The organism is Streptomyces sp. NPDC001108 (assembly GCF_053598535.1).
This window is the reverse complement of sequence record NZ_JBSFKL010000025.1, coordinates 1-57,671: the sequence shown is the minus strand read 5'-3', so window position 1 is coordinate 57,671 and position 57,671 is coordinate 1. Positions and strand designations below refer to the sequence as shown.

Below are 57,671 nucleotides of genomic sequence, written 5' to 3'. Positions count from 1 at the left end.
GTCCACAGCGACGCCGCCGGCCAGTGCCGTGTCGCACTCGCCGAGCAGCAGCGACTGCACCGCGAGGTGAACCGCCGTCAGCGAGGTGGAGCAGGCCGTCTGCACGGACATGCTCGGCCCTTCGAGCCCCAGCCGGTAGGAGAGCCACGGGCCGAGGAACTCCCGGTCGGTGAGGATACGGACCTGGAGCGCGCCGATCGACGCGGCGAGGCGCGGATCGGTCTGCGCGGCCAGCATGTGCTCGGTCGGGCCGCCGCCGACGTACACCCCGGTACGGCCGCCGCCGAGCGGGTCGCGGCCGGCATCCTCCAGCGCGGCCCAGGCCGTTTCCAGCAGGAGCCGGTGCTGCGGGTCGAGGGCCGCCGCCTCGGTGCGGTTGAAGCCGAACAGCTCCGCGTCGAAACGGTCCGCGTCCGCCAGGTGCCCCTTGGCGGGTACGTAGTCGCGGCCGCGGACCTCCTGCGGGTCGGCGCCGTCGGCGAGCAGCTCCTCCTCGGTGAAATCGGTCACCGAGCAGTGCGCGTCGAGCAGGTTGGCCCAGTAGGCGTCCAGGTCGGGGGCGCCGGGGAACCGGCCGCTCATCCCGACGACCGCGATCGCGGAGTCGGCGGCGAGGGGCTCGTTGGCGCTGATGTTCTCGGTCATCGGGTGGAACCTTTCCGGGAGGTGAGACGGCGGGCCGCGGCGGTGCGTCGTGCGTGCCGGTCACCGCCGCGCGCGGCGGCCGTGTCGGCGGTGGGCGTGGGGTCTGGCGCCCCGGAGCCGGGCTCGGCGGCCGCGGCGGCCGAGTGGTCCAGGAACGCCGCGAGGGCGCTGACGGTGGGGTGGCGGAACAGGTCGACCAGGCTCAGCTCGCCGTAGGTACCCCGCTGGCGCAGGGCGGACAGGACGTTCAGCAGGCGGATCGAGTTGCCGCCCAGGTCGAAGAAGTGGTCGGTGACGGCGACGAGTTCGACGTTCAGCACGCGGGCCCACAGACCGGCCACCAGCTGCTCGGTCGGGGTGCCCGCGACGCTGGTCGAGCCGTCCGGGAGGCACCGCACGGTGGCGGGCTCCGGGAGCCGGGCCCGGTCGATCTTGCCGTTGCTGCTGAGCGGCATCTCGTCCAGGCGCACGAACACCTCGGGCACCATCGAGCCGGGCAGCCGCCGGGCGAGATGGGCGCGCAGCTCCGCGTCCGGCGGGGCCTGGCCGTCCCGGCCCACGACGTACGCCACCAGCCGCTGGGCGGTGCCCGTGCCGCGTACGGTGGCGGCCGCCAGGGCGACGCCGGGGGCGCCCGCCAGCAGGGTCTCGATCTCGCCGAGCTCCACGCGTACGCCGCGCAGCTTGACCTGGAGGTCGGAGCGCCCGAGGTAGTGGATGAGGCCGTGCGCGTCGATCCGGCCCAGGTCCCCGGTGCGGTACATCCGGCTGCCCGGGGCGCCGTGCGGGTCGGCGACGAAGCGTTCGGCGGTCAGCGCCGGCCGGCCGATGTACCCCCGCCCGAGCGAGGCGCCGCCGACGTAGATCTCCCCGGCGACCCCGGCGGGGACCGGCCGCAGCAACTCGTCGAGCACGGCGATCCGGGAGCCGGGCACCGCGCGGCCGAGCACCACGGGCTCGCCGGGGGAGAGGTCGCCGGTGGTCGCGTAGACGGTCGTCTCGCTGGGCCCGTACGCGTTCACGATGCGGCGGCCGGGCGCGGCGAGCCGCTCCACCAGCTCGGCCGGGCACGCCTCGCCGCCGACCGCGACGGTCCGCAGCTCGGGCAGCTGGCCGGTCAGGTCGGGCAGCAGCATCGCGGCGGACGGCGGCAGGAACACATAGGTGATCCGGGAGTCCCGCAACCGCTCCAGCAGGGCCTCGCCGATCCGCTCGTCCTCGCTCGGGACGTGCAGCTCGGCACCGGCCACCCAGGGGAAGAAGAGGTCGGACACGGCGACGTCGAAGCCGAACGACACGAACTGGAGCACCCGGTCGTCGGCGTTGACGGGGAAGGAGTGCCGCACCGCCCGGGTGAGGTTGAGCAGTGCCCGGTGCTCGATCGCGACGCCTTTGGGGACACCGGTGGAGCCCGAGGTGAACAGCACATAGGCGAGGTCCTCCGGGCCCGGCGCGGTGCGGCCGGCGGGGAGGCCGGACGGGGGAGGCGGGTCGGTGACGGCCGGGCGGTCGATCCGGATGCACGGTACACCCAGATCCTTGCCGCGCCCGGCGGTCTCCTCGGCGGTGATCAGCAGGCCGGTGCCGGAGACCGTCACCATGTGGCGGAGCCGGGCCTCGGGGTGGGCCTGGTCCAGCGGGACGTACGCGCCGCCCGCCCGCAGCACGGCCAGCGCCGCGACGCCCTGGTACGCCGAGCGGGGCATGAGCAGCCCGACCCGGAACCCCGGCCGTACCCCGGCGGTGCGCAGCCGGGCGGCCAGCGCGTCGGCCTGTTCGATCAACTCCGCGTAGCTGAGCCGGAGTTCACCGAAGACCAGGGCCGTGGCGTCGGGGTGCTCGGCGGCCCGGTCGGCGATCAGGTCGGGCACCAGGCGGTCCAGCGGCGCGGCCTCGGCCAGGCGGTCGGCGCCCGCGATCGTCCGGCGGCTCTCCTCCTCGGGGACCAGCTCCACGGTGGACAGCGGGGCCGACGGGTCGGCGAGCAGACCGTCCAGCAGCGTACGGAAGTTGACCGTCCAGCGGCGGACCGTTGCGGCGTCGAACAGGTCGCTGCGGTAGATGAACTGGGCGGCGAGCCCCTCGTCCCACCGCTCCATGAACAGATGGAAGTCGAACTTGGCGGTGTCCAGGGTCAGCGGAAGCCGCTCGGTGTCCGTTCCGGCCAGCGACAGGCCCGGCGCGGCGTCGTCCTCGTAGCTGAGCGCCACCTGGACCACCGGGTCGTGGCTGGTCTCCCGGACCGGGGCGAGCGTGTCGACGACCGCCTCGAACGGCGCGTCCAGATACGGCCGCGCCGCCTGCGTCGAGGCCCGGATCCGACGGACCAGCTCGTCCAGCGAGGGGTCGCCGGACAGGTCCACCCGCATCGCCAGGGTGTTGGTCAGCATCCCGACCATCTCCTGGAGCTCGGGCCGGTCGCGGCCGGCCGCCGGGTAGCCGATCACCAGGTCCTCGCCGCCCGAGAGCCGGGAGAGGAACGCGGCGTACGCGGCGAGCACCGTCATGAACGGGGTGGCGCCCCGTGCCGCCGCCACCTCGGCCAGGCGCTCCCTGACCCCGGCGCCGAGCAGGAACCGCTCGGTGCCCCCGGCGGCCGTACGGACCGGCGGGCGCGGGTGGTCCAGCGGCAGTTCCATGAGGGCGGGGGCGCCGCGCAGCAGCGCCACCCAGTGCTCCACGGACGCCTCGAACGCACCGGCGGCGGCGCACTCCCGCTGCCAGGACGCGTAGTCGGGGAACTGGAGCGGAAGCGGGGCCGGGCGGTACGGCCGGCCCCCGGACTCCTCCCGGTACCCCTCGGACAGCCCCTCCAGCATCAGGTTCAACGACCAGCCGTCGCAGATCAGATGATGGGCGACGAGCAGCACCCGGTGGCTGCCGTCGTCGACGGCGAACACGGCGCAGCGCAGCAGCGGCCCCCTGCCGGTGTCGAAGGGGAGGGCGGCCTCGGCCCGGACCAGGTCGTCCGCCCGGTCGGCCGGAACACCCCGGCGGACGGTGAGCGGCACCCGGCCCCCGGCGGAGACCCGCTGGACCGGGGTGCCGTCCTCGGCGGTGCGGAAGACGGTGCGCAGCGCCTCGTGCCGGGCCACCAGCGCGTCCAGGGCCCGGCCGAACGCGATCGTGTCGAACGGCCCGCGCACCGCGAAGGCCACCGGCACGTTGTACTGCGGGGAGCCCGGGTTCAGCTGGTCGAGGACGAGCAGGCGGCTCTGGGCGTCGGAGGCGGGGAACTCGTACTCCTCGTCCCCGCCGGCCTCCGTGGCGGTTGCGTACGGGTCGATGAGATCGACGGCGTCGACGGTCATGGTGTTCAGTCCCCTCGGAGGGCGGATTCGAGGACCGAGGCGACCACGGCCGCCGGGCCCGGAGTGAGTACGTCGCTGTGACCGCAGTCCAGTTCGTGCACGTCGAGCGCGGCGGTCACGCGCTGCCATGCCTCGGTCTTCTCGGCCGTGGTCGGCCACGCGTCACGGGTCGCGGAGAAGAGCGTCACCGTGCCGTCGTAGCCGGACGGCTGCCACGCGCGGAGCAGCCGGGTGTGGTGCGCCCCGAGGTCGACCAGGGTGTGCAGCTGCTCGGTGGTCAGCCCGTCGAAGGCGCCCGGGCCGGACACGGCGAACAGGGCGTCCCGGGTCAGCGGCCCGTCCGGCAGCGGCAGCCGCGGCGCGTGCGAGTGGTGCAGGATGCGCAGCATCTCGTCCTCGACGGCGGCCGGGTCCGGTACGGTGCCCCGGCTCTCCTCGGGCATCGGCATCGAGTCCACCACGGCGAGCATCGAGACCTCCTCGCCCGCCCGGCGCAGCCGCACCGCCAGTTCGTAGGCGAGGGGGCCGCCGAAGGACCGGCCGGCCAGCAGGTACGGGCCCTTCGGCCGGAGCGCCCGCACGCGGGGCAGGTACTGGTCGGCCATCTCGTGCAGCGTGGCCGGGAGCCGGTCCGTGCCCGAGAGGAGGGCCGGGCTCTGCAGGGTGTGCACCGGACGCTCCGGGTCCAGGTGCGGCAGCAGGTTCATGTAGGACCAGCTCAGGCCGAGGCCCGGGTGCACGCAGATCAGCGGGGCGCGGCGGCCGTCGGGCCGCAGGGTCAGGACCGGGTCCAGGCTGGTGTGGTGCGGCCGGGCCGCGGCCGGGGCGCGCGACGCACGGCCCGCGGCCTGCCGCAGCGGTGTCCGGGGAGCGGGGCGCGCGGTGGCGGAGCCCGCTTCGATCAGGGCGGCGAGCGCGGCCGGGGTCGGCGCGTCGAACAGGGCGGAGACCGGCAGCCGTACCCCGAGCACCGTCTCGATCTTCGACTTCAGCCGCAGGGCGGTCAGCGAGTGGCCGCCCGCCCGGAAGAAGTCGGTGTCGGGGCCGACCGAGGGGATGCCGAGCACCGTGCCGAAGACGGCGCACAGCTCCCGTTCCCGCTCCGTCGCCGGCTCCCGCCGGGCCGCCGGCTCCCGCCGGGCCGCCGGCTCCCCGTGGGGGACGGGATCGGGCAGCGCGGCCCGGTCGGCCTTGCCGTGCCGGGTGAGCGGCACCTCGTCGATCCGGGTCCACAGCGAGGGCACCAGGTGCGCGGGCAGCCGCTGTGCGGCGTGGGCCCGAACCCGGTCGCGCATCCGCTCCCAGGGCTCCGCCCGGTCCGCGGGCCCGGCCGGCACCAGCCAGGCGGCCAGCAGCTTGCCGCCCGCCGCGTCCCGCCGGGCGCCGACCACCGCCCGGGCCACCCCGGGGCAGTCCGCCAGCACGGCCTCCACCTCGGCGGGCTCCACCCGGAAGCCGCGCACCTTGACCTGGTCGTCGGCGCGGCCCGCGAACTCCAGGAGCCCGTCCGCCGTCCAGCGCGCCAGGTCGCCCGTGCGGTACATCCGGCTGCCCGGCGGCCCGTACGGGTCGGCGACGAACCGTTCCGCGGTGCCGGCCGGCCGGCCCAGGTAGCCCAGGGCCAGCCCGCTGCCGCCCAGGTACAGCTCGCCGGTTCCGCCCTCGGGAACCGGGCGCAGCCGCCCGTCGAGCACCCGGGCGCGGGTGTTGTCCAGGGGCCGCCCGACCGGGACGGGGCCCGGCCGGTCCGCCGACGACGGCCCGGCGGCGGTGTGCGCGGCGGCGAACACGGTCGTCTCGGTGGGGCCGTAGCCGTTGACGACGACCGTGTCCGGGCAGTGCTCCCGGATCCGGCGCACGGTGTCCGGGGCGAGGACGTCGCCGCCGGACCACACCTCGCGCAGCCCGGACAGCGCCCCGGGCGCGATCTCCGCGACGGTGCGCAGCAGTTCGGGGGTGAGCATCAGCGCGGTGACGCCCCGTTCCCGGACCATCCGCTCCACCAGCTCGGCGGTCACCGCCTCGGCCGGGGCGACGACCACCGTCCCGCCGGTCAGCAGCGGCACCCACACCTCGTACGTCGAGGCGTCGAAGGTGTACGGGTTGTGCAGCAGCACCCGGGCGTGGGCGCCGCCCGCGAAGCGGCCGTCCGCGGCGAGTTCGGCGACGGCCCGCTGCGGGACCACCACCCCCTTGGGCTCCCCGGTGGAACCCGAGGTGTACAGCACGCACGCTGCGGCGTCGGGCGCGACGGGGACGGCGGTGAAGGACGCGTCCCCGCCCTCCTCGGCGATGTCCAGTACCGGCGTGCCGGCGGGCAGTCGGCCGGCGGCCGGGTCCGGCCCGGCGACGAGGACCAGGGCGGGCGCGGCGGCGGCCATCAGCCGGGCCAGCCGCGCCGGCGGCTGCGCCGGGTCGAGCGGGAGCCAGCAGGCCCCCGCCTTGAGGACCGCGAGCTGCGCCACGACCAGCCGGGCGGAGCGGGGCAGGAGCAGGGCCACGGTCCGCCCCGGCGTCACGCCCGCCCGGACGAGCCGGGCGGCCAGCCGGTCCGAGGCCGCGTCGGTGTCCGCGTAGCTCAGCACCTCGCCGTCCTCGTCCACGGCCGGTGCGTCGGGCGTACGGGCGGCCTGGGCGGCGAACGCCCCGGCGAGGGAGGCCGGCGCGGCGGGTTCCCGGACCGGGCCGTCGGCCAGCGCCAGCAGCCGGTCCAGCTCCGCCGGGGGCAGTACGCCGATGTCGTCCACCGCCGTCCGGTCCGCACCGGCGAGCTGCTCCAGCACCCACGCCAGGCGGGCGCCGATGCCGGTCGCCCCGAGCCCCCGGCGGCAGCTCACCGACAGCAGCAGCCGCTCCTCGGCGACCGCCGCGACCGTGACCGGGTAGTGCGTGGCGTCCGCCGCCTTCACCAGCCGGAGGGCGGGGGCCGCGCCGTCGGCGGGCTCGTTGCGGGGGAAGTTCTCGAAGGCGACGACCGAGTCGAAGAGTTCACCGGCGCCCACCGCGCGCTGCACCTCGGCGGTGCGCGCGTGGTGGTGCTCCAGCAGCCGGGACTGCTCGTCCTGGACGCGGCGGAGCAGCTCCCCGACCTCCTCGCCGTCCCGCAGCCGTACGCGTACCGGCAGGGTGTTGATGAACAGGCCCACCATGGACTCGACACCGGGCAGATCGTGCGGGCGCCCGGAGACGACCGCGCCGAAGACCAGGTCGCGCGAGCCGGTCAGCCGGGACAGCACCAGCGCCCAGGCGACCTGCACCAGGGTGTTGAGGGTGACGCCGGTGTCGGCGGCCCGCCGCACCAGCGTCGCGGTGAGCGCGGCGGGGAGCCACCGCCGGTCCTGGTCGGAATCCGTCTCCGGTCCGGACGGGGCCAGCAGCGCGGGGTGCTCCAGGCCGGCCAGCGACTCGCTCCACGCGGCCTCGGCCTTCTGCCGGTCCTGACCGCCCAGCCACACCAGGTAGTCCCGGTAGGGCGCGGCCGGCGGCAGCGGGGCACCCGCCACCAGCGCGGCCAGATCGCGTTCGACGACCCCCAGCGACCAGCCGTCCAGCAGGATGTGGTGGAAGGAGACGACCAGTTCGGCCCCGTCCGTCCGGTGCAGGAACGTGGCCCGGACCAGCGGGGGGCGGGCCAGGTCGAAGCGGAGCGCCGCGTCCTCGCGCAGCACCTCCTCGGTACGCGTCCGCACCGCGTCCGGCCCCAGCTCCGTCAGGTCGACCTCTCTCCACGGCACCCGGGCCGTCTTCGGCACGACCTGGACCGGCCGGTCCAGACGCTCGTGGCGGAAGCAGGCCCGCAGATTGGGGTGCCGGTCCAGGAGTGCGGTGAGTGCCTTGCGGGCCGCCGCCGCGGTGACCGAGGGACCGGCCCGGAACCGGGCCTGCACCAGATAGGGGTCGGGGCCCTCGCTCTCCCGGGCCGACTGGAAGAGCAGCCCCTCCTGGAGCGGGGAGAGCGGCAGCACGTCCGCGATGCGCGCGTTCATCGCCGTCCCTCCCCGTCGTCGGAGCCGTCGAAGGCATCGAGGTCGTCCAGGTCGTCGAAGTCCATTTCCTGGCCGAGCAGTTCGAGCTGGTCGCCGGTGAGGTCGACGAGCGGGAAGTCGGACGGGCTGTGCGCGGCCCCGCCGTCCGGCGCGCAGTGGTCCGCGAGCACCCCGAGCGCCTCCGTCCACGCCCCGGCCAGCTCCCGGATCCCGGCCTCGGTGAACACGTCCTCCGGACAGGAGAAGCTCGCCTCCACCACCAGCTCGCCGTTCTCCTCGCGGGCCAGTACGTCCACCTCCAGGGCGTGCGCGAGGGGTACGGCGTCCGGGCCGGATTCGAGCAGCCGCCCGCCCGCGGCGCCGTCCGCGTCGAACCGCCCCAGGTAGTTGAAGCGGACGTCCGGCGCCGGAAGCGCGGCGAGCGCCGGGCCGTGCTCCGGGGAGAGGTAGCGCAGCAGACCCCAGCCGAGCCCGCCGCCGGGCACCGCCCGCAGCTGCTCCTTGACGTTCTTCACCGCCTCGCCGGGCTGTCCGTCCGGGGTCACCGACGCGGCGCCGAGGTCCAGCCGCACGGGGTACTGCGTGGTGAACCAGCCGAGGGTGCCGGAGATGTCCACCCGGGCGGAGACGGTCTCCCGGCCGTGGCCCTCCAGATGGACGGCGAGCGCCGATCCGGTGCCCCGGCGCCGGATGGCCGCCGAGGCCAGCGCGGTCAGCATCACCGCGTCGGGGCGGCAGTTGAAGGCGGCCGGGAGGGTGGAGAGCACCTGGCGGCTGAGGGCCGGATCGAGGGTGAAGGTGAGGGTCCGCCGCTGTCCGCCGACCGTCCCGCCCTCGGTCAGCCGGTCCGCGCCGCCCGTCAACTGCCGTGTCCACCAAGGTAGTTCGTCCGTACGCAGCGCCGCCTCGCGGGAGAGCAGCCGGGACCACCGGGTGAACGAGGTGCTTCTCGCCGGTACCGTGTCGTCGCCGTTGCCCGCGAGCGAGGCGGCCAGCTCGTCCCCGATCACCCGCCAGGAGATTCCGTCCACGGCCAGGTGGTGGACGACCAGCAGCAGGGCGCCGGGGCGGTCGCGGCCCGGGTCGAGCCACACCGCCCGCACCATCTCGCCCCGCTCGGGCCGCAGCGTCGTCGCCCGGGCCAGCTCCGTGGCCCGCGCGTGGAGATCCGTGTCCGCGTCCACGGGCAGCCGGACGGCCGGCGGCTCTCCGGGCACGTCCTTCTCGGGCACCTCCAGCTCCCGGCCGCCGTCCTCGCCGCGCACCAGGCGTATCCGCAGCGCGGCGTGCCGCCCGATCAGTGCGGCCAGCGCCTCCCGGATCGCCGCGAGGCCGGTGCCGGACGGCAGCGGGAAGAGCATCGACTGGGTGAACGTCGAGGGGTCACGGGTCTGTTCGAGCCACCAGTGCATGATCGGGGTCAGCGGCAGCCGCCCGGTCCCGGTGTCGACCGGTTCCGCGTCCCCGTCCCCGCTGTCGGGCGTACGGGCCAGCACGGCCAGCCGGGCCGGGGTGCGTACGGTGAACACGTCGTGCGGGGAGATCACCAGACCGGCGCTCCGGGCCCGCGCGGCGAGCTGGATCGCCATGATGCTGTCCCCGCCGAGCCGGAAGAAGTCGTCGTCCGCACCGGCCTGTCCGAGCCCCAGCAGCTCCGCGAAGAGCCCGCACAGGACCTCCTCGCGCGCCGATCCGGGGAGCCGGACCGTGTCGGCGGCCCGGACGGCGGGTGCGGGCAGGGCCGCCCGGTCGATCTTGCCGTGCGAGGACAGCGGCAGTGCGTCCAGCGCCATCACGACGGCCGGCACCATCGCAGCGGGCAGCCGCTCCGAGGCGTGCAGCAGCAGCGCGTCCTCGTCGACGCGGGCCCCTCGTGCGGGCACCACGTACGCGACCAGCCGCGGGCTCTCGCCCCGGTCCTGCCGGACCACGGCCACCGCCCGCTCCACGTCGGGGTGTTCCACGAGCGCGGCGGCGATCTCGCCCGGCTCGATCCGCAGACCGCGCAGCTTCACCTGCTCGTCGCCGCGCCCCAGGTAGTGGGCCGCCCCGGTGGCGTCGCGGTGGACGAGGTCGCCGGTGCGGTACATGCGGCTGCCGGGCGGGCCGTACGGGTCGGCGACGAACCGCTCGGCGGTCAGCGCCGGGCGCCCCAGGTATCCCCGGGCCAGCCCGGGGCCCGCCAGGTACAGCTCGCCGCCCGCACCGGCCGGGACCGGGCGGAGCGAGTCGTCCAGGACGTAGGCGGTGGTGCCCGCGACCGGGGTGCCGATGGGCGGCGCCGTGCCGTCGGCGGCCAGCGGATCGGAGACGGTGATCACGACGGTCGCCTCGGTCGGCCCGTACGCGTTGTGGAACCGCCGCCCGTCCACGGCCCAGCGGGCCACCAGCTCGGGCGGGCAGGCCTCCGCGCCGACCAGGACCGCGCGCAGCTCCGGATACGGTCCGGCCGGCACGGTCGCCAGCACGGACGGCGGGACGAACGCGCAGGAGATCCGCCGCCCCGTCAGGACCGCGCCCAGTTCCTCGCCCACCAGCGGACCCGGCTCCGGCAGCACCAGCGTGCCGCCCGAGCCGAAGGCCAGGCACAGTTCGCCGACGGAGATGTCGAAGGAGGGCGGACCGAGCTGGAGCACCCGGCTGTCACCGGCCAGTCCGACCCGGTCCAGCAGGCTCCGGGTGAGCCCGGCCACCCCGGCGTGCGTCACCACCACCCCCTTCGGGACACCGGTGGAGCCCGAGGTGTGGATGACGTACGCGGCGTCGTGCGGGGCCGGCCCGCCGGGCGCCGCCGGCTCGCCGGACCAGGCGTCCGCGTCGAGCGCGAGGACCGGCAGCCCCGCCACGGGGGAGACGGCGCCCGCCTCGGTGACCAGCAGGACCGGCGCGGCCTCGGCCAGCACCCGGCGGATCCGCTCGGCCGGGTGGGCCGGGTCGACGGGCAGACAGGCGGCCCCGGCACGCTGCACCGCCAGCGCCGCTACCGGCCAGTCGCTGCCCCGCGGCAGGGCCAGGGCCACGATCCGCCCCGGGCCCGCCCCGAGCCCGGCCAGCCGGCCCGCCAGCCGGGCCACCCGGTCGTCGAGTTCCGCGTAGCTCAGGGTGTGCTCCGGTCCCTCCAGGGCCGGGGCGTCCGGGGTACGGGCCGCCTGCGCGGCCACCAGGCCGGGCAGCGTGAGCGGGGCCGGCGCGGCGGGCCCGGCGGAGTCGGCGAGCAGCCGCTCGCGCATCGCCGCGGGAACCAGGTCGAGATCGCCGATGAGCGCGTCCGGGTCGGTGGTGATCCGGCGCAGCAGCTCGACGTAGCACTCCGTCCAGCGGGCCACCGTCTCCGGCGCGAACACGTCGGTCCGCAGCCCGAAGCTGCCCTCCATGCCGTCGTCGCTGTCCTTCACCACCCCGACCAGGTCGTGCTCGCCACCGGTGTGGATGCGCTCCGGCTCCGCGAACTCCTTCAGCACCGAGACGCTCGGCTGCTGCGTCAGGTGCATGAACACCCACTGGTAGAGCGGGGCCCGGCCCGCGCTGCGCTCCGGCGCGGCGGCCGACACGATCCGGCCCACCGGGATGTCCGCGTTGGCCATCAGGTCCGGGAAGTCGACGGCGAACCCGGCGAGCAGATCGGCGAACGACCGGTCCCCGGCCACCTTCCAGCGGGTCGGCACCGCGTTCATGACGTACCCGATGACCCGGTCCAGCCCCTTGGCCGCCCGGTTGGCGATGGGGGTGCCGATCACCAGGTCGTCGGCGCCGCTCACCCGGTGCGCCAGCACCGCGAACGCGGCCATCAGCACGACGTAGACGGAGGCGCCGCGCTCACGGGCCAGCGCCCGCACCGCCGCGGTGGTCTCCGCGTCGACGTGGAAGGGGATCTGCGCGATGCCGTCGCCGGACGGGCCGGCGGAGCCGGTGCCGGGCACGGTGAGCGGGCCGGGCGGGTCGGCGAGGTAGCGCCGCCAGAAGTCGAGCCGGCTCGCGAACACTCCGGACTCCGCCAGCTCGCTCTGCCAGGACGAGAAGTCGGCGTACTGCACGACGGGCCGGGTCAGCGGCGGCTCCTGGCCGTCGCGCAGCGCCTGGTAGGCCAGCGCGAACTCGTTCTGCAGCACGTCGAAGGACCACCAGTCGCTGATGGTGTGGTGCAGGCTCAGCATCAGGGTGGAGCGCCGCTCGTCGACCCGGACGAACCGGGCCCGGACCAGCTTGTCCCGGCCCAGGTCGAAGGGGCGGTTGCGGAAGGTCTCGAACGCCTCGTCGATGGAGCGGCCGGTGCCCCGCAGGTCCTCCCGCTCCAGGTCGAAGTCCGCGTCGTCGTGGAACTCGACGTGCGGTTCGCCCGGGGCGTCGGTCACGATCCGGGTCCGCAGGATGTCGTGGTGGCTCTGGAGCAGGCCCAGCGCCGCCGCCAGGTGCGCGGGGTCGACGGGCCGGTCGAAGTGGTAGGCGGCGCACAGGTTGAGGGCGGGGGTGCCGGGATAGAGCGAGTCGTACACCCACAGGTCGTGCTGGGCGGGGCTGAGCGGCACCTGACGTGACGGGTCGCGCGGCGGTATCACGGCGGGTATCTCACGGGCCCGGCCCGCCTCCAGCATGCGGCGCATCAGACGGATCCGCTGCTCCCTGCCGAGCGCGGTGAACCGCTCGGCCAGGGACGGGGGCGTCGCGACCGGGGCGGTGCGCGAAACGGTGGGGGCGCTCATCACAGGTTCTCTTTCAGCTCGGCCAACCGGTGCAGCCCGGCCAGTACGTCGTCACGTCCGATCCCGAAGTCGATGAAGCAGGCGACCTCGTCGACGCCCAGCTCGGCCAGATCGGCGAGCATCTTGGCGCAGTGCCCGGGGGAGCCGAGCAGGCTTCCCCAGTTCAGATAGCGTTCGAAGGCGAAGTCGGTGAGCATCGCGGTCTGCGCCTCGCTGAGCTCCGCGGTGGTGCTGTCCGCCTTGTTGGCCGCGGTCTGGCGGACGTACGAGGCGAGGTAGCTCTTCAGCGGGGCGCCCGCCAGTCGGCGGACCTCGGCGTCGTCGGCACCGACGTACGTGTGGGCCATCAGCGTGACCCGGCCGTGCGCGTCGGTGCCCCGCTGGTCGGGGGCGGCGGCGCAGGCTGCCCGGTACCGGGCGATCCGGTCGGCCAGCTCCTCCCGGCCCTGCCCGACGGTCGCGCCGAGGACCCCGGTGCGCAGCCGCCCGGCCGCCTCCCAGGTCTCCGGGCTGCCGGACGTGGTCAGCCAGAGCGGCAGGGTCTCCTGGACGGGCCGGGGCTGGGGCGCGAGGGAGACCGGGGCGCCCGTGCCGTCGGGGTACTCGGCGGACTCGCCGGCCCACAGCGCGCGCAGCAGGGGGATCGTCTCCAGGGCGGTGCGACGGCGGTCCGCGTACCGCTCCGGGGCGATCGCGAAGTCCCTGGAGTGCCAGCCGGTGGCGACGGAGAGCCCCACCCGGCCGTGCGACAGGTTGTCCACGACGGCCCAGTCCTCCGCCACCCGCAGCGGGTGGTGGAGCGGCAGGACCACGCTGCCGGCCCGGATACCGATCCGTTCGGTGGCGACGGCCAGCGCCGCGCTGAGCACCGGCGGGCTGGGGAAGACCTGCCCCACCTGCTGGAAGTGGCGCTCTGGGGTCCACAGCGCGTGGAACCCGAGCCGGTCGGCGGTCCTGGCCACGGCGAGGATGTCCTCGTACGCCTCGGTGTGCCGGGCCCCGCCGGTGGTGCTGTCGGCACCGAAGAACATCACGCTGAGGTCCACTGCCACTCCTCCTGCTGCTTCCTGCTCGTCTGGTTCCGGTCCTGGGCCGGTGCGCGGCGCGGCACCCGGGGGCGGCGCGGGATGGGGGACACCGTGCTGATCTCGGGTCGGGCGGTCGCCCGTTCCAGCTCCGCGGCGAAGGCTGAGACCGTGGGAGCGGCGAACAGCTGCGCCGTGGTCACCGGCCGTCCGGCGGCCAGCCGGGCCACGGCCCGTACCGCACGCAGGGAGTTGCCGCCGAGGGCGAAGAAGTCGTCGTCCGGGCCCACGCCCCGCACCCCGAGCACCTCGCACCAGACGGCGGCGACCTCCTGCTCCAGTGCGGTCATCGGCCGTCCGGCGGCGAGGGGGGTGCGGCGCCGTTCCGGCACCGGGATCCGGTCGGCGTCACCGGCCCGCCGGGGCGGAGCGGTGAGGGCCAGCCGGGACAGCGGGGTGTCGGGGGAGGCCACCTGGGCCTCCAGGGCCTCGGGCAGGGCCCGGGCGAGCCACGGGACGAACGCCTCCTCCAGGGACTCGTCGCGGTACTCGAACGTCAGGGTCAGCCCGTCCGGTTCGTCGCTCGCCGACGTGGAGTCCGTGACGTCCACCAGGAGTTCGAACCGGGCGGCACCCGTGCGCACGATCTCCACCCCGTGCTCGGCGCCGGGCAGGGCGACCTCGGCCCGCGCGTTGTTCTGGAGCGCCAGCACCACGTCGGTGAACGGCTGGCGCCCCGGGGTGCGCGGCGGGTTGAGCTCCCCGACCACGTCCTCGAACGGCACGTCCTGGTGGCCGAAGGCGGCGAGGTCCGTCTCCCGCACCCGGGCGAGCAGCTCGGCGGGGGTGGGGTCGCCGGACACATCGGTGCGCAGCACCAGCATGTTGACGAAGAACCCGACCGCGTCCTCGACGGAACCGTCCCCGGCGCGTGAGGCCACCGGGGCACCGATCGCCAGGTCCTCGTCCGCGCCCGCCCTCAGCAGCGCCGTGGCCAGCGCGGCGTGCAGCGCCATGAAGAGCGTGGCGCCCCGGGCCCGCGCCGACTCCACGACCCGGGCGTGCGCCGCCGCGTCGAGCCGGTGCACCACGACCCGCGCCCGGGGACCGGGCACGGCGGGACGTCCGGGACGGCGCGGCAGCAGCGGCCCGCCGGCCGGCAGCCCGTCCAGCTCCTTGCGCCAGTAGGTGAGCTGGCGGGCGGCGAGGGTGTGCGGGTCGGACGCCGGGCCGAGCCGCGCCAGCTGGCGGCGGGCGTGTTCCGCGTACGGCACGTCGAGCGGTTCGAGCCCGGCGGAGGTCCCGCCCCCGGCACGTGCCCGGTAGGCGCGGGACAGGTCGCGGAACAGCGGCCGCAGCGACCAGCCGTCCCCGGCGATGTGGTGCACCAGGACCAGCAGCGCGTGCGCGTCGGGGTCCTCGTCGACGGTGAACAGGGTGGCCCGTACCGGGAGTTCGGTGCGGAGGTCGAAGTGGTGGCGGGCCTCCCGCTCGATCTCCCGGTCCATCGAATCCCCGGGGACCCGCAGCCGCCGCAGCGGGGGCCGGGCGGCGTCCCCGTCCAGCACCCGGCGTACGGGGGCGCCGCCGCACTCCTCGAAGAGGGTGCGCAGCACGTCGTGGCGGCCGGCGACATCGGCCAGCGCGCCGGCCAGCGCGTCCGCGTCGACCGGCCCCCGCAGCCGCACCAGCATCGGCAGGTTGTACGCGGTGCCCGCCCCGATCCGGTCCAGGAACCAGAGCCGGTGCTGCGCGGGCGACACCGGCAGCGCCCCCGGTACCGCGGTGGACGTGGCCGGGTCCTCGGGGGACACCGGGGGAGCGGTGTCGACCAGAGGGGCCAGCAGCGCCGGGGTGGGCGCCTCGAAGAGGGTCCGGATGTCGAGCTCGGCGCCGAGCGCGCCACGGACCCGGCCCAGCAGCCGGGCGGCCAGCAGCGAGTGGCCGCCGAGCGCGAAGAAGTCGTCGTCCGGGCCGACCTCCCCGGCGCCCAGCACCTCGGAGAAGAGCGTGCACAGGACGGCCGCGGTGGAGCCGTGGCGTACGCCGGGACCGGCCGGACCGGGGGCCTTCGGGGACCGGGGCTCCGGCAGGGCGGCCCGGTCCAGCTTGCCGCTCGGCGTCAGCGGCAGCGCGTCCAGCGGTACGAAGGCGGCCGGGACCAGGTAGTCGGCCAGCACCTCGCGGGCGTGGGCGCGCAGGACGTCCTCCCGGAAGTGCTCCCGGTCGCCGCCGCGCGGCACCACGTACGCGGTCAACTGGCGGTCACCTGAGGGGTGTTCGTGGGCGACGACGGCCGCCCGGTCGACGTCGGGGTGGCGGGCCAGGACGTTCTCGACCTCGCCCGGTTCCACCCGGAAGCCCCGGATCTTGACCTGGCCGTCTGCCCGGCCCAGGTATTCGAGGACCCCGTCGGCGCGGCGCCGTCCGAGGTCGCCGGTGCGGTAGAGCCGCTCGCCGGACGGGGCGGCGACGAAGCGCTCGGCGGTCAGCGCGGGCCGCCCCCGGTACGCGAGCGCGAGGCCCTCCCCGGCGGCGTAGATCTCACCGGTCCGGCCGTCGGGGGCCGGTCGCAGCTCCTCGTCGAGGACGTACACCCGCTTCCCGGCCAGCGGGCGGCCGATCGGCACCGGGCCCTCGCCCAGTTCGGCGGGGGCCACCGGGTGGACGGTCAGGAAGACCATGCACTCGACGGGCCCGTAGCCGTTGCTCAGCCGCAGGCGCGGGTGGCGCTCCAGGGCGCGGGCCGCGTGCGGGGCGGAGAGCGCCTCGCCGCCCACCACCAGTTCCCGCAGCCCGTCCAGCACCTGCGGGTACTCGTCGACGACGACGTTGAACAGGGAGGAGGACAGGTACAGGGAGGTGATGCCGTGCTCGGCGACGAGCCGTGCCATCGTGAAGGGCTCGGGCCGCGCCCCGGGGTGCAGGACGCAGGTCCCGCCGCTCATCAGCGGTCCCCACAGCTCCATGGCGAAGGCGTCCCAGGACAGCGGCGCGCACTGGAGCCAGACCGCACCGGGGCCGAAGGAGGCGAAGGTCTGTCCGGTGAGGGTGGCGGTGACCGCCCGGTGCGGGGAGGCGATGCCCTTGGGCCGCCCGGTCGAGCCGGAGGTGAACATCACGCAGGCGAGGTCGTCGGGCCGGACGGTGACGGCGCCGCGCGGCAGCGGCCGCGCCCCGTCCGCGTCCTCGACGTGCACCAGGTCCGTGCCGGGCGCCCCGGACGCGGCGGCCCGGGTCGTCACGACGGCGACGGCCGCCGAGTCCTCGGCCATCGCGGCCAGCCGGGCGGCGGGGAAGGCCGGGTCCAGCATCACGTAGCAGGCGCCGGCCTTGAGGATGCCGAGCACCGTCACGACGAGTGCGACGGAGCGCTCCAGGTGGACGCCGACGGTGTCCCCGGGGCGGATGCCCCGCTCGGCGAGCAGCCCCGCCAGCCGGGCGGCCCGCTCGTCGAGCCCGGCGTAGTCGATCCGTTCGTCGTCGTGGATCAGTGCGGTCGCGCCGGGCGTCCGGGCCGCCTGCTCCTCGAACCGTTCATGCACGCACCTCATCCCGCTCACCTCCCAGGTTCTCGCTGTCCCCGGCCGGCTCCCGCGGAGTGTCGAGGTCGGGCAGCAGGGTGTCGATTTCTCTGATCGAGCGGCTGGCCAGCCCCCACAGGGCCACCGCGGTCCCGCCGATCCCGGCGAGCAGCAGCATGGCCGCCATCCCGCTGCCCCGGCCGTGGCCGACGAGGGGCCCGATCAGGGCGAACAGTCCGGAGTCCCGGGCGGCCAGTGGTTCGAAGACGTGGTCGGCGAGCGGTCCGGAGACCGCCATGGCCACCGGCACCGAGATCTGCGACAGGAACATCACCGCGCCGAAGACCCGGCCCTGCCAGTCATGGGGAACCTTGGTCTGCACGATGGTCTGCATCGAGGCGTTGACCACCGTCATCAGCAGGGCGCCGACCAGGATGGCCGCGCACCAGCCGGGCACGCCGCGCACCATGCTCATCACCACCAGCGCGGACAGGCACATGCCGACGATGCCGAGCATCATGCCCCGGCCCCGGTTGGCGGGTCCGCCCCAGGCGGCCATGAGCAGCGCGCCGGCCACCCCGCCGACACCGACCGAGGTGTTGACCGCGGCCAGCGCGCCGTTTCCGGCCCGGAGCAGCACCATCGGCGAGATGATCGCGAAGCCGAAGACCATCACCAGGTTGACCACGCAGAAGTTGATGATGAGTTCGCGCAGGCCGGGTACCCGGAACAGGTAGCGCAACCCCTCGGCGGCGTCGGCGGTGATCCGGCGGCGCGGCGCGGCCGCGTCCTTCTCGGGGACCCGGTCGCCGTTGAACCGCACGATCCGGATGCCGACGAGGGCGAAGGCGTAACTGGCCACGTCGACCAGGAGGGTGGGGCCGATCCCGAAGAGCGCGACGAGCAGGCCGCCGAGTGCCGGACCGCCGATGCCGGCGGCGCTCTTCGCCCCGGCCAGCAGGCCGTTGGTGCGGTCCAGCTGGTCCTTGCGGACGAGGAGCGGAACGGCCGAGGACAGCGCCGGGAACTGGAAGGCGGCACAGATGCCCAGCAGGACCGTGGCCGGGTAGACCTGCCAGGCGTGGAACGCGTCGAGGTAGTGGAGCGCGGCCAGCGTGCCGACGACGAGCAGTCCGCCGATGTCGGCGACCTGGAGCGCGCCGCGTTTGGTCATACGGTCGACGATTGCGCCCGCGAACGGGCTGAACACGGCCTGCGGCAGCATGGCGCACAGGGAGAGCAGGGTGACGGAGGTCGCGCTCCCGCCGGAGGCCCACACCTCGACGATGAAGGCGAACCGGACCGCGGCGCTGCCGGCCAGCGACACCGCCTGGCCGGACCAGACCAGAAGAAAGGGGCCCATCCCCGAGAATCGGCCGGGAATGTCCTTCGATATCCGGGCGCCCATCAGGGATCGATCCCCTTGTGCACCGGCACTCGGCACATCGTGCCCGAGCCGTCGAACGGATTGGTTGCCACGCCTCAATCCCCCAGGATGTCGCATCCGTTGCGGATCTCCACGGATCCCTGTCTGAGTCGAACGGTGGCCATCATGCGGTGACCGATTACCGCTGCGTTCCCTTGGCGAACGAGCGAACGGGAAGGAAACGGGAACGGATCGGGAGGGGATCGGGAGTCCCGGCGGCAAGAGTCCTCCGTGTAGCTGTCTGCAGAAGGAGTACTCACGTGAAGGACCCCAGGGATCGTTCCCCCGACGGGAAGGGAATGCGTCAGGCCCTTCAGGACCTGTCCACCGTCGAGCGGTGGGCCGAGCGGGTGGCGTCCGGCACCCTGTCCCATCCGTACGCCGCTTCGGAGTCCTGGGAGGGGCCTCAGCTGAGTGTGGAGACCAGGACCGAGAACGGCATGCACATGGTGGCCGGGATCGTGGAGTGGCCGCCCGGGGCGGACACGGGTGTGACGGTCCTGGACGAGACGGAGCGCGCGGTGCTCCGTTCCCTGGTGAGGTCGCTGCTCGATCTGGCCGGCCACGAGTCGGGAACCGCGCGCACCCGCGTGGTGCTCACCCCGCTCGGCCCCCGGGTCGCCGCCTGCCAGCTCTACGCGGAATAGCGGAGCGTTCCCGAACCGCCGCCGTCGCCCCTGGGGCGGCGGTTCGGGAACGTGCCGGAAGACGCGTGATCACCGTGCCGACCTGGCGATTCCGTTCCGTTCCCGAGGCAGTTCGGGGCGGCGGTAACAGGGCAGGAACGGTCCGGGAACGCCCGCCAGCAACATCTGTGGTGTCAGGAAGCGGAACACCGCAAACCTCACAAACACTTAGGGGCGGGACCATGGGACGCAAGCTTGCTGGGATCTTCGGAATCGTCGCCGCGACGCTGGCCTTCGGTATCGGTACCGCGGTCGAGACGGGGCACGGCTTCGGGAACGCGCAGCAGGTTGTCGCCGACGACAAGGGCCCCACGGTCATCGGGACCACGGGCACCGACGACGACAAGGGCCCCACCACCGCCACCCGCCTGCTCGCCGACGACAAGGGCCCGACCATCGTCGGCACCCTCGGCACCGACGACGACAAGGGCCCGACCCTGACCGGTACCACGGGCACGGACGACGACAAGGGCCCGACCCTGACCGGTACCACCGGTACGGACGACGACAAGGGCCCCACGGTCATCGGCACCACGGGCACGGACGACGACAAGGGCCCGACCCTGACGGGCACCACCGGTACCGACGACGACAAGGGCCCGACCTCCCCCGTCATGTGATCTCCCCCCTCCCCCCCCCGCACGAGAGTCCCCCCGCACCGGTCACGGTGCGGGGGGACTCTCTGCGTGTGTGCCGTGCGCCCCGCCGCCCGTACGTTCCCGGTGGGCGGGGGCGGTGGGCGGGCGTCAGCGGCGGCGGTGTTCCGCGGGCACGCCCAGCTCGGTGAAGATCTGCTCGGCCTCCTCCCGGTACCGGGAGGAGGCCGGGTCGTCCCCGAGGGCGTCGGCCATGCCGGTGAGGGCGTATGCCTGCTCGACGCGGTAACCGAGGGAGGCGGCGAGCTCGTGGGCGTGCCGGTGCAGTTCGAGGGCGGCCGCCGTGTCGCCCTGCCGACGGCGCAGCCGGCCCACCACGTTCTCCACCTTGGCGCGGCGCAGGGGAGAGGAATTCTTCCGCATCATGTCGAGCGCCCGCTCCGCCTGGTCCGGATCGCGGACCGGCTTCCCCAGCCGGTGCTCCACGTCGGCGGAGAGGGCCAGGGTCAGGGCGAGGTTCGCCTCGTTCCCGGTGTCCCCGTACAGGGCGCGCGCCTCCGTCAGACAGCGGTCGGCCTCCTCGTGGGCGCCCAGCCCGACATGGGCGAAGGCGAGGTCGGTCATGGCCCCGGGAAGTCCCTCGTGCTGGCCCAGCCTGCGGCTCAGATCGGCCGAGCGCCGCGCCGCCTCCCGGGCCTCCTCGTACCGGCCCCACTGTTCGTACAAGGTGCTGAGGATGGTCAGGCTCTCCGCCTCGGCGCGCGGCATGTCCAGGTCGCGCTCGTGCGCGATCGCCGTCTCCATGTGCTCCAGGGCCGCGGGGAAGTCGCCGAGCAGGCTGTTGAACTGGCCGAGGATGCTCTCGCTGTGCGCCTGGGTGTACAGGTCGCCGAGCTCGATCGCGACGTCCCGGCCCCGCCGGGCGGCCTCCAGCCCCTCGGCGAGCCGCCCGAGCTTCCAGCAGGCGACGCCCAGGTTGGACAGGCTCACCCCGAGCAGCGACAGGTCCTGGAGCCGGTCGGCGGCGGCCACCGCGACCCGGCTCAGCTCACCGAACTCCTCCAGGAGACCGAGGTCGTTGAGCTGGAAGACGAGGTTGCGGGCCAGGCACACCACATAACGGTCGTGCCCCCTGCGCTCGGCGAGCGTCACGGCCGCGAGCAGCGAACCCTGCTCGCGGCGGAACCACGCCCGAGCCCGCTGCGGGGTGTCCAGGGCGGGCAGTTCCGAGGTGGAGGGATCGATCCCGGTACTGCGGCGGCGCCGCCCGGAGTACAGCAGGTCGCACGCCACCTCGGTGGTGGTCAGGTAGTAGCCGAGCAGCCGCTCCACCGCGTCGGTGTCCTCGGGCGCCTCGGCGAACAGGCTCTGCGCGAAGCTGCGGACCAGGTCGTGGAAGGTGTAGAGGCCGATCTCCGGCTGCTGCACCAGATGGACGTCGAGCAGCATCTCCAGCAGGTCCTCCGCGTCCCGGGCGGGGACACCGAGCAGCGCGCCGGCCGCGTGCGCGTCGATCTCGTTGCCCGGGTGCAGCGACAGGGTCGAGAAGGCGTGGCGGCACTCCTCGTCCAGGGCCTGGTAGGACAGGCGGAGGGTGGCGGAGACGCTGCGGGCACCGGAGCTGAGCTCGTCGAGCCGCCGGGTCTCGTCGCGCAGGCGCTCCGCCAGGTACTGCAGGGTCCAGCGCGGGCGGTTGCGCAGCCGGGCGGTGGCGATCCGCAGGGCCAGCGGGAGATGGCCGCAGAGCCGGGCCAGTTCCGCGGCGGCCTCGGGCTCGGCGGCGACGCGCCGGTCCCCGAGCGTCTCGGCCACCAGCATCGCGCTGTCCTCCGGCGACATCTCCCCGATGGAGATCCACTGCGCGCCGTCCAGGTCGACCAGCCGGGCCCGGCTGGTGACCATGACCAGCGAGCCGGGGGAGAGCGGCAGCAAGGGGTGGATGGCGGCGGCGTCGGCCGCGTTGTCGAAGAGGATCAGCATCCTCTTGCCGAGCAGGGTGGACCGCCACAGGGCGGTGCGGGCGGGCACGTCGTCGGGGATGAGCTGGCCCGGTACGCCGACCGCCCGCAGCAGGGTGTCGAGTGCGATGCCCGCGGTCACCGGCTGGTCGCCCGGCGTGTGTCCGCGCAGGTCGAGATGGAGCTGGCCGTCCGGGTAGTCCGGGGCGAGCCGGTGGGCCGCCCGCACCGCGAGCGAGGTCTTGCCGCAGCCGCCCATGCCGTCGATGGCCACGACGAGGGGGCCCTGTTCGCTGCCGCGCTTGGCACCGTCGAGGATCTCGGCCAGTTCCTGGTCGCGGCCGGTGAAGTCCGCGAGGTCGTAGGGCAGGGTGCTGGGGGGCTCGGCGGGCAGCGCCACGGCCATGACGGGAGCGGCGGCGGGGGCGGGCTCGGGGCCGGCCAGTTCCGGGCTCTCCCGCAGAATGCCCTCGTACAGCTTGGTGAGGTGCGGGCCGGGGTCGATGCCCAGCTCGTCGGCGAGGAGCTCGCGTACCTTGCCGTACTCGTCCAGGGCCTCGGCCTGCCGACCGGAGCGGTACAGGGCGAGCATCAACTGGCCTCGCAGGGATTCGCGCAGAGGGTGCCGCTCCGCCAGCTCCCGCAGTTCCACGACGAGTTCGGCGGCGTCACCCAGGGCGAGACGGAGGTCGATGCGCTGCTCCGCGGCCGTCATCCGGCGTTCCTCGAAGGAGGTGGAGGCCCGCTCGATGACCGGACCGCCTCCGCCACCGAGGACCGGTCCGCGCCACAGTTCCAGGGCACTCCGCAGCATTTCCGCGGCCTCGGCCGCCCGGCCGTCGGACGCGGCCAGCTTCGCATTGCGTATGAGTAGACCAAATTCGGCCACGTCGATTTCGCATTGCTCCTCGTCGACGCGGTAGCCGGGGCCGTCGGTCACCAGGACTTCGGCGCCCCCGGGTATTCGTCTTCGGAGGTCCGCGACGGCCTTGCGCACTTGATGGGAGGCGGTGGTCGGCGGGTCCTCGTCCCAGGCGGCCTCTACCAGACGGGAAACGGGGAGCACCTTCCCGGGCTCCAACAACAAAGTGGCCAGAACTCGCTCCTGAATGACTCCGCCCAGCCGGAGCCGCTCGCCGTTGGACCAGCCCTCGATCGGGCCAAGGATGTTGAAGCGCAGCCGAAACTCCTCTGCAGTTGACACGCTTCCGCCCCCTCAGTTTTGTGCAGCCGCAGCGCTCCACCAGCGCGAAGCGATCGTATCCGCTGCCGAGGGAACTGGCGGTACCGCACCGGGAAGAGTTCGGGAATGGCTCGATGGAATCTGTTCATCGACAGCAAGCTTTCGCCGCCGCGGAAGGTACCGAGCGCACGGAGCGTGAGCGGACCGGAAAGATCCCGTTCAGGGCCGTGCGTTCCGGACAGTCCTGAATGGTCGGGTAGCCGGACATTGCGATTTCTGAGTACGTGGAGACCGAGGAGACAATGATGAATTCCCAGCCCGCACCCGGGCTCGACGTTCTGCTGCAGAATGCGCGCAAGCGGGCGGGACTCACCCAGGAACAGCTCGCCGGTCTTTCCACCGTGAGCGTGCGCGCCATTCGGGATCTGGAACTCGGCAAGGTCCAGCACCCGCGCAGGGAGACGCTGAAGCTGCTTGCCAACGCCATGCGGCTCAGCGACGCACGGCGTGTCGAACTCGAACTCGCCGTGGACACGAAGTCCGCAGGTCGAGTCTTCCAGGACATCTACGGGACCGGCCTCGCCACCCCGCCCCCTCCGCTGCGCCCGCTGATCGGGCGGCGCGCGGAACTGGACGCGCTGACCGCCCGGCTCCGCGCCGATCACGAGCGGCTGCTCACCCTGGTGGGTCTGCCGGGAGTGGGAAAGTCGCGGCTCGCCCAGGAAGCCGCCTCGGTGATGCATACCCAGTACGGGGTTCCGGTTCTCTGGGTCGATCCGGCCGACGATGCGGAACGTGCCGACGGTGCCGTCGCTAATCCGCAGGCGACCGTGACGGGATGGGTCCGCGCACTCGTTCGAAACGGTGAAGAATTTGAGGAACTTGCCGCACTCATCGGGTCGAAGGACACGCTGATCGTACTGGATGGTTACGATGTGTCACCATCTGTCACCTCTCGGCTGCTGAGTCTGCTGCGGGTCTGCGAACGCCTGAAAATACTCACGACCACCGACCGGCCCGTCCAACTGCCCGGCGGGCGACTGCTCCCGCTGGCCCCGCTCGCGGTGCCGACCGCCGCCGATCTCGCAGCCGAGGCCCCGGGCGGATCGCTCGTCGCGGACCGGCATGCCGTCGAGCTGACCCTCTCCCACGTCAGTTACATGCGGCCGGACTTCCTGCCCACCGACTCCGTCGTCACCACCGTCGCCCACATATGCCGCGCCCTGGACGGCATGCCCCAGGCGCTGGAGGCCGCCGCCTCCTGGCTGCTCCTCTACTCCCCGCGCCAGCTCCTGGACATCGCCCGGACCAGCCCGCTGATCCTGCTCGACGGGGTGACCCCCGCCGCCCCCTGCTCGGGACCGACCCTGGGGGAGCGGCTCACCGCCGCCGTGACCGGGCTCGACCCGCAGGCCGCCGAACTGCTGCGCGTCCTGGCGGAGCTTGAGGACCCGTGGACGGTGGACGGTGCGGCGCGGCGCCGCGGCACCTCCCTGGCCAGGACCGCCCGTGACGTGCACGCCCTGCTGGTCCGTGGCCTGATCCGCCGGCTTCCCACCGCCGCGGGCGAACCGGTCGGCTTCACCGTGCTCAACCTGGTCCGCGCGGTGCTCGACGCGGAGCCGACGGCGGACTCCGCCGAACTGGTCGCCGTACCCGCCGAATAGGGGCCACCCGTGCCGGCCACGGGCCCCGTTCCCCCTTCTCTTCCTGTCACCACTTCTGCCCGCACCGTCGTACCGAAAGGCACCCCACCCATGCGCAACCTGATCTCCCTCGCCGACCTCACGCCCGCCGAGCTGGACCACCTGGTGCGGCGCGCGGTCACGTTCGGCCGGGACGGCATCGTCCCGAAGCCGCTGGCCGGACGCCAGGTCGGAACGTACTTCCGCAAGTCCTCGACCCGGACCCGGACCTCCTTCTGGACCGCGGCGACCCGCTTGGGCGCCGACGTGATCACCTTCGGCCCGAACGAGCTCCAGCTCAGCACCGGCGAGACCGTCGAGGACACCGCCCGGGTCCTGGGCCAGTACCTGGACGCGCTGGTCGTGCGGACCAACGGGGACGTCGAGGAGATCCGTCGGCTCGGCAGCAGCGAGGACCTGGCCGTCGTCAACGCCCTGACCCTGGACGAGCACCCGACCCAGGCGATCGCCGACCTGGCCACCCTGACCGAGGAGTTCGGCTCGCTCGACGGACTGCATCTGCTCGCCGTCGGCGAGGGCAACAGCTCCGGCGCGGCCCTCGCGCTCGCCGCGGCCCTCACCCCCGGGCTGCGTGTCACCCTGCTCTGCCCGCGCGGCTACGAGGTCCCCAAGGAGACCCTGGACCTGGCGGCCGAACTCAGCGGCGGCAAGGCTCTGGTGAGCCAGGTCGTGACGGCCGACGACGTCGAGGGGCCGGTGGACGCCGTGTACACCAGCCGGTGGCAGACCATGGGCGTGGAGAAGGAGAACCCGGACTGGCTCCAGGACTTCGAGGGCTTCCAGATCGACCGCGCGTTCCTCGACCGCTTCTCCGGCCCGCGCACCGTCTTCCTCCACGACCTGCCCGCCGTGCGCGGCCAGGAGGTCACCGACGAGGTGCTCGACGGCCCGGCCAGCAGGGCCTGGCGGCAGGCCCACCACAAGATGACCGCCGCCGCGGCGGTCCTGGAGTGGTGCGTGGTCGGCGTCCAGGACTGACATCCGCAGGAGCGTCCGCCGCGGGAACGTCCGCGCCGCACGCCCCGCACCACCCCGCACCGCACACCGCCACGGGCTCCCGGCGGACAGAGGCCACCCCTGTCCGCCGGGAGCCCGCGCGTGCTCCGGGACCCGCCGCTCCGTGCGCCCGTGCGACCGGGTGACCGTGCGCCCTTTCCAACCTGGCGTTTGCGCTGCCCAGGAGCCTTCACGGATGCTCAGTACGGTGCCATCACCAAGTCGCCGATCACTCGCAGCCCGACTTGGGCGGCGAGCCATGGTGCGCGTTCGGCCTCAACTTGCTTGACGTGGACGAACACTGTGTAGTCGGCCGCAGGCTCCTCCAGATCGAGGTCGCGGGCATGCGCGCACAGGGTGACGAACGCGCCGCGGGTGCCTCCCACCCCCAGGCCTATCTCCGGAGCCTCGGGCCAGGCGTTGAAGTCCCACCGTACCGTCGCCGGGTTGTCGCTCACCGCCTTGAGAAACGGCTCCACGGTCTTGGGCGCCCCAGCCCAGCGCCGTAGCCGGATGGGCAGGCAGGCTGCCGGATCATCCCCCGTGTCCGAGGCACCGTCCCAATTCCCTGCAGCCCAGCAGTCGGCGTCCGGCAGCAGGGCCAGCACCTCCGACAGAGAGTGAGTCGAGGAGATCCGCGCATCGAAATCGACTTCCAGATCCGTCAGGTCGGCGATCCCCAGCAACCTCTCAACGATGCGCAATCCCTCCGAGAGGTCCTCTGTTCTCAAGATGGGCTGCGCGTAGGAGTTCGACACGACGACCAGTGTGCCATCGCATGAGCGTTGCCCACCCCGCCAGGGGAGCTGCGTAGGTGAGCTGACGGACAGGAGAAGCCCTTGGTAGGTGAATTCTCGACCAAGATCACCAGCCCGCCAGGAGCTTCCGCGTGCTTCTCTACCCGTCCGGTATTGATCTGTCCAGTCGTACCCTGCAGCACCTCGCCGGTCTCCTCGCATGTCACCGCCACCGGATCGGCTCCCGGTTGCGCCGCCTGACCTGTGGCCGGCAGGCCCTGCTCGTCCTGACCCACCTGCGTTGCGGCGACACCTACAGCAGGCTTCCGCGTCGGGATCGCGACCGCATACCGGTACATACGCGAGGCCGTCGACCTCCTGGCCGCGCTCGCGCCCACGCTGAAGCAGGCCATGGCGGCCGTGCGGAAGGAGGCGTACGCGATCCTCGATCGGCACCGTACTGCCGATCCACCGCATCGCCGCTGACCGCCCGTACTACTCCGGGAAGCAGAAACACCACGGGATGAACGTCCAGGTCCTCGCGGATCCAGCCGGCCGCCTGATCTGGGCCTCGGAGGCGCTCCCCGGAGCCGTGCACGATCTGACCGCGGCCCGAAGCCACCGCATACCCGCCGCTCTCGCCGCCAACGAGATCAAGTGCTGGGCGGACAAGGCGTATCAGGGCGCAGGACCTGCTGTTCGCGTCCCGTTCCGGGGCAAGATCTGCGCGGCTGGCGCCGTCGTCACAACTGCGATCACACCAAACTCCGCAGCCGCGGAGAACGCGCCATGGCCACCCTCGAATGCTGGCGAGTCTTGCGGAAGCTCCGTTGCAGCACCACCCGGATCACAACCGTCGTCCGAGCTGTCCTCGCCCTCGAACTCGCCACCTGATCAAGATGGAAAAGGCTCCGTGCACCCGGGAAGTGGGACCGGGAAAGGGAAAGGACGGGCGCGGGGCACGGTGTTCGTGCCTCGCACCCGTCCTCTCCCCGGACGGGCGGCCCCGGAATCAGCCACCCATCGCCGCGACCACCGAACGCGGTCGCATATCGGTCCAGTTGGCCTCGATGAATTCGCCGCACTCCTGCTTTCCGGCCTCCTCCTTCACCAGCTCCCAGCCCGCCGGCTGCTGAATCCGGGCCGGCCACAGCGAATACTGTCCCTCTTCGTTGGCCAGCACGACATAGCGGCCCTGGGGGTCCTCGAACGGATTGGTTGCCATGATTTCCACCTCGGTTGGGCGACGTTGGAAAGTGATCTCATCGGGTGCGCCTGAGTGTTTCGCTCAATGAAACGGTAGAAGGCTCGGGCCGGTCCGCCGGGCAGTGGAACGGGCAGATCGGCGGCACCACCGGCCGTACGGTCAGGCGGCCACCCGGGACTCCCGACGGGTGTGGGTGAGCGCCACACCGGTCGCGACGGTCGCCGCGCGCACCGCGCCCAGCGCCTCGCGCACCAGCTCCGAACGCTCCACCGTCATCACCCCGACGCCGGGCTGGCCTGCGCGGACGATGTTCACCGCGGCCTCGAGCACCGCGACCTGGGCCTCCCCGAGCGCCTCGCGCCGGTCGACCCGTTCCCTCACCTCCGCCAGGACGTCCGCGAGCACGTCCGCCGCGGGGGCACTGTGGCCGGTCTCTTTCATGTCGTGACTCCTCGGTCTTCCGCCGGCGGTGTGCCGCGCGCTCGGTCTGCTGGTGCAGTACGGCCAGTCTCGCCGTCCGCCGACACCCCGGCACCAGGCATTCGGTCAACTGCTGCTCTGCTGCCGCCCAGTTGCCGCCGGGGGCGCCGGAATCGCCCTCGCGGCGAATCTACGGTGGTGGCCGAAAGGAAGTTACGGGCTCGTCCCGGACCTCTTTCTCCCCTGTCATCCAATGATGTGGACGAAGCGAACAATGAATCCTGCGGAATGTGCGGCTCCTCATCGATCCGGGCCGCTGGACGTTGTTGTCACCGGACTCCAGTCCGACTCGCACACCTGGAATCTCATCTACATCCAATTGCTGATCGAAGACCTCGGGCACAAGGTCGTGAATCTGGGTTCCTGTGTCCCCGAGGACGAGATCGTCGAGTCCTGCTGCAAGCTCCAGCCCGACCTGCTGGTCGTCAGCAGCGTCAACGGACACGGTTTCCACGACGCCGAGCCGCTGATCGGGGCCATCCGGTCGCGCTGGGAGCTCACCGGCCTGCCCGCCGTCATCGGGGGCAAGCTCGGCGTGTCCGGGAACGGGGAGGAAGGGACGAAGGCCCTCATCCGGGCCGGCTTCGACGCGGTCTTCCAGGACGGTGTGGACATCGCGGCCTTCGAGTCGTACCTCGACTCCCTCCCCAAGGAGGTGGAGCGGTGACCGCCCCGGTCCAGGAGACCGCCCCGGTCCAGCAGACGCCCCCGGCCGCCCGGGCCACCGTGCACCGCCGCCCGCACTCCTTCGGCCGCTTCGTCGCCGAGGCGCAGGCCCGCGGCACGCTCGTGGTGCAGCCCCGGATGGGCTTCTCCGACCCCGCGCTGATGCGGGCCGGCCTGCTGGCCACCAGGAACGCCACCGACGGGGTCGTCGGCACGATGACGATCGACAGCTACACCCGGGTCAACGACGAGCCCTCGGCGGCCCGCGCGTTGAACGGCGGCGTCCCCCTCAACGGCTTCCCGATCACCCACTACAGCCCGCAGACCTCCCGCTGGGTCCTCGACGGCGTCGAGGACGCCGGGTTCCCGGTACAGATCCGGCACGGCTCCGCACGCCCCCAGCGCATCGTGGCCGCACTGGCCCGGCTGGGCCTGGACGCGACGGAGGGCGGCCCGGTCTCCTACTGCCTGCCCTACGGGCGCACCCCGCTCCTGGACTCCGTACGCAACTGGCAGGAGAGCTGCGACTTCCTGGCCGGGCTGCGCTCCACCGGGGCGGAACCCCACCTGGAGACCTTCGGCGGCTGCATGCTCGGCCAGCTCTGCCCGCCCGGACTGCTCGTGGCGATCAGCGCGCTGGAGGCGCTCTTCTTCCACCGGGCGGGACTGCGCAGCATCTCGCTCAGCTACGCCCAGCAGACCAACGCCGCCCAGGACCGGGAGGCGGTGCACGCCCTGCGCCGACTGGCCGGCGAGTTCCTGCCGGACACCGAATGGCACGTCGTCCTCTACACGTACATGGGCCTCTACCCGCAGACCCGGACCGGCTCCCTGGAGCTCCTGGAGCGTTCGGCCGAACTGGCCGTGGAGACCGGGGCGGCCCGGCTGATCGTGAAGACCGCCGCCGAGGCGCACCGCATTCCCACGGTCGCGGAGAACGTCGAGGCGCTGCGGGTCGCGGCGCGGGCCGCCGCCCGCCACCGCACGGCGGCCGCCGACCGGAACCCGGCCGTGCCGACTCCGGCCGGCGACCCGGCGGACAACCCCGTGTACGCCGAGGCCCGTGCCCTGGTGGACGCCGTGCTGAACCTGGACGACGACCTGGGGCAGGCCCTGCTCAAGGCGTTCGCCCGCGGATATCTCGACGTCCCCTACTGCCTGCACCCCGACAACGCGGGCCGCACCCGGAGCCACATCGACGGGTCCGGCCGTCTCACCTGGTCCGAGATCGGGGCGATGCCCCTCGGACCCGTCCGCGACCGCGGCCGGCGGCTCACCGCCGCCGGACTGTTCGACGCCCTGTCCTTCGTACAGCGCCGGCACGACCGCGTCATTCCCCGGACCGCACACCGCTCCACTCTTCCCACGGCGGCCCGTCGCCCGGCGGCCCCTCGGCAGCACACCCAGGAGGTAGCACCATGACCAGCCCGACCGCCGAGTCCCCGGACCGCTTCGTTCCTCCGTTCCCGGACTCTCCCGACCAGCACCTGATGGCCCCGACGACCCGTGCCACCCTGCGGGTGCAGAGCCGGATGCTCGCCGCGACCCGCGCCTTCCTGACCGGGCAGGGCTTCCAGGAGCTGCTGCCGCCGGTCATCGGCCCGGTCACCGACCCGGGCATCCGGGGCTCCAAGCAGGTGGACGTCGACTTCTACGGCCACAAGTACAAGCTGATGACCAGCGCGATCCTCTACAAGCAGGCTTCGCTGCTTGCTTTCGACAAGATCTTCTACATCGCCCCCAACGTGCGGCTGGAGCCCCTGGAGACGGCCGTCACCCACCGCCATCTCGCCGAGTTCCACCAGATCGACGTGGAGATCCGCGACGCCCGCCGCGAGGACGCGATGGAACTGGCCGAGCGGCTCGTCGCCCACGTCGTGGCGGAGGTCGTCCGCGAGATGCCGCAGGACCTGGAGCTGCTGGGGCGGGACGTGGACGCCTTCCGCGAGGTCGTCGAGGGCGCCTTCGGACGCACCACGCACCGGGAGGCCACCGCGGATCTGGTGGCGCTCGGCCACCCGCAGGACCCGGCCGCCGAGATCGACTGGGAGGGCGAGGAGATCCTCTCCGCCAAGTCCAGCCGCCCGTTCTTCGTCGTCGACTACCCCAAGGGGTCGCGCGGCTTCTACGACCAGGAGGACGCCGAACGCCCCGGCATCCTGCGCAACTTCGACCTGATCGCCCCCGAGGGCTACGGCGAGCTGTGCAGCGGCAGCGAGCGCGAGCACGACTACGCGGCCCTGGTGACCCGGATGCGGGAGACCGGCGAGAACCCCGCCAAGTACGGCTGGTACCTCGACCTGGCCCGCCGGGGCATCCCCGCCAGCTCCGGCTTCGGCATCGGCCTGGAGCGCTTCACCCGGTACGTCACCGGCCGCACCGCCGCCTGGGAGGCCAGCGCCTACCCGAAGCTCCCCGGAGTGGTGTCGGCATGACCGCGACACTGAGCGCCGACGGCTTCCCCGAGGCCCAGGTACGGCACCGGGCCAGGGCCGGGGCGGCGGGCGCCTTCCCCGAGCTCAAGACCTACGGCTCCAGCATGCTGGGCGCCCTCCCGGCCGGCCACGACCCCGACGACCTGCTGGAACGCGCCAGGATCGTCCCGCCGGTGTTCATGCCGCAGCGGCTGGCGAAGCTCATCGACCTGGCCCGCGAACCGCTGTACACCGACGTCGCCCTGGACACCCGCATCGGCGGCTTCGCCTCCCGGCTGCCGCTCTACGTCTCCGCGTTCGGCTCGACCCAGGTCGCCAGCCACGACCTGGGCGAGGCGGCCGGACGCCAGGCCGGACAGCTCGGCATCCCGATGGTCATCGGGGAGAACGTGGTGCCCGTCAACGGCTTCCGCTCCGCGGCCGACGCCGCGGCCTCCCCGTTGATCGGCCGGATCGCCGCCTACACGGCCGCAGCCGACGACGAGCACGGCGGCGTGGTGGTCCAGCAGTCCACCGAGGACGCCGACGCCGAGGTGTGGAACCTGGTCTACAGCGACCCGGTCTCCGCACCGCTGCTGGCCACCGGCCGCCTCGCCTTCGAACTCAAGGTGGGGCAGGGCGCCAAGCCCGGCCTCGGCGGCCTCACCGTCCTGGGCCGCGACGCGGGCGACCGGGTCGCCGGACAGTACGCCATGGACCCGGTGTTCGGCGACGACAGCGGGTCGGTGCTCCGGGTCAGCAGCCCCGGCACCTTCACCGAGGAGATCCTGCGCCAGCAGATCCGGCTGATGCGGAACAACTTCCCCCGCGCCAGGGTGTGGGTGAAGCTGCATCCGGGCCGCGACGTGGCGCAGGCCGCGGCCACCGCATGGGCGGCCGGGGCGGACTCCGTCACCGTGGACGGCGCTGAGGGCGGCACCGCCTGGGCGCCGACCGCCTTCCTCTCCCAGGTCGGCCTCCCGCTCGGCGAATGCCTCACCCGTATCGGCCGCACCGACCACTGCCTGCTCGCCAGCGGGCGGATCTGGGAGGGCGGCCGGGCCGCCAAGGCCCTGGCGCTCGGCGCCCGCGCCGTCGGCCTCGGCCGGGCCGCACTCCTCGCCGTCGACGAGGACACCGAAGCCGGCCTGGTCCGCCTGGTCGAGTCCATCGCCCTGGAACTCCGGCTCCTGATCAGCGCCGTCGGCAAGTACGACGTCGCGGCCCTGGACGCCGAGGACGTCCTGCTGCCGACGGACACCCGCACCGGCTGACCCCGCCCCACCACCCCGCATCCGCTTCGCACTTCGCACCAACCGCACGTCATCCACCGTGGCTCCGTCGGTCTCCCGGCACGCCGCGAGACCACGAGATCCGAGCTACCGAGAAGGTGTCGAGATGTCCCAGCCGCAAACCGATCCGGCTCTCTCCCACAGCGCCGACGTCCCCGCGCACGTCGCCGCGTACAACGACACGGCCGAGAACCTCCCCGAGGGCGCTCTGCACGTACTCTTCGCCGCGCAGGCGGCCCGCACACCCGAGGCCGTAGCCCTGGTCCGCGAGGACCACAGCCTGACCTACCGGGAGCTGGACGGCGCGGCCAACGCCCTGGCGCACCGGCTCGTCGCCGAGGGCGTACGGCCGGGCGACGCGGTCGGACTGCTCTTCGACCGCTCGTTCGCCTACGTCGTCACGGTCCTCGCCGTGCTGAAGAGCGGCGGCGTCTACGTCCCCCTCGACCACCGCCAGACCGACGAGCGGCTCGCCTGGATCCTCGACAACACCGGCGCCACCCTGCTGGTCACCGACCGCCCGGCCGCCGAGACCGGCTTCGCGGCCGGCCTGCCCGCCCTGCGGCTCGACGACGCCACGGTCACCGCCGACACGGCCCCCACCGGCCCGGACGTCGAGGTCCACCCCGACCACCCGCTCTACATGATGTTCACCTCCGGCTCCAGCGGCACCCCCAAGGGTGTGGTGAACACCCACCGCAACGTCGTCGAACTCGCCCTGGACCCGGGCTTCGGAGCCGCCGCCCACGAACGGGTCCTCGCCTACTCGCCGCTGCCCTTCGACTCCTCCACCTACGAACTGTGGGTGCCGCTGCTGCGCGGCGGACTCGCCGTCGTCCTCCCCGCCCGGAAGATCGACATCGGCGAGCTGGCCGAGGCCGTCACCCGGTACCGGGCGACCGCCGCCTACTTCACCACCGCACTCTTCGACGCCATGGCCAGCGAGGCCATCGACGGGCTGGCGCAGCTGCGCGAGATCTGGACCGGCGGCGACGTGCTGTCCGCCACCGCCCTGCAACGCGCCATGGACCACTGCCCGGACACCACGTTCGTGCACGTCTACGGCCCCACCGAGGCCACCGTCTTCTGCAGCTACCAGAGCTTCACCCCCGAGGTCCGCACCCTGGACCGGCTGCACCTCGGCATCCCGATGGCCAACACCGCCATGTACGTCCTCGACGCCGAGCTGCGCCACACCGCCCCCGGCGAGACCGGTGAGCTCTACGTCGCCGGCCCGCACCTCGCCCAGGGCTACGGCCGCCTCCCGGCCCTCACCGCCGAGCGCTTCACCGCCGACCCCTACGGCCCGGCCGGCACCCGGATGTACCGCACCGGCGACCTCGCCGCCTGGAACGAGCACGGCGAGATCGTCTTCCTGGGCCGGGCCGACCAGCAGGTCAAGCTGCGCGGCAACCGCATCGAGCTCGGCGAGATCGAGACCGTCCTCGTCCGCCACCCCGCCGTCGCCCAGGCCGCGGTCGTCGTCCGCGAGGACCGGCCCGGCGACAAGCGCCTGGTGGCCTACGCCGTACCCGTCGAGGAGGGCGCCCTGGACGTGGCGGAGATCCTCCGGTACGCGGCCGAGCAGCTCGTCGAGTACATGGTGCCCTCGGCGCTCGTTCCGATGGGCACACTGCCGCTGACCCCGAACGGCAAGCTCGACCGGCGCGCCCTGCCCGCACCCCGGGCCGGGGCGGCCCCCGGCGGACGGGCCCCGCGCAACCCCGTCGAGGAAGTCCTCTGCGGTCTGTTCGCCCACTCCCTCGGCCTGCCGTCGATCGGCATCGACGACGACTTCTTCACCCTCGGCGGCCACTCCCTGCTGGCGACCCGGCTGGTCAGCCGGGTCCGCACGGTCCTGGACGTCCAGCTCACCCTGCGGCAGTTCTTCGAGTACCCGACCGTCGCGCTGCTCGCCGAGTACGTCGCCACCGGCGGCGGCGAGTCCGCCCGCCCCGCCCTGACCGCCCAGGAGCGCCCGGAGCCGCTGCCGCTCTCCGCGGCCCAGCAGCGGCTCTGGTTCCTCGACCAGATGGAGGGCCCCTCGGCGACCTACAACATCCCGCTGGCCGTGCGGATCCGCGGCGCCCTCGACACCGCGGCCCTGGAAGCGGCGTTCACCGACGTCGCGGGGCGCCACGAGAGCCTGCGCACCGTGTTCGGCCAGGCCGAGGGGCAGACGTACCAGCGCATCCTGCCCGCCGACGACGTCCGGGTGGAGGTGCCGGCCACCCCCGCGACCGAGGAGGACATCGCCGCGCTGCTGACCGCCGAGGCCGAGCGGATCTTCGACCTGGCCGCGGACCTCCCCTTCCGGGCCCGGCTGTTCACCCTCGGCGAGCGGGAGTCCGTACTCCTGGTGGTCATGCACCACATCGTCTCCGACGGCTGGTCCTACCAGCCGCTCATGCGCGACCTGAGCACCGCGTACGCGACCCGCTCCCGGGGCGAACGCCCCGCCTGGGAGCCGCTGCCCGCCCAGTACGCCGACTACACCCTCTGGCACCGCGACGTCCTCGGCGACCCGGCGGACCAGGACAGTGTCGCCGCCGGTCAACTCGACTACTGGCGACGGACGCTGGCCGACCTGCCGGAAGAGGTCACCCTGCCGTCCGACCGGCCCCGGCCGGCCGTCGCCTCCTACCAGGGCGCCACCCACACCGTGCACCTCTCCGAGGAGAGCCACGCCGCACTCGCGGAACTGGCCCGCGAGACCGGGGCCTCGATCTTCATGGTGGCCCAGGCCGCGGTGTCGACGCTGCTGTCCCGGTCCGGTGCCGGGCACGACATCCCGCTCGGCTCGCCCATCGCGGGGCGCACGGACCAGGCGCTGGACGATCTGGTGGGCTTCTTCGTCAACACCCTGGTCCTGCGGACCGACACGAGCGGTGATCCGACGTTCCGGGAGCTTCTGGACCGGGTCCGGGAGACCGACCTGGCGGCCTGGAGCCATCAGGACCTGCCGTTCGACCGGCTGGTCGAGGCGCTGAACCCGGAGCGCACCACCGCCCGCCACCCCCTCTTCCAGGTCATGCTGACCCTGACCGACGCCGCCACCCCGACGCTCGTCGCCGAACGCCTGGAGACCGAGTCGGAGTTCACCTGGCTGCGGGTCGCCAAGTTCGACCTCACGTTCTCCTTCGCGGAGCACCGGGACGCGGACGGTCGGCCCGGTGGTCTGGACATCACCATCGAGTACGCGACGGATCTGTTCGATGCCCGTACGGCGGAGTCGGCGGGTGAGCGTCTGGTGCGGTTGTTGGATGCGGTGGTGGTGGCGCCGGATGTTCCGGTGGGTGAGTTGGAGTTGTTGGCGCCGGGTGAGCGCGGTCTGCTTCTTGAGGAGTGGGCGGGCAGGGTGACCGAGGTTCCTGATGGGGGACTGGGTGGGTTGTTCGCGGCGCAGGTGGTGCGGACGCCGGATGCGGTGGCGGTGGTGGGGGAGGGGCGTGAGCTTTCCTATCGTGAGCTGGACGCGTTGGCGAATGGTGCGGCGTACCGGTTGATCGGGGAGGGGGTGCGGCCGGGGAGTCGGGTCGCGCTGTTCCAGGAGCGGTCGGTTGCCGCGGTGGTGACGACGCTGGCGGTGGTGAAGGCGGGTGCGGTGTATGTGCCGTTGGACACCCGTTATCCGGCGGAGCGGGTGGAGTTGATCGTCGGTCAGTCCGGTGTCACTCATCTGGTCACCGATCGTGACCCGGGTTCGGTGGCGGTGCCTGCGGGTGTGCGGGTGTTGGGGCCGGTGGCGGGTGAGGCGGTGGCGTCGTCGGATCCGGGTGTGGTGGTCCATCCGGACCAGCCGGTGTACGCGATGTTCACCTCGGGTTCGACCGGGGTCCCGAAGGGGGTCGCGGTCACCCACCGCAACGTGGCCGATCTGGCGGCGCAGTCGATGTATGCCAATGGGAACCATGGCCGGGTGCTGTTCCACTCGGCGATGGCGTTCGACGCGTCGACGTACGAGATGTGGGTGCCCTGGCTCAACGGCGGCACGCTCGTCGTCGCCCCCGCCGGCCACCTCGACGCGGCGGCGTACCAGGAACTGATCGCCCAGCACGGCATCACCGCGCTGTGGCTGACGGCCGGACTGTTCCGGGTCATCGCGGAGGAGTCCCCGGAGGCGTTCGCGGGGGTGCGGGAGGTGTGGGCCGGTGGTGACGTCGTCCCGCCCGAGGCCGTGCGCAGCGTGCTGGCGCACTGCCCGGAGATCACGGTCGTCAACGGCTACGGCCCGACCGAGACCACCACCTTCGCCGCGACCCACCACGTCCGCCGCCCCCTGGACCACGTGGGTGCGATTCCGATCGGTGAGCCGTTGGACAATCACCGGTTGTACGTTCTGGACGAGGGGTTGCGGCTGGTGCCGCCGGGCACGCCCGGCGAGCTGTACATCGCGGGTGCGGGGCTGGCGCAGGGGTACCTGGACCGGCCGCAGCTGACGGCGGACCGGTTCGTCGCCGACCCGTACGGTCCGGCCGGTGCGCGGATGTACCGCACCGGGGACCTGGTCCGGTGGAACCGGGAGGGCTCCCTGGAATACCTGGGCCGGGCCGACCAGCAGGTCAAGCTCCGCGGCTTCCGCATCGAACTCGCCGAGATCGAGACCGCACTGACCGCACACGCCGACGTGGGCCAGGCCACCGTCGTCGTCCGCGAGGACCGGCCCGGCGACAAGCGCCTCGTCGCCTACCTGGTCGCCGCCGACGGCGCCCGGATCGATGTCACCGAGGTACGCGGTCAGGTCTCCGGGGCCTTGCCCGAGTACATGGTCCCCTCCGTCTTCATGGTCCTCGACGCGATCCCGCTCACCGTCAACGGCAAGGTCGACCGGCGCGCCCTGCCCGCCCCGCAGGTCGCCCTCACCACCAACGGACGCGCCCCGCGCACCCCGCAGGAAGAAGTGCTCTGCGGACTCTTCGCCGCCGTCCTCGGACTTCCCTCGGTCACCATCGACGACCACTTCTTCCACCGGGGCGGTCACTCGGTGCTCGGCACCCGGCTGATCAGCCGCATCCGGCGCGCGTTCGGCGTCCAGCTCGGGGTGAAGGACCTGTTCCGCAACCCCACGGTGCTCGCGCTCTCCGAGTGCGTCACCGCGGGCAGCGGCGAGCAGCCCCGCCCCGCGCTGGTGCCCGAGGAGCGTCCGGAGCGCGTACCGCTGTCGTCGGCGCAGCAGCGGCTCTGGTTCCTCGACCAGATGGAGGGGCCGTCCGCCACGTACAACATTCCCCTCGCGCTGCGGCTGAAGGGGACGCTGGACCGGGAGGCGCTGCGGCTGGCGCTCACCGACCTCACCACCCGTCACGAGGGACTGCGCACCGTCTTCCCCACCGACGGGGGAACCCCGCACCAGCACATCCTGCCCCCGGCCGACCTCGAACTCCCCCTGACCGAGACCACCGAGGAGGAAGCCACCGCACGACTGGCGGAGCTGTCCGCGGGCACCTTCGACCTGTCCGTCCAGCGACCGATCCGTTGCCACCTGCTCGCGCTCGGCGCGCAGGAGCACATCCTCCTGGTGGTCATCCACCACATCGCCTCGGACGGCTGGTCCAACGGGCCGCTCCTCCGCGACCTGGCCACCGCCTACACGGCCCGCACCGGCGGCACCGCCCCCGCCTGGGAGCCGCTGCCCGTCCAGTACGCCGACTACTCCCTCTGGCAGCAGCGTCTCCTGGGGAGTGACGAGGAACGCCAACTCGACTACTGGCGCTCCGCGTTGGCGGACCTTCCCGAGGAGGTCACGCTTCCCACCGACCACGCCCGGCCGGCCGTCGCCTCCAACAAGGGCACCATGCACACCGTGCACTGCCCGCCCGAGCTGCACGAAGCGCTCGGCGCCCTGGCCCAGCACACCGGCACCACCCTGTTCATGGTGGCCCAGGCCGCGGTGTCGACGCTGCTGTCCCGGTTCGGTGCCGGGCACGACATCCCGCTCGGCTCGCCCGTCGCCGGACGCACCGATCCGGCGCTGGACGATCTGGTGGGCTTCTTCGTCAACACCCTGGTCCTGCGGACCGACACGAGCGGTGATCCGACGTTCCGGGAGCTTCTGGACCGGGTCCGGGAGACCGACCTGGCGGCCTGGAGCCATCAGGACCTGCCGTTCGACCGGCTGGTCGAGGCGCTGAACCCGGAGCGCACCACCGCCCGCCACCCCCTCTTCCAGGTCATGCTGACCGTCAGCGACACGTCCGCCGAGGCCCCCGAACTCCCGGGGCTGGAAGCGTCGTACGAGTTCTCCAAGGTGGAGACCGCCAAGTTCGACCTCACGTTCATCTTCACCGAGCACCACACCCCGGATGGCCGGCCGTCCGGTCTGGACATCACCATCGAGTACGCGACGGATCTGTTCGATGCCCGTACGGCGGAGTCGGCGGGTGAGCGTCTGGTGCGGTTGTTGGATGCGGTGGTGGTGGCGCCGGATGTTCCGGTGGGTGAGTTGGAGTTGTTGGCGCCGGGTGAGCGCGGTCTGCTTCTTGAGGAGTGGGCGGGCAGAGTGACCGAGGTTCCTGATGGGGGACTGGGTGGGTTGTTCGCGGCGCAGGTGGTGCGGACGCCGGATGCGGTGGCGGTGGTGGGGGAGGGGCGTGAGCTTTCCTATCGTGAGCTGGACGCGTTGGCGAATGGTGCGGCGTACCGGTTGATCGGGGAGGGGGTGCGGCCGGGGAGTCGGGTCGCGCTGTTCCAGGAGCGGTCGGTTGCCGCGGTGGTGACGACGCTGGCAGTGGTGAAGGCGGGTGCGGTGTATGTGCCGTTGGACACCCGTTATCCGGCGGAGCGGGTGGAGTTGATCGTCGGTCAGTCCGGTGTCACTCATCTGGTCACCGATCGTGACCCGGGTTCGGTGGCGGTGCCTGCGGGTGTGCGGGTGTTGGGGCCGGTGGCGGGTGAGGCCGTGGCGTCGTCGGATCCGGGTGTGGTGGTCCATCCGGACCAGCCGGTGTACGCGATGTTCACCTCGGGTTCGACCGGGGTCCCGAAGGGGGTCGCGGTCACCCACCGCAACGTCGCCGATCTGGCGGCGCAGTCGATGTATGCCAATGGGAACCATGGCCGGGTGCTGTTCCACTCGGCGATGGCGTTCGACGCGTCGACGTACGAGATGTGGGTGCCCTGGCTCAACGGCGGCACGCTCGTCGTCGCCCCCGCCGGCCACCTCGCCCCCGCCGACTACGTACGGCTGCTGACCCAGCACCGGATCACCTCGATCTGGCTCACCGCCGGGCTCTTCCGGCTCATGGCGGAGGAGATCCCGGAGGCGTTCGCCGGGGTGCGGGAGGTGTGGGCCGGTGGTGACGTCGTCCCGCCCGAGGCCGTGCGCCGGGTCATGGACCGCTGCCCCGACACCACCGTCGTCAACGGCTACGGCCCCACGGAGACCACCACCTTCGCGACCACCCATCGCATCCGCCGCCCCCTGGACCACGTGGGTGCGATTCCGATCGGTGAGCCGTTGGACAATCACCGGTTGTACGTTCTGGACGAGGGGTTGCGGCTGGTGCCGCCGGGGACGCCGGGTGAGCTGTACATCGCGGGTGCGGGGCTGGCGCAGGGGTATCTGGACCGGCCGCAGCTGACGGCGGACCGGTTCGTCGCCGACCCGTACGGTCCGGCCGGTGCGCGGATGTACCGCACCGGGGACCTGGTCCGGTGGAACCGGGAGGGCTCCCTGGAATACCTGGGCCGGGCCGACCAGCAGGTCAAGCTCCGCGGCTTCCGCATCGAACTCGCCGAGATCGAGACCGTCCTCGCCGGCCTTCCGGGTGTCGCCCAGGCCACCGTCGTCGTCCGCGAGGACCGGCCCGGCGACAAGCGCCTCGTCGCCTACCTGGTCGCCGCCGAGGAGAGCGCCGGAGCCGAAACCGCCGAACTTCAGCGGCAGATGGCCGGGCTGCTGCCCGACTACATGGTCCCGTCCGCCTTCGTGGTCCTCGACGCGATCCCGCTCACCGTCAACGGCAAGGTCGACCGGCGCGCCCTGCCCGCCCCGCAGATCGACAGCGCACCCGCCGGACGCGCCCCGCGCAACGCCCGGGAGGAAGTGCTCTGCGGACTCTTCGCGGAGATCCTCGGACTTCCCTCGGCCACCATCGACGACCACTTCTTCGACCTCGGCGGGCACTCGCTCCTCGCCACCCGGCTCGTCGGCCGGATCCGTACCGCGCTCGGAGTCGAACTCTCCGTCGCGACCCTCTTCGAAAACCCGATCGTGGCCACGCTCGTCGAGAAGCTCGACGCCGGCGGGGCCGCACGGCCCAAACTTCGGCCGATGCGCCGGATGGGAGTGACCAAGTGATTCCCTTGTCCTTCGCCCAGCAGCGGCTCTGGTTCATCGCGCAGATGGAAGGGCCGTCCACCACCTACAACATCCCGCTCGCGGTCCGGCTCGGTGGTGACCTCGACCGCGGGGCCCTCCACTCGGCGCTCCTGGACGTGGTCGGCAGACACGAGAGCCTGCGCACCCTCTTCCCCGACCAGGACGGCACCCCGTACCAGCACATCCTGGCGGAGGAGGAGGTCGAACTCCCGCTGCCCGTCGTCCCGGCCGACGACGAAACGCTCCAGGCCGTCCTCACCGAGGAGTCCGCGCAGGTCTTCCACCTGGAGAAGGACCTGCCGCTGCGGGCCCGCCTGATCGCCCTCGGCGAGCGGGAGCACGTCCTGCTCGTCGTGATGCACCACATCGTGTCCGACGGCGGCTCGACCGCCCCGCTCCTCGAAGACCTCGCCACCGCCTACGAGGCCCGCGCCAGGGGCACCGCCCCCGCCTGGGAGCCGCTGCCCGTCCAGTACGCCGACTACACCCTCTGGCAGCAGGAACTCCTCGGCGACGGCGACGACCCGGAGAGCGCCGGGGCGCGCCAGCTGGAGTTCTGGCGGCAGACCCTGGACGGTCTGCCCGAGGAGGCCACCCTGCCGGCCGACCGGCCCCGCCCCGCCTCCGCCTCGTACGTTGGTGCGACCTGCGAGGTCCGGCTGCCCGCCGAACTCCACATCGGGCTGACCCACCTCGCCCGGGAATCCGGCGCCACCCTGTTCATGGCTGTCCAGGCCGCCGTGGCGACCGTCCTGTCCCGCTCCGGCGCCGGGCACGACATCCCGATCGGCTCGCCGGTCTCCGGGCGCATCGACGAGGCGCTCGACGGACTCGTCGGCTTCTTCGTCAACACCCTGGTGCTCCGCACGGACCTGACCGGCGACCCGAGCTTCCGCGAACTGCTCTCCCGGGCCCGCAGGACCGACCTGGCCGCCTGGGACAACCAGGACCTGCCCTTCGACCGGCTCGTCGAGGTGCTGAACCCCGAACGCTCCGCCTCCCGCCACCCGCTCTTCCAGGTGATGCTCACCATGGGCGAGGCCGGGTCCGACGCCATCGGGTTCCCCGGGCTCGACGCCCGTACCGAATACCGGTCCCTCCAGATCGCCAAGTTCGACCTGACGTTCGGCTTCGCCGAGCACCGCACCCGCGACGGCCGCCCCGACGGCCTGGACATCACCATCGAGTACGCCACCGACCTCTACGACGCCCCGACCATCGACGCCCTGATGGCGCGGCTGAACCGGCTGCTGGAAGCCGTGGTCACCTCGCCCGACACCCCGCTCTCCGTCCTCGACCTCCTCGGCGAGCACGAGCGGCGGCTGCTCCTGGAGGAGCGCGGCGGCACCGCCACCGGCAGCCCGGACCTCAGCCTCGCGGAGTTGTTCTCCGCGCAGGCCGCCCGCACCCCCGACGCCATCGCCCTCGTCGACGAGGACCACGACCTGACGTACGCCGAACTCGACGACGTCACCAACCGGCTCGCCCACCACCTCGTCAACACCGGCGTCCGGCGCCACGACGTCGTCGCCGTCCTGATGGAACGCTCGACCGACCTGCTCACCGCCCTGCTCGCCGTGGTCAAGGCCGGAGCCGTCTACGCCCCGCTGAACACCACCGACCCGGACAGCCGGCTCGTCCAGATCCTCGCCGACACCCGGGCCCCGGTCGTCCTCACCGACCGGGCCCTCGCCGACCACCAGGTCGTCCTCGACACCGAGGCCCGGGTCATCGTCCTGGGCGAGGACCTCGACCTCGACCGGCTGCCCGCCACCGCCCCCGACCACACCATCCACCCCGACCAGCCGGTGTACGCGATGTTCACCTCCGGCTCGACCGGGGTCCCGAAGGGCGTCGCGGTCACCCACCGCAACGTCGCCGACCTGGCCGCGCAGACCATGTACGGCAACGGCAACCACCGGCGGGTCCTCTTCCACTCGCCGGCCGCCTTCGACGCGTCCACGTACGAGATCTGGGTGCCCTGGCTGAACGGCCGGACGGTCGTCGTGGCCCCGCGCGGCCACCTCGCCCCCGCCGACTACCAACGGCTGCTCTCCGAGCACCGGATCACCGCCCTCTGGATGACCGCCGGGCTCTTCCGGGTCATGGCCGAGGAGGCCCCCGGCGCGTTCGCCGGGGTGCGGGAGGTGTGGGCCGGTGGTGACGTCGTCCCGCCCGAGGCGGTCCGCCGGGTCATGGACCACTGCCCCGACACCACCGTCGTCAACGGCTACGGCCCGACCGAGACCACCACCTTCGCCGCCACCCACCGCATCCACCGCCCCCTCGACCAGGCGGGCGCGATCCCGATCGGCGAGGCCCTGGACAACCACCGGTTGTACGTCCTCGACGAAGCATTGGGGCTCGCCCCGCCCGGCGCCCCCGGCGAGCTGTACATCGCCGGAGCCGGTCTCGCACAGGGCTACCTCAACCGCGCCTCGCTGACCGCCGAACGCTTCGTCGCCGACCCGTACGGGCCGGCCGGCACCCGGATGTACCGCACCGGGGACCTGGTCCGGTGGAACCGGGAGGGCTCCCTCGAATACCTGGGCCGGGCCGACCAGCAGATCAAGCTCCGCGGCTTCCGCATCGAACTCGGCGAGATCGAGAGCGCCCTGGCCGCCCACCCGAGCGTGGGCCAGGCCACCGTCATGGTCCGCGAGGACCGGCCCGGCGACAAGCGCCTCGTCGCCTACCTGGTCGCCGCCGACGGCGCCCGGATCGACACCGAGGAGGTGCACCGCGAGATCGCCGGCGCCCTGCCCGAGTACATGGTCCCGTCCGCCTTCATGGTCCTCGACGCGATCCCGCTCACCACCAACGGCAAGGTCGACCGGCGCGCCCTGCCCGCCCCGCTCCACACCACCGGCACCGACGGCCGGGCACCCCGGACACCCGCCGAGGAAGTCCTCTGCGGACTCTTCGCCGCCGTCCTCGGACTCCCGTCGGTCACCATCGACGACCACTTCTTCCGGCGCGGCGGACACTCCCTGCTCGCCACCCGGCTCATCAGCCGCATCCGGGCGGTGTGGGAGACCGAGATCACCATCCGGGACCTGTTCCAGTACGCCACCGTCGCCCAGCTCGCCGAACGGATCGCCGCCGAGAACAGCGAGGCCCGGCGCCCCGCGCTGATGGCCGAGGAGCGTCCGGAGCGCGTACCGCTGTCGTCGGCGCAGCAGCGGCTCTGGTTCCTCGACCAGATGGAGGGGCCGTCCGCCACGTACAACATTCCCCTCGCGCTGCGGCTGAAGGGGACGCTGGACCGGGAGGCGCTGCGGCTGGCGCTCACCGACCTCACCACCCGTCACGAGGGACTGCGCACCGTCTTCCCCGTCCACGAAGGGACCCCGCACCAGCACATCCTGCCGCCGGCCGACCTCGAACTGCCCCTGACCGAGACCACCGAGGAGGAACTCGACCAGCACCTGGCCGACCTGGCGGGCCGGACCTTCGACCTGGCGGCGGAACCGCCGCTGCGGGCCCGACTGCTGCGGACCGGGGCCGACGACCACGTGCTCGGGCTCGTCATCCACCACATCGCCTCCGACGGCTGGTCCAACGGGCCGCTCTTCCGCGACCTGGCCACCGCCTACGAGGCCCGCACCGGCGGCACCGCCCCCGCCTGGGAGCCGCTGCCCGTCCAGTACGCCGACTACTCCCTCTGGCAGCGGCGCCTCCTGGCCGACGTCGAGGAACGCCAGCTCGACCACTGGCGCGGGGTCCTCGCCGACCTGCCCGAGGAGGCCACCCTCCCCACCGACCACGCCCGCCCGGCCGTCGCCTCCAACAAGGGCCGCACCCACGCCGTGCGCTGCTCCGCCGAACTGCACACCGCGCTGACGGAGCTGGCCCAGGAGACCGGCACCACCCTGTTCATGGTGGCCCAGGCCGCCGTGGCGACCCTGCTCTCCCGGTCCGGGGCCGGGCACGACATCCCGCTCGGCTCACCCGTCGCCGGACGCACCGACCAGAAGCTCGACGACCTCGTCGGCTTCTTCGTCAACACCCTGGTCCTGCGCACCGACACCAGCGGCGACCCCACCTTCCGCGAACTGCTCACCCGGGTCCGGGAGACCGACCTCGCCGCCTGGGCCCACCAGGACCTGCCCTTCGACCGGATCGTCGAAGCGCTCAACCCGGAACGCACCAGCGCCCGCCACCCGCTCTTCCAGGTCATGCTCACCGTCGGCGACACCGGCGGCGCACCGCCGCAACTGGCCGGGCTGGAGACCGGCTTCGACTTCCCGCCGGTCGCCGTCGCCAAGTTCGACCTCACCTTCGCGTTCGCCGAGAACCGGACCCCGGACGGCCGGCCCGACGGCCTCGACATCATGATCGAGTACACCACCGACCTCTACGACGCACGGACCGTCACCACCGCCGCCGACCGGCTCGTCCGGCTCCTCACCGGCGCCGTCGCCGACCCCGACCTGCCGCTCGGCGCCCTGGAGATGGCCTCCGGGCAGGAGCGGGAGCAACTGCGGGAGTGGAGCGGCGCACGGACCCAGCCCCCCGCCCTCGGACTCGACGCCCTCTTCGTCGAACAGGCCCGGCGCACCCCGCACTCCGTCGCCCTGGTCCACGAGGAGCAGCGGATCACCTACGAGGAACTCGACATCTGGTCGAACCGGCTGGCCCGCCACCTCACCTGGCGCGGCGTCACCCCCGGCAGCATCGTCGCCATCCACGTCGAACGCTCCCCGCAACTCGTCGCCACCCTGCTCGCCGCGCTGAAGGCCGGAGCCGGATACACCCTGCTCGACCCGCAGTTCCCGGCCGACCGGCTGAACACCGTCCTCGGCCAGACCGGCCCGGCGGCCCTCGTCACCCAGGCCCACCTCACCCCCCTGTCCACCCGGGCCACCCTGATCGACCTCACCGAGGAGATCCCCGCGATCAGCGCCCTGCCCGGAACACCGGTGGAGACCGGCGGGCACCCCGAGTCCATCGCCTGCGTGATGTTCACCTCCGGATCCACCGGCATGCCCAAGGGCGTCGCCGCCTCGCACCGGGCGCTCGCCGCCACCTTCATCGGCCCCGACTACCTGGACTTCGGCCCCGGCCAGACCTATCTGCAGAGCTCCCCGGTCTCCTGGGACGCCTTCGCCCTGGAGGTCTTCGGACCCCTGCTCCACGGCGGAGTCTGCGTCCTCCAGCCCGGCCAGCACACCGACCCGCACCAGATCGCCGAACTCGTCGAACAGCACGGCATCACCACCCTCCAGATGTCGGCGAGCCTCTTCAACCACATGCTCGACGAGCACCCGGCGGTCTTCTCCCGGATCAAGGAGGCCATGACCGCGGGCGAGGCCGCCTCGCCCGCCCACACCGCCCGCGCCCTCGCCGACCACCCCCACCTCCACCTCGTCAACGGCTACGGGCCCGCCGAGAGCATGGGCTTCACCACCACCCACACCCTCACCGGACCCGCCCCCGCCATCCCGATCGGCCGCCCCATCGCCGGCAAGCACGCCTACGTCCTGGATGAGAACCTCCGGATGCTGCCGCCCGGCGTCCCCGGCGAGCTCTACGTCGCCGGCCACGGCCTCGCCCACGGCTACATCGGGCAGCCCGCGCTCAGTGCGGAACGCTTCGTCGCCGACCCGCACGGCGCACCCGGCTCACGGATGTACCGCACCGGCGACCTGGCCCGCTGGAGCCAGGACGGAGCCCTGGAGTATTTCGGCCGGGCCGACCAGCAGATCAAGTTGCGGGGCTTCCGCATCGAGCCGGGTGAGATCGAATCGGCGCTGCTGCGGCACCCCTCCCTCGCCCAGGTGGCGGTGCTGATCCGCGAGGACCGGCCCGGCGACAAACGACTGGTGGCGTACGTGGTGCCCGTCGAGGGCGCCGAACCCGACCTCCCCGAGCTGCGCCGGCACGCGGTGGCCGCCCTGCCCGAATACATGGTCCCCGCCACCATCGTGCCGCTGGACGCGCTGCCGCTGACCGTCAACGGCAAGCTCGACCGGCGCGCCCTGCCCGAACCGGCACAGGCCGACACGGCCGGCGGCCGGGCCCCGCGCACCCCCGCCGAGGAAGTGCTCTGCGGCCTCTACGCGGACGTCCTGGGCCTCGGCCAGGTCACCATCGACGACCACTTCTTCCAGCTCGGCGGGCACTCCCTGCTCGCCACCCGGCTCATCGGCCGCATCCGCTCCATCTGGGACACCAAGGTCACCATCCGCGACCTGTTCCAGTGCCCGACCCCCGTCCTGCTCGCCGAACACATCGCCACCAGCACCGGCGGCGACCCGATGGAGACACTCCTCCCGATCCGGGCCGCGTCCGCCGGCTCCACCGAGGCCCCGCTCTTCTGCGTCCACGCGATCTCCGGGATGAGCTGGTCGTACGCCGGACTGCTCCGGCACATCGGCCGGCGGCCGCTCCTCGGCCTCCAGGCCCGCGAGCTGACCCACCCCGCGGACCGGCCCGCCGGCATCGAGGAGATGGCCGAGAGCTATGTGGCCCAGATCCGGTCGGCCCAGGCCCACGGTCCGTACCACCTGCTCGGCTGGTCGTTCGGCGGGCTGGTCGCGCAGGCCATCGCCGCCCGGCTGGAGGAGCAGGGCGAGGAGGTCGCCCTGCTGGCCCTGCTCGACTCCTACCCGCTGCCCGACGGGTTCCGGGCACCCGTCATCACCGGCCGGGAAGTGCTGACCGCCCTGCTCGGCGGCCGCGGCGCCGACATCGGCGTACGGTGCGCCGACACCGCCCCGGACGCCGGGGAACTGGCCGCCGTCCTGCGCGCCGAGGACGCCGTTCTCGGCGCACTCGAACCCGACCAGGCCGCCGCGGTCGTCACCGCGACCGCCGCCAACCTGGAGATGCGCTACCGGTACGTGCCCCGGCGCCGGTTCGGCGGCGACGCGGTGTTCTTCAACGCCGCCCGCACCCCCGCCGCGAGCACCGGGTCCCAGGCCTGGGCCCCCCATGTCCGGGGCCGCGTCGAGGAGTACGACATCGACTGCGAGCACTGGGACATGACCACGGCCGAACCCCTGCGCGAGATAGGGAAGATCCTGGCCGAGGAGTTGCGGGGGGTGCGCCACTGACCCACGCCCCCCAGGTGCCCGGACCCGCCGATCACGGCGGGGTCCGGGCACCTTCGCGTGCGGCGGACCGGCACCCCCAATTGCCCGCGGGCTGCCGCTTCCTCCGCCGGGCAGGGACTCGTCGCCCGCATAGCGTGAGGTCATCCGCAGGCCCCAGCTCCCGGCGACAGAAAGTCAAGGAAATGGTTGATCATTCCGGCTGGCGTGTCGGGGTAGCTTCGGCCCCCGTCCACCACGGCGAGATCCTGCAAGGCGTGTTCCCCGGCGACGGCGGGCTCACCCGAGGACTCGTCACACTTCCCTGCACCATCCACGTGACCCGCGCGACCTTCATCCCCGCCCCCGGCGCCGAGGTCACCGTCACACCGTCCTGGAAGGGCAAGGCCCGGCGCGCCGCGGAACTCGCGGTCCGCGCCGTGACCCCGCCGGACGCCGGGCCGGCCGGGGGACACCTGGACCTCAGCGGCGACGTACCGCTGTGCCGGGGCTTCGGCTCCTCCACCAGCGACGTCCTGGCGGCGATCTGGGCGGTGAAGGACGCCTTCGTCAGCCCCCTCCCCGCACAGGAGGTCGCCCGCATCGCGGTACGGGCGGAGACCGCGTCCGACTCCCTGATGTTCGAGGACTCGACCGTCCTGTTCGCCCAGCGCGAGGGCACCGTGATCGAGGACTTCGGCTACCGGATGCCCGCCCTGCGGGTCCTCGGCTTCGGCTCCCGTCCCGAGAACGGCGGACGCGGCGTGGACACCCTGGCACTCTCGCCGGCCCGCTACGGACAGGACGAGGTCGACCTCTTCACCCGGCTGCAGGCGATGCTCCGGGAGGCCATCCAGATGAAGGACGTGGCCCTGCTGGGCTCGGTCGCCACGGCCAGCACGGAGATCAACCAGCGTCATCTGCCGATCCCGGAACTCGACCGCATCCGGGACATCGCACGGACCACCGGAGCCGTCGGCATACAGGCGGCACACAGCGGGGACATCGCGGGACTCCTCTTCGACCGGGACGACCCCGAGGTCGAGGCGCGCACCGAACTGGCCCAGGACCTCCTCCAAGAGCTCGGAATCCACGAGCAGTGGAACTACACAACGGGTGACTGACATGACGACGACCACACTCCCCAAGGCGCACTCCTCGATCGTCGAGGCGACGGAGCTGCCCCGCATCATCAAGGTGACCGACAACCTCTACGCCGCGGCCTTCAGCCTGATGAAGCTGCTGCCCGCCCGCTACATCCTCGACCGCGCCGAGGCGGCCGGACTCATCTCCCCGGGCACCCGGATCATCGAGACCTCCTCGGGAACCTTCGCCCTGGGCCTGGCCATGGTCTGCCGGCTGCGCGGCTACCCGCTGACCATCGTCGGCGACTCCGCGATCGACCGGGACCTGCGCACCCGGCTCGAAATGCTCGGCACGACCGTGGAGATCGTCGAGCACACCGGCCAGACCGGCGGCATCCAGGGCGCCCGGCTCGCCCGCGTCGCCGAGCTGCGCCGCCAGTACCCCGACGCCTTCGTCCCCGGCCAGTACGACAACCCCGACAACCCCGGCGCCTACGGCGTCGTCGCCGACCTGATCGGCGACACCGTCGGATCCGTCGACTGCCTGGTCGGCCCGGTCGGCTCCGGCGGCTCGACCGGCGGCCTCGGCGCCGCCCTGCGCCAGACCGGCCCGGCCCTCCACCTGATCGGCGTCGACACCCCCGGCAGCATCATCTTCGGCAGCCCCGACGGCCCCCGCATGCTGCGCGGACTCGGCAGCAGCATCCACCCCGGCAACGTCAAGCACGCGGCGTACGACGAGGTCCACTGGGTGACCGCCCCCGAGGCTTTCCACGCCACCCACGAGCTCTACCGCGCCCACGGCCTGTTCATGGGCCCGACCAGCGGAGCCTCCTTCCAGGTGGCGTCCTGGTGGGCCGAGCGCAACCCGGACAGCACCGTCGTCATGGTCCTGCCCGACGAGGGCTACCGCTACCAGTCCACCGTCTACAACGAGAACTGGCTGCGCGAGCAGGACATCGTCCCCGCCCCCGCCGCCAACGGCCCGGTCACCGTCGAACACCCGCTGGACGCCCCCGCCGCCTGGTCCCGGCTGCTGTGGGCCCGCCGCGGCTTCGACGACGTGGTGATGCCGGTGGTCGAGTCATGAGCGAGCGTCTGCTGCTCCTGGTGGAGAGCAACACCACCGGCACCGGGCGGCTGTTCGCCCGGCGCGCCGCCGAACTCGGCGCGGTGCCCGTGCTGCTGTGCGCGGACCCCGGCCGCTACCCCTACGCCGCCGAGGACGGACTGCGGACCGTCGTCGTCGACACCTCCGACGAGACCGCGCTGTGGGCGGCCGTCCGCGCCCTGGAGGACAACGCCACCCTCGCGGGCGTCCTGACCAGCTCCGAGTACTACGTGCCGACCGCCGCCGCCCTGGCGTACCGGCTCGGACTGCCCGGCCCCTCGGCCGAGGCCGTACGGGCCTGCCGCGACAAGGCCGAGCAGCGCCGGACACTCACCGACGCCGGCATCGGCTCGCCGGGCTTCGAGGTCGTCACCGAGGCCGCCGGCGCCGTCGCCGCCGCCCGCTCCCTCGGACTGCCCGTCGTCGTCAAACCCGTACAGGGCTCGGGCAGCCTGGGCGTACGGCTCTGCTCCGACCTGACGGAGGTCGCCGAACACGCCGGGAACCTGCTGGCCACCACCGTCAACGAACGGGGCATCGCCGCCCCGGGCCGGATCCTGGTCGAGGAGTACCTGACCGGACCGGAGTTCTCCGTCGAGGTCTTCGGCACCGAGGCCGTCGTCACCGTCGCCAAGCACGTCGGCGCACCGCCCTCCTTCGTCGAGACCGGCCACGACGTGCCCGCCGCACTCCCCGGCGCACAGGAGATCGCGCTGCGCGAGACCGCCGTACGCGCCGTCCGCGCGCTCGGCCTGGGCTGGGGGGCCGCCCATGTCGAACTGCGCCTCACCGGACCCGGGTCCGCCGCCGTCATCGAGGTCAACCCCCGGCTGGCCGGCGGCATGATCCCCGAACTGGTCCGCCGCGCCTGCGGCATCGACCTCGTCCGCGCCCAGGTGCTCGCCGCCCTCGGCACCGCACCCGAACTGGACCGCACCGGCTACGCCCGCGCCTCGATCCGGTTCCTCACCGCCGCCCAGGACGGCATCCTCGCCCCGGCCGCCGCACTCGCCGACGTCGTGGAACGCGCCCGCACGGTCCCCGGCACCGTCGAGGCGGTGCTCTACCGCGCCCCCGGCGAACCGGTGGGCCCCGCCGAGGACTTCCGGGGCCGGGTCGGCCACGCCATCGCCGTCGCCGACCGCTCGGTACGGGCCGCCGAGGCCGCCGGACGCGCCGTCGACCTGCTCGGCCGGGCCCTGATCCACGCCGTGCACACCGAGGAGGCACTCGCATGACCGTGGCGACCGCGCGCGGCGTCGACACCGGCCGGCTCAAGGCCGCGCTCGACGCCGAGGCGCACCGCATCGTCTACGACCAGTACCTGCCGGAGGCCACCGACGGGCTCGGCGACGAGCTCCGCTGCATCAGCGAGGTCGACCGCGCCCACCTGGTCATGCTCACCGAACGCGGCATCGTGGACGCCGACCGGTCCGCCGCCCTGCTGCGCACCATCGGTGAACTGCGCGAGCAGGACTTCGCACCGGTCCGCGCCCTCCCGATGCCGCGCGGCGTCTACCTGGCGTACGAGGGACACCTCATCGAACAGCTCGGCGACCGCATCGGCGGCATCCTGCACACCGGCCGCTCGCGCAACGACCTCAACGCCACCACCACCCGGCTCAAGACCCGCGCTCCCTACCGGGCCCTGCTGGACGCGGTCGACCGGCTGGCCGGGGTGCTCCTGGCCAAGGCCGAGGAGTACCGCGACGTGGTCATGCCCGCCTACACCCACGGCCAGCCGGCCGTCCCGATCGGCTACGGCCACTACCTCGCCGGAATCGCCGCCGGAGTGCTGCGGGCCTACCGGTCGCTGCTGGACGCCGGACGCCAGCTCGACGTCAACCCGCTGGGCGCCGGTGCGATCGGCGGCACCTCCGTACCCATCGACCCCCGGCGCACCGCCGAACTCCTCGGCTTCGACTCCGCCGCGCCCAACTCCGTCGACGCGGTGGCCTCCCGGGACTTCGTCCTGGAACTGCTCTCCGCCTCCGCCGTCCTCGGGGTCGTACTGGCCCGTGCCGGACGGGACCTGAGCACCTGGACCTCCGAGGAGTTCGGACTGCTCCGGGTCGGTGACACACTCGTCGGCTCCAGCTCGATGATGCCGCAGAAACGCAACCCCTTCCTGCTCGAACACATCCAGGGCCGGTCCTCCGCGAGCCTCGGCGCCTTCGTCGCCGCCGCCTCCGCGATGACCACCGGCGGCTACACCAACGCCATCGCGGTCGGCACCGAGGCCGTCCGGCACCTGTGGCCCGGACTGCGCGGCACCACCGACGCGGTGACCCTGCTGAGCCTGGTCGTGGCGGGCACCGAGCCCGAGCGGGACCGCATGGAGCGGCGGGCCGTGGACGGCTTCACCTCCGCCACGTACCTGGCGGAACGGCTCGTCCTGGACGGGACCCCGTTCCGGGCCGCGCACCACCAGGTCGGCGAGACCGTACTCGACGCCCTGGAGACCGGCCGGTCCCTGGAGGACGCGGCGGCCTTCGACGCCGTCGAGGACGGCGGGCTCGCCCCCGACCGGGTGATGGCGGCCTGCGCCCACGGCGGCGGCCCCGGCTCGGCCGCCGGCGGAATCCACGCGCTCACCGCCCGGCTGGACGCCCTGCGGGCCGAGTCCGCCGCCCGGCACGCCCGCTGGAGCGACGGAGCCGCGCTGCTGTCGCAGGCCGTGGCCGAGGCGGTGACGTCATGTCGGCAGAAGTGACCGAGCGCCCCGTGGACCACGGCAACGGGCACCCCCCGGGGAAGGGACTGCGCGGCCACCGCGACTTCCGGCTGCTGTGGATCGGCGAGACGACCAACCGCGTCGGCATCAACATCACCGCCGTCGCCATGCCCCTGGTGGCGGTGGTCACGCTCGACGCGAGCACCTTCGCGGTGAGCGTGCTGGCCGCCGCCCCCTGGCTGCCCTGGCTGCTGATCGGCCTGCCCGCCGGAGCCTGGGTGGACCGGATGCGGCGCCGCCCGATCATGGTGGTCTGCAACGTGCTCCCGCTGGTCCTCCTGGCCAGCGTGCCGGTGGCGGGCTGGCTCGGGGTCCTGACGATGACCCAGCTCCTCGCCGTCGCCCTGGCCAACGGGTTCGCCGCGGTGTTCTTCGGGATCTCGTACAAGGTCTACGTGCCCTCCCTCGTCGGTCCCGAAGACCTCCAGGAGGCCAACGCCAAGCTCCAGGGCAGCGAATCGGTGGCCCAGGTCGCCGGACTCGGCGGCGGCGGTCTGCTCGCCCAGATCTTCGGCGCCACCTCCGGCCTCCTCGTCAACTCGGGAACCTTCCTGGTCTCCGCGCTCTGCCTGCTGGGCATCCGCAGCAAGGAACCGGTCCCCGAACGGCCGACGGAGCACCGGGCCCTGCGCCGGGACATCAAGGAGGGCGTCCGGTACACCTTCAAGGACCCCTACCTGCGCGTCCTCACCCTGTACGGCACCGCCACCAACCTGCTCCTGACCGCCGAGGCGGCGATCATCCCGGTCTTCATCATCAGGGAACTGGGCGTCCCCGAGGGCGCCACCGGCTGGCTCCTCGCCTCCAGCAGCGTCGGCGGCATCCTCGGCGCCACCTTCTCCAAACGGCTGATCGCACGGTTCGGATCGGCCCGCGGTCTGCTCGTCACCACCATCGCCAGCGCCCCGTTCGCCCTGCTCATCCCGATGACGGGAACGGACTGGACGCTGTCCGCACTGGTCGTCGGGAGCGCGGTCCTCTCGCTCGGCGTCGTCCTCGCCAACGTGATCCAGGGAGCGTTCCGCCAGCGCTACTGCCCGCCCCAGCTGCTCGGCCGCGTCTCGGCCAGCGTCTCGGTCGCGAACTTCGGCGCCATCCCCTTCGGATCCCTGCTCGGCGGAACTCTCGGCACCGCCCTCGGTCTGCGGCCCACCCTGTGGCTGCTCACCGCGGGACTCGCCCTGACCCCGCTGCTCCTGCTGATCGGGCCGCTGCGCCGCCGGCGCGACCTGCCGGTCGCACCGGCGACGCCATGACGCCCGACTCACCTGTCACTCTCGCAAGAACAGGAGAGACCCCGTGGAACAGATGCTGCCCAGAATCGTCCGTGAGCTGCCACCCCCTGGCTCACTCGATCTCTGGCTCCTGAGGGTCTCGGATGTCCCCAACGGCATCCTGGACGAACAGGTACTCGACGCGACCGAGCGTCAGCGTGCCGCCACCCTCATGCACGCCGCCGACCGCACCCGGTTCACGGCCGCGCATGTCGCCCTCCGCCGGCTGCTCGGCTCCTACCTGAGCCTGCGCCCCGAGGACGTCCACCTCGGCAGGGACCTCTGCCCCTGCTGCGGCGGACCGCACGGCAGACCCACCGTGCTCGATATCGACGACCGGCTGTTCTTCTCGCTGTCCCACCGCGGCGACCTCGCGGTCGTCGGGACCGCCGCGGCCCCCATCGGGGTCGATGTGGAACTCGTGCCGGACCAGGACGGCACCGCCGATCTCGCCGCGATGCTGCACGTGGACGAACAGGCCGAACTGGCGGCGCTGGCACCGCCCGCCCGGCCCCGGGCACTGGCCCGGCTGTGGACCCGCAAGGAGGCCTACCTCAAGGGCCTCGGCACGGGGCTCGGCCGCGACCCGTCCCTCGACTACGTCGGCTCGGGACGCCCCGAAGGACCGTACCCGCCGTCCGGCTGGACCCTCGTCGACGTTCCGGTGGACCGGGGCTACGCGGCGGCGGTGGCGGTCCACGGAGAGCTCACCATGGACGGCCTCCTGGTCCGCCGGCTCGCCGGCATCGACGTCGTACGGCATACCTGCGACGTCCCGCAGACGGCGAAGAACCCGCCCTGACCACCACCGGGACCGCCGGGTGCGTCCGCCGCGGTGACCACCCGGCGGCGGGCCCGCACCACCCGGCCGCTCCCGCCGCGGCTGCCGTTCCCCGCGACGTCCTCGCCCCCATCCCTCCGGACCCTTGGAACTGACGATGTCAAACGCTGTGAAGCAGGCCCCCGCGGCCCTCCTCCCGCACACGCGACCCCGTACCACCGGGCAGCCGGACACCGGCGCCGGGCACGTGACGGGCGCCCAGTCCCTCATCCGGTCGCTCGAAGAGGCCGGCGTGGACACCGTGTTCGGCATTCCCGGCGGGGCGATCCTGCCCGCCTACGACCCGATGATGGACTCCACCCGGCTCCGCCACGTACTGGTCCGCCACGAGCAGGGCGCCGGGCACGCGGCCACCGGCTACGCCCAGGCCACCGGCAAGGTCGGCGTCTGCATGGCCACCTCCGGCCCCGGCGCCACCAACCTGGTCACCCCGATCGCCGACGCGTACATGGACTCCGTCCCGCTGGTCGCGATCACCGGCCAGGTCTCCTCCAAGTCCATCGGCACGGACGCCTTCCAGGAGGCGGACATCGTCGGCATCACCATGCCGGTCACCAAGCACAACTTCCTGGTCACCCACGCGGACGACATCCCGCGGACGGTCGCCGAGGCGTTCCGGATCGCCTCCACCGGCCGCCCCGGACCGGTGCTCATCGACATCACCAAGGACGCCCTCCAGGCGAGTACCACCTTCCGCTGGCCCACCGCCACCGAACTGCCCGGCTACCGCCCCGTCACCAAACCGCACGCCGGGCAGATCCGCGAGGCCGCCCGGCTCATCGCCGACGCGAGCCGCCCGGTCCTCTACGTCGGCGGCGGCGTGCTCAAGGCACGGGCCACGGTCGAACTGCGCGCCCTCGCCGAACTGACCGGCGCCCCCGTGGTCACCACCCTGATGGCGCTCGGCGCCTTCCCCGGCAGCCACCGGCAGCACGTGGGCATGCCCGGCATGCACGGGGACGTCGCCGCGGTCGCCGCCCTCCAGAAGGCCGACCTGATCGTCGCCCTGGGCGCCCGCTTCGACGACCGCGTCACCGGCAGGCTGGACGGCTTCGCCCCGCACGCCAAGGTCGTCCACGCCGACATCGACCCGGCGGAGATCTCCAAGAACCGCCTCGCCGACATCCCGATCGTCGGGGACGCCCGCGAGGTCCTCGCCGCCCTCGCCGCCGCCGTACGCTCCGACCGGGAGGACGGGCGCGTCGGGGACTACGCCGCCTGGTGGCGGGAGCTGGACCACTGGCGCTCCACCTACCCGCGCGGTTACGAGCCCCCCGCCGACCCCGGGCTGCTCTGCCCGCAGCAGGTCATCCAGCGGATCGGCCAACTCGCCCCGGCGGGGACGCTGTTCGCGTCCGGTGTGGGGCAGCACCAGATGTGGGCGGCGCAGTTCCTCCCGCACGAGGAGCCGGGCACCTGGTTCAACTCGGGCGGTGCCGGGACGATGGGGTACGCGGTCCCCGCCGCGATGGGCGCCAAGGCCGGCCGCCGCGACCGCACGGTCTGGGCGATCGACGGCGACGGCTGCTTCCAGATGACCAACCAGGAACTCACCACCTGTGCGCTCAACAACATCCCGATCAAGGTCGCCGTCATCAACAACGGCGCCCTCGGGATGGTCCGCCAGTGGCAGAACCTCTTCTACGGGGCACGGTTCTCCAACACCGTGCTCCACGACGGCGCCACCAACGCCTCCACCGGATCGGCCCGGGGCACCGGCTCCGCGACCAACCGGGGCACCCGCGTCCCGGACTTCGTCCAGCTCTCGGAGGCGATGGGCTGTGTGGGCCTGCGCTGCGAGAGCCCCCTCGAACTCGACACGATCATCGAGAAGGCCAACGCGATCAACGACCGCCCCGTCGTGGTGGACTTCATCGTCCAGCAGGACGCGATGGTGTGGCCGATGGTCCCGGCCGGTACCTCCAACGACGACATCATGGCCGCACGTGACGTACGCCCCGACTTCGGCGACTTCGCGGACGACTGAGAGGACCCTCCGACATGTCCCAGCACACGCTCTCCGTCCTGGTCGAGGACACCCCCGGCATCCTCGCCCGCGTGGCCGCCCTGTTCTCGCGCCGCGGCTTCAACATCGACTCGCTCGCGGTCGGCACCACCGAGCACCCCGACCTCTCCCGGATCACGGTCGTCGTCCGGGTCGAGAACCAACTGGCCCTGGAACAGGTGACCAAGCAGCTCAACAAGCTGGTCAACGTCCTGAAGATCGTGGAGCTGGAGGCGGACTCCGCCGTCCAGCGCGAACTGGTCCTGGTCAAGGTCGCCGCCGGCAACGGGACCCGGGCCCAGGTCATCCAGATCGGCGAACTCTTCCGGGCCAGAACCGTCGACGTGTCACCCGACGCCGTCACCCTCGAAGCGACCGGCTCCGGCGACAAGCTCGACGCGATGCTCCGGATGCTGGCCGGCTTCGGCATCAAGGAACTCGTCCAGTCCGGCGCCATCGCGATCGGCCGCGGCTCCCGGCCCCTGGCCGACCGCTCCACCCGCGAGACCCGCCCGATCCGCCTGACCCCCGCCACCGCCCCGGTCACCGCCGAGGCGCAGAGCGCCTAGTACGCACCCCGCACACCTGTCCGCACACCCTCATGATCCAGGAAACAAGGAGAACCACCATGCCCGCCGAGCTGTTCTACGACGACGACGCCGACCTGTCCATCATCCAGGGCCGTAAGGTCGCGGTCATCGGTTACGGGAGCCAGGGGCACGCGCACGC

29 protein-coding genes and 1 pseudogene (1 of these 30 running past the window's edge) are annotated in these 57,671 nt (G+C 72.9%); 19 read left to right on the top strand and 11 right to left on the bottom strand.

All coding sequences use genetic code 11. The annotated features are described in order from the left end of the window. The 7 genes in view from ACWC97_RS32195 to ACWC97_RS32165 are tightly spaced (at most 5 nt apart) and all read right to left on the bottom strand, a layout consistent with a single transcriptional unit that may run on beyond the window. Window positions 1-645, bottom strand: partial view of a beta-ketoacyl synthase N-terminal-like domain-containing protein gene (locus tag ACWC97_RS32195; RefSeq protein WP_450653187.1) — the 5' end (the start) only. The gene continues 1,389 nt to the left of window position 1, outside the view; only the first 645 of its 2,034 coding nucleotides appear in the window; its start codon is at window positions 643-645; its stop codon lies off the left edge, out of view. Next, window positions 642-3,956: a non-ribosomal peptide synthetase gene (locus ACWC97_RS32190; RefSeq protein WP_450653185.1), complete on the bottom strand. Its 3,315-nt coding sequence runs from the start codon at window positions 3,954-3,956 to the stop codon at window positions 642-644. Before ACWC97_RS32190 ends, ACWC97_RS32195 begins: the two co-directional genes overlap by 4 nt. Before the next feature lie 5 nt (window positions 3,957-3,961). After that, window positions 3,962-7,942 (bottom strand): amino acid adenylation domain-containing protein, encoded by a 3,981-nt coding sequence (locus ACWC97_RS32185; RefSeq protein WP_450653182.1) that lies wholly within the window; start codon window positions 7,940-7,942, stop codon window positions 3,962-3,964. Next, entirely contained in the window at window positions 7,939-12,642 is a 4,704-nt protein-coding gene (locus ACWC97_RS32180; RefSeq protein ID WP_450653180.1) for an amino acid adenylation domain-containing protein, read from the bottom strand. Before ACWC97_RS32180 ends, ACWC97_RS32185 begins: the two co-directional genes overlap by 4 nt. Further along, window positions 12,642-13,688: a MupA/Atu3671 family FMN-dependent luciferase-like monooxygenase gene (locus ACWC97_RS32175; RefSeq protein ID WP_352280768.1), complete on the bottom strand. Its 1,047-nt coding sequence runs from the start codon at window positions 13,686-13,688 to the stop codon at window positions 12,642-12,644. The genes ACWC97_RS32180 and ACWC97_RS32175 overlap by 1 nt, the downstream gene beginning before the upstream one ends. Beyond that, entirely contained in the window at window positions 13,673-17,221 is a 3,549-nt protein-coding gene (locus ACWC97_RS32170) for an amino acid adenylation domain-containing protein (RefSeq protein WP_450653178.1), read from the bottom strand. The genes ACWC97_RS32175 and ACWC97_RS32170 overlap by 16 nt, the downstream gene beginning before the upstream one ends. Beyond that, window positions 17,205-18,554, bottom strand: coding sequence for an MFS transporter (locus ACWC97_RS32165; protein WP_450653176.1), 1,350 nt, complete (start codon window positions 18,552-18,554; stop codon window positions 17,205-17,207). Before ACWC97_RS32165 ends, ACWC97_RS32170 begins: the two co-directional genes overlap by 17 nt. Before the next feature lie 362 nt (window positions 18,555-18,916). Here ACWC97_RS32165 and ACWC97_RS32160 point away from each other — a divergent pair, with 362 nt between their 5' ends. Both ACWC97_RS32160 and ACWC97_RS32155 read left to right on the top strand, forming a co-directional pair. Then, on the top strand, window positions 18,917-19,264 hold the full coding sequence (locus tag ACWC97_RS32160) for a hypothetical protein (protein WP_352280774.1): 348 nt from the start codon (window positions 18,917-18,919) through the stop codon (window positions 19,262-19,264). A 221-nt stretch (window positions 19,265-19,485) separates the two neighbouring features. Next, window positions 19,486-19,923: a hypothetical protein gene (locus ACWC97_RS32155; protein WP_352280776.1), complete on the top strand. Its 438-nt coding sequence runs from the start codon at window positions 19,486-19,488 to the stop codon at window positions 19,921-19,923. A gap of 126 nt (window positions 19,924-20,049) precedes the next feature. On the opposite strand, the gene ACWC97_RS32150 is transcribed toward ACWC97_RS32155, so the two are convergent. Continuing rightward, window positions 20,050-23,061, bottom strand: a complete 3,012-nt coding sequence (locus ACWC97_RS32150) for a BTAD domain-containing putative transcriptional regulator (protein WP_450653174.1) — start codon at window positions 23,059-23,061, stop codon at window positions 20,050-20,052. A gap of 284 nt (window positions 23,062-23,345) precedes the next feature. Here ACWC97_RS32150 and ACWC97_RS32145 point away from each other — a divergent pair, with 284 nt between their 5' ends. Together ACWC97_RS32145 and ACWC97_RS32140 are read left to right on the top strand one after the other, a co-directional pair. Then, a complete protein-coding gene (locus ACWC97_RS32145) occupies window positions 23,346-24,707 on the top strand; it encodes a helix-turn-helix domain-containing protein (protein ID WP_450653172.1) in 1,362 nt (453 codons plus the stop codon). A gap of 90 nt (window positions 24,708-24,797) precedes the next feature. Continuing rightward, window positions 24,798-25,724, top strand: coding sequence for an ornithine carbamoyltransferase (locus tag ACWC97_RS32140; protein WP_352280782.1), 927 nt, complete (start codon window positions 24,798-24,800; stop codon window positions 25,722-25,724). A gap of 218 nt (window positions 25,725-25,942) precedes the next feature. On the opposite strand, the gene ACWC97_RS32135 is transcribed toward ACWC97_RS32140, so the two are convergent. Next, a complete protein-coding gene (locus tag ACWC97_RS32135; protein ID WP_450653170.1) occupies window positions 25,943-26,500 on the bottom strand; it encodes a hypothetical protein in 558 nt (185 codons plus the stop codon). Between the two features lie 131 nt (window positions 26,501-26,631). On the opposite strand from ACWC97_RS32135, the pseudogene ACWC97_RS32130 reads away from it, so the two are divergent. Then, window positions 26,632-27,373: pseudogene (locus tag ACWC97_RS32130) on the top strand (transposase family protein). A 118-nt stretch (window positions 27,374-27,491) separates the two neighbouring features. Here ACWC97_RS32130 and ACWC97_RS32125 read toward each other — a convergent pair. Continuing rightward, window positions 27,492-27,704 carry an MbtH family protein gene (locus ACWC97_RS32125; RefSeq protein ID WP_352280784.1) on the bottom strand — a complete coding sequence of 71 codons (213 nt, stop codon included), beginning with the start codon at window positions 27,702-27,704 and terminating at the stop codon, window positions 27,492-27,494. A gap of 141 nt (window positions 27,705-27,845) precedes the next feature. Then, the gene (locus ACWC97_RS32120) at window positions 27,846-28,127 is read right to left on the bottom strand and encodes a hypothetical protein (protein WP_352280786.1); all 282 of its coding nucleotides are present in this window, start codon (window positions 28,125-28,127) and stop codon (window positions 27,846-27,848) included. Between the two features lie 235 nt (window positions 28,128-28,362). On the opposite strand from ACWC97_RS32120, the gene ACWC97_RS32115 reads away from it, so the two are divergent. The 14 genes from ACWC97_RS32115 (at window position 28,363) to ilvN (ending at window position 57,511) form a co-directional block, all read left to right on the top strand. After that, the gene (locus ACWC97_RS32115) at window positions 28,363-28,833 is read left to right on the top strand and encodes a cobalamin B12-binding domain-containing protein (RefSeq protein ID WP_385216671.1); all 471 of its coding nucleotides are present in this window, start codon (window positions 28,363-28,365) and stop codon (window positions 28,831-28,833) included. 59 nt (window positions 28,834-28,892) lie between these two features. Continuing rightward, window positions 28,893-30,254, top strand: coding sequence for a methylaspartate mutase (locus ACWC97_RS32110; protein WP_352280796.1), 1,362 nt, complete (start codon window positions 28,893-28,895; stop codon window positions 30,252-30,254). Then, complete coding sequence (locus tag ACWC97_RS32105; RefSeq protein ID WP_450653167.1) at window positions 30,251-31,267, top strand: asparagine synthetase A; 1,017 nt, start codon at window positions 30,251-30,253, stop codon at window positions 31,265-31,267. Before ACWC97_RS32110 ends, ACWC97_RS32105 begins: the two co-directional genes overlap by 4 nt. Next, window positions 31,264-32,520 carry a glutamate synthase-related protein gene (locus ACWC97_RS32100; RefSeq protein ID WP_352280792.1) on the top strand — a complete coding sequence of 419 codons (1,257 nt, stop codon included), beginning with the start codon at window positions 31,264-31,266 and terminating at the stop codon, window positions 32,518-32,520. The genes ACWC97_RS32105 and ACWC97_RS32100 overlap by 4 nt, the downstream gene beginning before the upstream one ends. A 124-nt stretch (window positions 32,521-32,644) precedes the next feature. Beyond that, complete coding sequence (locus tag ACWC97_RS32095) at window positions 32,645-40,837, top strand: amino acid adenylation domain-containing protein (protein ID WP_450653165.1); 8,193 nt, start codon at window positions 32,645-32,647, stop codon at window positions 40,835-40,837. Further along, window positions 40,834-47,916, top strand: a complete 7,083-nt coding sequence (locus tag ACWC97_RS32090; protein ID WP_450653163.1) for an amino acid adenylation domain-containing protein — start codon at window positions 40,834-40,836, stop codon at window positions 47,914-47,916. The genes ACWC97_RS32095 and ACWC97_RS32090 overlap by 4 nt, the downstream gene beginning before the upstream one ends. A gap of 182 nt (window positions 47,917-48,098) precedes the next feature. Next, window positions 48,099-49,016 (top strand): GHMP family kinase ATP-binding protein, encoded by a 918-nt coding sequence (locus ACWC97_RS32085; protein ID WP_352281066.1) that lies wholly within the window; start codon window positions 48,099-48,101, stop codon window positions 49,014-49,016. Between the two features lies 1 nt (window position 49,017). Next, window positions 49,018-50,067 (top strand): PLP-dependent cysteine synthase family protein, encoded by a 1,050-nt coding sequence (locus ACWC97_RS32080; RefSeq protein WP_450653161.1) that lies wholly within the window; start codon window positions 49,018-49,020, stop codon window positions 50,065-50,067. Continuing rightward, window positions 50,064-51,326 carry an ATP-grasp domain-containing protein gene (locus ACWC97_RS32075; RefSeq protein ID WP_450653159.1) on the top strand — a complete coding sequence of 421 codons (1,263 nt, stop codon included), beginning with the start codon at window positions 50,064-50,066 and terminating at the stop codon, window positions 51,324-51,326. Before ACWC97_RS32080 ends, ACWC97_RS32075 begins: the two co-directional genes overlap by 4 nt. After that, window positions 51,323-52,801: an argininosuccinate lyase gene (gene argH, locus ACWC97_RS32070; protein WP_450653157.1), complete on the top strand. Its 1,479-nt coding sequence runs from the start codon at window positions 51,323-51,325 to the stop codon at window positions 52,799-52,801. Before ACWC97_RS32075 ends, argH begins: the two co-directional genes overlap by 4 nt. Further along, window positions 52,786-54,078 carry an MFS transporter gene (locus ACWC97_RS32065; protein ID WP_450653155.1) on the top strand — a complete coding sequence of 431 codons (1,293 nt, stop codon included), beginning with the start codon at window positions 52,786-52,788 and terminating at the stop codon, window positions 54,076-54,078. The genes argH and ACWC97_RS32065 overlap by 16 nt, the downstream gene beginning before the upstream one ends. Before the next feature lie 52 nt (window positions 54,079-54,130). Next, a complete protein-coding gene (locus ACWC97_RS32060; RefSeq protein ID WP_352281079.1) occupies window positions 54,131-54,898 on the top strand; it encodes a 4'-phosphopantetheinyl transferase family protein in 768 nt (255 codons plus the stop codon). A 136-nt stretch (window positions 54,899-55,034) separates the two neighbouring features. After that, window positions 55,035-56,924, top strand: coding sequence for an acetolactate synthase large subunit (locus tag ACWC97_RS32055; RefSeq protein WP_450653153.1), 1,890 nt, complete (start codon window positions 55,035-55,037; stop codon window positions 56,922-56,924). Window positions 56,925-56,938: 14 nt separating this feature from the next. Next, window positions 56,939-57,511: an acetolactate synthase small subunit gene (gene ilvN / locus ACWC97_RS32050; RefSeq protein ID WP_352281077.1), complete on the top strand. Its 573-nt coding sequence runs from the start codon at window positions 56,939-56,941 to the stop codon at window positions 57,509-57,511. The last annotated feature ends 160 nt before the right edge of the window (window positions 57,512-57,671 follow it).

Coding starts and splice junctions, on each gene's coding strand:
- ACWC97_RS32190 (WP_450653185.1), bottom strand. CDS start 3,956: ATGACCGTCGACGCCGTCGATCTCATCGACCCGTACGCAACCGCCACG.
- ACWC97_RS32095 (WP_450653165.1), top strand. CDS start 32,645: ATGTCCCAGCCGCAAACCGATCCGGCTCTCTCCCACAGCGCCGACGTC.
- ACWC97_RS32105 (WP_450653167.1), top strand. CDS start 30,251: ATGACCAGCCCGACCGCCGAGTCCCCGGACCGCTTCGTTCCTCCGTTC.
- ACWC97_RS32055 (WP_450653153.1), top strand. CDS start 55,035: ATGTCAAACGCTGTGAAGCAGGCCCCCGCGGCCCTCCTCCCGCACACG.
- ACWC97_RS32060 (WP_352281079.1), top strand. CDS start 54,131: ATGCTGCCCAGAATCGTCCGTGAGCTGCCACCCCCTGGCTCACTCGAT.
- ACWC97_RS32080 (WP_450653161.1), top strand. CDS start 49,018: ATGACGACGACCACACTCCCCAAGGCGCACTCCTCGATCGTCGAGGCG.
- ACWC97_RS32185 (WP_450653182.1), bottom strand. CDS start 7,942: ATGAACGCGCGCATCGCGGACGTGCTGCCGCTCTCCCCGCTCCAGGAG.
- ACWC97_RS32125 (WP_352280784.1), bottom strand. CDS start 27,704: ATGGCAACCAATCCGTTCGAGGACCCCCAGGGCCGCTATGTCGTGCTG.
- ACWC97_RS32160 (WP_352280774.1), top strand. CDS start 18,917: ATGCGTCAGGCCCTTCAGGACCTGTCCACCGTCGAGCGGTGGGCCGAG.
- ACWC97_RS32165 (WP_450653176.1), bottom strand. CDS start 18,554: ATGGGCCCCTTTCTTCTGGTCTGGTCCGGCCAGGCGGTGTCGCTGGCC.
- ACWC97_RS32155 (WP_352280776.1), top strand. CDS start 19,486: ATGGGACGCAAGCTTGCTGGGATCTTCGGAATCGTCGCCGCGACGCTG.
- ACWC97_RS32180 (WP_450653180.1), bottom strand. CDS start 12,642: ATGAGCGCCCCCACCGTTTCGCGCACCGCCCCGGTCGCGACGCCCCCG.
- ACWC97_RS32065 (WP_450653155.1), top strand. CDS start 52,786: ATGTCGGCAGAAGTGACCGAGCGCCCCGTGGACCACGGCAACGGGCAC.
- ACWC97_RS32085 (WP_352281066.1), top strand. CDS start 48,099: ATGGTTGATCATTCCGGCTGGCGTGTCGGGGTAGCTTCGGCCCCCGTC.
- ACWC97_RS32100 (WP_352280792.1), top strand. CDS start 31,264: ATGACCGCGACACTGAGCGCCGACGGCTTCCCCGAGGCCCAGGTACGG.
- argH (WP_450653157.1), top strand. CDS start 51,323: ATGACCGTGGCGACCGCGCGCGGCGTCGACACCGGCCGGCTCAAGGCC.
- ACWC97_RS32115 (WP_385216671.1), top strand. CDS start 28,363: ATGTGGACGAAGCGAACAATGAATCCTGCGGAATGTGCGGCTCCTCAT.
- ACWC97_RS32145 (WP_450653172.1), top strand. CDS start 23,346: ATGAATTCCCAGCCCGCACCCGGGCTCGACGTTCTGCTGCAGAATGCG.
- ilvN (WP_352281077.1), top strand. CDS start 56,939: ATGTCCCAGCACACGCTCTCCGTCCTGGTCGAGGACACCCCCGGCATC.
- ACWC97_RS32140 (WP_352280782.1), top strand. CDS start 24,798: ATGCGCAACCTGATCTCCCTCGCCGACCTCACGCCCGCCGAGCTGGAC.
- ACWC97_RS32170 (WP_450653178.1), bottom strand. CDS start 17,221: ATGAGGTGCGTGCATGAACGGTTCGAGGAGCAGGCGGCCCGGACGCCC.
- ACWC97_RS32120 (WP_352280786.1), bottom strand. CDS start 28,127: ATGAAAGAGACCGGCCACAGTGCCCCCGCGGCGGACGTGCTCGCGGAC.
- ACWC97_RS32075 (WP_450653159.1), top strand. CDS start 50,064: ATGAGCGAGCGTCTGCTGCTCCTGGTGGAGAGCAACACCACCGGCACC.